Annotated in this window: 58 protein-coding genes, 1 tRNA gene and 1 pseudogene (2 of these 60 only partly in view); 19 read left to right on the forward strand and 41 right to left on the reverse strand. The window is 58.9% G+C overall.

Translation table 11 applies throughout. The annotated features are described in order from the left end of the window. Positions 1-42, forward strand: the final stretch of a protein-coding gene (locus V8689_RS23470; RefSeq protein WP_056789056.1) for a membrane-targeted effector domain-containing toxin. Its footprint begins 4098 nt before the window's first position; only the last 42 of its 4140 coding nucleotides appear in the window; its start codon lies off the left edge, out of view; its stop codon occupies positions 40-42. Positions 43-452: 410 nt separating this feature from the next. Next, on the forward strand, positions 453-4424 hold the full coding sequence (locus tag V8689_RS23475) for a membrane-targeted effector domain-containing toxin (RefSeq protein ID WP_223816942.1): 3972 nt from the start codon (positions 453-455) through the stop codon (positions 4422-4424). A 54-nt stretch (positions 4425-4478) separates the two neighbouring features. Here V8689_RS23475 and V8689_RS23480 read toward each other — a convergent pair whose 3' ends face one another. After that, a complete protein-coding gene (locus V8689_RS23480) occupies positions 4479-4721 on the reverse strand; it encodes a hypothetical protein (protein WP_223816943.1) in 243 nt (80 codons plus the stop codon). A gap of 68 nt (positions 4722-4789) precedes the next feature. On the opposite strand from V8689_RS23480, the gene leuA reads away from it, so the two are divergent. Further along, positions 4790-6469, forward strand: coding sequence for a 2-isopropylmalate synthase (gene leuA / locus V8689_RS23485; protein WP_014719812.1), 1680 nt, complete (start codon positions 4790-4792; stop codon positions 6467-6469). 200 nt (positions 6470-6669) lie between these two features. Here the strand turns inward: leuA and V8689_RS23490 are convergent, their stop codons facing one another. From V8689_RS23490 to trmJ, 21 genes are all read right to left on the reverse strand, one after another. After that, positions 6670-7461: an amidohydrolase gene (locus V8689_RS23490; RefSeq protein WP_056789234.1), complete on the reverse strand. Its 792-nt coding sequence runs from the start codon at positions 7459-7461 to the stop codon at positions 6670-6672. Next, complete coding sequence (locus V8689_RS23495; RefSeq protein WP_056789052.1) at positions 7449-8597, reverse strand: pyridoxal phosphate-dependent aminotransferase; 1149 nt, start codon at positions 8595-8597, stop codon at positions 7449-7451. The genes V8689_RS23490 and V8689_RS23495 overlap by 13 nt, the downstream gene beginning before the upstream one ends. A gap of 134 nt (positions 8598-8731) precedes the next feature. Continuing rightward, complete coding sequence (gene der, locus V8689_RS23500) at positions 8732-10201, reverse strand: ribosome biogenesis GTPase Der (protein ID WP_003194008.1); 1470 nt, start codon at positions 10199-10201, stop codon at positions 8732-8734. Between the two features lie 258 nt (positions 10202-10459). Next, positions 10460-11611 carry an outer membrane protein assembly factor BamB gene (bamB, locus tag V8689_RS23505; protein WP_003194009.1) on the reverse strand — a complete coding sequence of 384 codons (1152 nt, stop codon included), beginning with the start codon at positions 11609-11611 and terminating at the stop codon, positions 10460-10462. Beyond that, complete coding sequence (locus tag V8689_RS23510; protein WP_056789048.1) at positions 11604-12245, reverse strand: YfgM family protein; 642 nt, start codon at positions 12243-12245, stop codon at positions 11604-11606. The genes bamB and V8689_RS23510 overlap by 8 nt, the downstream gene beginning before the upstream one ends. 41 nt (positions 12246-12286) lie before the next feature. Beyond that, entirely contained in the window at positions 12287-13576 is a 1290-nt protein-coding gene (hisS, locus tag V8689_RS23515) for a histidine--tRNA ligase (protein ID WP_056789045.1), read from the reverse strand. A gap of 23 nt (positions 13577-13599) precedes the next feature. Further along, the gene (ispG, locus tag V8689_RS23520; RefSeq protein WP_003175952.1) at positions 13600-14709 is read right to left on the reverse strand and encodes a flavodoxin-dependent (E)-4-hydroxy-3-methylbut-2-enyl-diphosphate synthase; all 1110 of its coding nucleotides are present in this window, start codon (positions 14707-14709) and stop codon (positions 13600-13602) included. Positions 14710-14711: 2 nt separating this feature from the next. Beyond that, on the reverse strand, positions 14712-15686 hold the full coding sequence (locus V8689_RS23525) for a RodZ domain-containing protein (RefSeq protein ID WP_060766104.1): 975 nt from the start codon (positions 15684-15686) through the stop codon (positions 14712-14714). Then, positions 15686-16444, reverse strand: coding sequence for a type IV pilus biogenesis/stability protein PilW (pilW, locus tag V8689_RS23530; protein ID WP_056789040.1), 759 nt, complete (start codon positions 16442-16444; stop codon positions 15686-15688). The genes V8689_RS23525 and pilW overlap by 1 nt, the downstream gene beginning before the upstream one ends. A gap of 12 nt (positions 16445-16456) precedes the next feature. After that, positions 16457-17605, reverse strand: a complete 1149-nt coding sequence (rlmN, locus tag V8689_RS23535; RefSeq protein WP_003194014.1) for a 23S rRNA (adenine(2503)-C(2))-methyltransferase RlmN — start codon at positions 17603-17605, stop codon at positions 16457-16459. Positions 17606-17634: 29 nt separating this feature from the next. Continuing rightward, positions 17635-18060 (reverse strand): nucleoside-diphosphate kinase, encoded by a 426-nt coding sequence (gene ndk / locus V8689_RS23540; protein ID WP_003175956.1) that lies wholly within the window; start codon positions 18058-18060, stop codon positions 17635-17637. Between the two features lie 91 nt (positions 18061-18151). Next, entirely contained in the window at positions 18152-18352 is a 201-nt protein-coding gene (iscX, locus tag V8689_RS23545; protein ID WP_003194015.1) for a Fe-S cluster assembly protein IscX, read from the reverse strand. Between the two features lie 14 nt (positions 18353-18366). After that, positions 18367-18708 (reverse strand): ISC system 2Fe-2S type ferredoxin, encoded by a 342-nt coding sequence (gene fdx, locus V8689_RS23550; RefSeq protein ID WP_032895388.1) that lies wholly within the window; start codon positions 18706-18708, stop codon positions 18367-18369. A 3-nt stretch (positions 18709-18711) separates the two neighbouring features. Next, positions 18712-20574, reverse strand: coding sequence for a Fe-S protein assembly chaperone HscA (gene hscA / locus V8689_RS23555; protein ID WP_056789036.1), 1863 nt, complete (start codon positions 20572-20574; stop codon positions 18712-18714). A 51-nt stretch (positions 20575-20625) separates the two neighbouring features. Further along, on the reverse strand, positions 20626-21147 hold the full coding sequence (hscB, locus tag V8689_RS23560) for a co-chaperone HscB (RefSeq protein ID WP_032895386.1): 522 nt from the start codon (positions 21145-21147) through the stop codon (positions 20626-20628). 8 nt (positions 21148-21155) lie between these two features. Continuing rightward, positions 21156-21479, reverse strand: coding sequence for an iron-sulfur cluster assembly protein IscA (gene iscA / locus V8689_RS23565; protein ID WP_003175963.1), 324 nt, complete (start codon positions 21477-21479; stop codon positions 21156-21158). A gap of 28 nt (positions 21480-21507) precedes the next feature. Beyond that, entirely contained in the window at positions 21508-21894 is a 387-nt protein-coding gene (gene iscU, locus V8689_RS23570) for a Fe-S cluster assembly scaffold IscU (protein ID WP_003175965.1), read from the reverse strand. A 100-nt stretch (positions 21895-21994) separates the two neighbouring features. Then, positions 21995-23209 carry an IscS subfamily cysteine desulfurase gene (locus V8689_RS23575; RefSeq protein ID WP_003194019.1) on the reverse strand — a complete coding sequence of 405 codons (1215 nt, stop codon included), beginning with the start codon at positions 23207-23209 and terminating at the stop codon, positions 21995-21997. Between the two features lie 50 nt (positions 23210-23259). Next, positions 23260-23751: a Fe-S cluster assembly transcriptional regulator IscR gene (iscR, locus tag V8689_RS23580; protein WP_003194020.1), complete on the reverse strand. Its 492-nt coding sequence runs from the start codon at positions 23749-23751 to the stop codon at positions 23260-23262. 287 nt (positions 23752-24038) lie between these two features. Then, entirely contained in the window at positions 24039-24824 is a 786-nt protein-coding gene (gene cysE / locus V8689_RS23585; protein ID WP_056789033.1) for a serine O-acetyltransferase, read from the reverse strand. Positions 24825-24826: 2 nt separating this feature from the next. Beyond that, the gene (gene trmJ / locus V8689_RS23590; RefSeq protein WP_056789030.1) at positions 24827-25597 is read right to left on the reverse strand and encodes a tRNA (cytosine(32)/uridine(32)-2'-O)-methyltransferase TrmJ; all 771 of its coding nucleotides are present in this window, start codon (positions 25595-25597) and stop codon (positions 24827-24829) included. Positions 25598-25742: 145 nt separating this feature from the next. Between trmJ and suhB the strand changes: the two genes are divergently transcribed. Continuing rightward, positions 25743-26558 (forward strand): type III secretion system regulator SuhB, encoded by an 816-nt coding sequence (gene suhB, locus V8689_RS23595; RefSeq protein ID WP_005791195.1) that lies wholly within the window; start codon positions 25743-25745, stop codon positions 26556-26558. Between the two features lie 207 nt (positions 26559-26765). Here the strand turns inward: suhB and V8689_RS23600 are convergent, their stop codons facing one another. From V8689_RS23600 to queA, 6 genes are all read right to left on the reverse strand, one after another. Then, on the reverse strand, positions 26766-27308 hold the full coding sequence (locus V8689_RS23600; RefSeq protein WP_003194023.1) for a glycine zipper 2TM domain-containing protein: 543 nt from the start codon (positions 27306-27308) through the stop codon (positions 26766-26768). Positions 27309-27431: 123 nt separating this feature from the next. Next, positions 27432-28346: a protein translocase subunit SecF gene (secF, locus tag V8689_RS23605; protein WP_056789027.1), complete on the reverse strand. Its 915-nt coding sequence runs from the start codon at positions 28344-28346 to the stop codon at positions 27432-27434. Positions 28347-28355: 9 nt separating this feature from the next. Continuing rightward, positions 28356-30224 (reverse strand): protein translocase subunit SecD, encoded by a 1869-nt coding sequence (gene secD / locus V8689_RS23610; protein ID WP_003194025.1) that lies wholly within the window; start codon positions 30222-30224, stop codon positions 28356-28358. Between the two features lie 62 nt (positions 30225-30286). After that, entirely contained in the window at positions 30287-30625 is a 339-nt protein-coding gene (yajC, locus tag V8689_RS23615) for a preprotein translocase subunit YajC (protein ID WP_003175975.1), read from the reverse strand. Positions 30626-30668: 43 nt separating this feature from the next. Next, complete coding sequence (gene tgt, locus V8689_RS23620) at positions 30669-31784, reverse strand: tRNA guanosine(34) transglycosylase Tgt (protein ID WP_032803964.1); 1116 nt, start codon at positions 31782-31784, stop codon at positions 30669-30671. A 5-nt stretch (positions 31785-31789) separates the two neighbouring features. Further along, a complete protein-coding gene (queA, locus tag V8689_RS23625; protein ID WP_056789023.1) occupies positions 31790-32839 on the reverse strand; it encodes a tRNA preQ1(34) S-adenosylmethionine ribosyltransferase-isomerase QueA in 1050 nt (349 codons plus the stop codon). Between the two features lie 108 nt (positions 32840-32947). Between queA and V8689_RS23630 the strand changes: the two genes are divergently transcribed. Next, positions 32948-33032: transfer RNA gene (locus V8689_RS23630), tRNA-Leu, on the forward strand. A gap of 83 nt (positions 33033-33115) precedes the next feature. Continuing rightward, complete coding sequence (locus V8689_RS23635; protein ID WP_056788831.1) at positions 33116-33445, forward strand: hypothetical protein; 330 nt, start codon at positions 33116-33118, stop codon at positions 33443-33445. A gap of 7 nt (positions 33446-33452) precedes the next feature. On the opposite strand, the gene V8689_RS23640 is transcribed toward V8689_RS23635, so the two are convergent. After that, the gene (locus tag V8689_RS23640) at positions 33453-34088 is read right to left on the reverse strand and encodes a LysE family translocator (protein ID WP_056788828.1); all 636 of its coding nucleotides are present in this window, start codon (positions 34086-34088) and stop codon (positions 33453-33455) included. Positions 34089-34244: 156 nt separating this feature from the next. Between V8689_RS23640 and V8689_RS23645 the strand changes: the two genes are divergently transcribed. Further along, on the forward strand, positions 34245-34616 hold the full coding sequence (locus tag V8689_RS23645; RefSeq protein ID WP_056788825.1) for a PH domain-containing protein: 372 nt from the start codon (positions 34245-34247) through the stop codon (positions 34614-34616). Positions 34617-34697: 81 nt separating this feature from the next. Here V8689_RS23645 and V8689_RS23650 read toward each other — a convergent pair whose 3' ends face one another. Further along, the gene (locus V8689_RS23650) at positions 34698-35273 is read right to left on the reverse strand and encodes a PIN domain-containing protein (RefSeq protein WP_434520635.1); all 576 of its coding nucleotides are present in this window, start codon (positions 35271-35273) and stop codon (positions 34698-34700) included. Then, positions 35270-35740 carry a helix-turn-helix domain-containing protein gene (locus tag V8689_RS23655; RefSeq protein WP_054922011.1) on the reverse strand — a complete coding sequence of 157 codons (471 nt, stop codon included), beginning with the start codon at positions 35738-35740 and terminating at the stop codon, positions 35270-35272. The genes V8689_RS23650 and V8689_RS23655 overlap by 4 nt, the downstream gene beginning before the upstream one ends. A gap of 193 nt (positions 35741-35933) precedes the next feature. Here V8689_RS23655 and V8689_RS23660 point away from each other — a divergent pair, with 193 nt between their 5' ends. Both V8689_RS23660 and V8689_RS23665 read left to right on the forward strand, forming a co-directional pair. Further along, positions 35934-37088, forward strand: coding sequence for an S-type pyocin domain-containing protein (locus V8689_RS23660; RefSeq protein WP_056788819.1), 1155 nt, complete (start codon positions 35934-35936; stop codon positions 37086-37088). Between the two features lie 7 nt (positions 37089-37095). Continuing rightward, on the forward strand, positions 37096-37353 hold the full coding sequence (locus V8689_RS23665; protein ID WP_056788815.1) for a colicin E3-like toxin immunity protein: 258 nt from the start codon (positions 37096-37098) through the stop codon (positions 37351-37353). Between the two features lie 169 nt (positions 37354-37522). On the opposite strand, the gene V8689_RS23670 is transcribed toward V8689_RS23665, so the two are convergent. Next, a complete protein-coding gene (locus tag V8689_RS23670) occupies positions 37523-37897 on the reverse strand; it encodes a c-type cytochrome (RefSeq protein ID WP_056788811.1) in 375 nt (124 codons plus the stop codon). Positions 37898-37927: 30 nt separating this feature from the next. Further along, complete coding sequence (locus V8689_RS23675) at positions 37928-38359, reverse strand: bleomycin resistance protein (protein WP_056788808.1); 432 nt, start codon at positions 38357-38359, stop codon at positions 37928-37930. A gap of 163 nt (positions 38360-38522) precedes the next feature. Between V8689_RS23675 and V8689_RS23680 the strand changes: the two genes are divergently transcribed. From V8689_RS23680 to V8689_RS23715, 8 genes and pseudogenes are all read left to right on the forward strand, one after another. Next, positions 38523-38885 (forward strand): response regulator, encoded by a 363-nt coding sequence (locus tag V8689_RS23680; protein WP_060766113.1) that lies wholly within the window; start codon positions 38523-38525, stop codon positions 38883-38885. Positions 38886-39097: 212 nt separating this feature from the next. Next, a complete protein-coding gene (locus V8689_RS23685; protein ID WP_056788802.1) occupies positions 39098-39712 on the forward strand; it encodes a biliverdin-producing heme oxygenase in 615 nt (204 codons plus the stop codon). Continuing rightward, a complete protein-coding gene (locus V8689_RS23690) occupies positions 39709-41937 on the forward strand; it encodes an ATP-binding protein (RefSeq protein ID WP_056788799.1) in 2229 nt (742 codons plus the stop codon). The genes V8689_RS23685 and V8689_RS23690 overlap by 4 nt, the downstream gene beginning before the upstream one ends. 141 nt (positions 41938-42078) lie before the next feature. Beyond that, on the forward strand, positions 42079-42264 hold the full coding sequence (locus tag V8689_RS23695; protein ID WP_056788796.1) for a hypothetical protein: 186 nt from the start codon (positions 42079-42081) through the stop codon (positions 42262-42264). Positions 42265-42379: 115 nt separating this feature from the next. Continuing rightward, positions 42380-44280: pseudogene (locus V8689_RS23700) on the forward strand (alkaline phosphatase D family protein). 137 nt (positions 44281-44417) lie between these two features. After that, entirely contained in the window at positions 44418-45431 is a 1014-nt protein-coding gene (locus V8689_RS23705; RefSeq protein ID WP_056788789.1) for a sensor domain-containing diguanylate cyclase, read from the forward strand. 109 nt (positions 45432-45540) lie between these two features. Beyond that, the gene (locus V8689_RS23710) at positions 45541-46794 is read left to right on the forward strand and encodes a 2-aminoadipate transaminase (protein WP_056788785.1); all 1254 of its coding nucleotides are present in this window, start codon (positions 45541-45543) and stop codon (positions 46792-46794) included. 84 nt (positions 46795-46878) lie between these two features. Continuing rightward, the gene (locus V8689_RS23715) at positions 46879-47595 is read left to right on the forward strand and encodes a hypothetical protein (RefSeq protein WP_020302011.1); all 717 of its coding nucleotides are present in this window, start codon (positions 46879-46881) and stop codon (positions 47593-47595) included. A gap of 49 nt (positions 47596-47644) precedes the next feature. Here the strand turns inward: V8689_RS23715 and V8689_RS23720 are convergent, their stop codons facing one another. From V8689_RS23720 to ptaA, 3 genes are all read right to left on the reverse strand, one after another. Next, on the reverse strand, positions 47645-48946 hold the full coding sequence (locus V8689_RS23720) for an MFS transporter (RefSeq protein ID WP_223816909.1): 1302 nt from the start codon (positions 48944-48946) through the stop codon (positions 47645-47647). Positions 48947-49019: 73 nt separating this feature from the next. Beyond that, entirely contained in the window at positions 49020-49727 is a 708-nt protein-coding gene (locus tag V8689_RS23725; protein WP_223816908.1) for a helix-turn-helix transcriptional regulator, read from the reverse strand. An 85-nt stretch (positions 49728-49812) separates the two neighbouring features. Further along, complete coding sequence (ptaA, locus tag V8689_RS23730) at positions 49813-50895, reverse strand: pyoverdine biosynthesis transaminase PtaA (protein ID WP_056788779.1); 1083 nt, start codon at positions 50893-50895, stop codon at positions 49813-49815. 212 nt (positions 50896-51107) lie between these two features. On the opposite strand from ptaA, the gene V8689_RS23735 reads away from it, so the two are divergent. Both V8689_RS23735 and V8689_RS23740 read left to right on the forward strand, forming a co-directional pair. Beyond that, positions 51108-51713, forward strand: a complete 606-nt coding sequence (locus tag V8689_RS23735; protein ID WP_003194047.1) for a helix-turn-helix transcriptional regulator — start codon at positions 51108-51110, stop codon at positions 51711-51713. Next, positions 51700-52563 (forward strand): queuosine precursor transporter, encoded by an 864-nt coding sequence (locus V8689_RS23740; RefSeq protein WP_056788776.1) that lies wholly within the window; start codon positions 51700-51702, stop codon positions 52561-52563. Before V8689_RS23735 ends, V8689_RS23740 begins: the two co-directional genes overlap by 14 nt. Positions 52564-52670: 107 nt before the next feature. On the opposite strand, the gene queC is transcribed toward V8689_RS23740, so the two are convergent. From queC to cyoB, 5 genes are all read right to left on the reverse strand, one after another. After that, the gene (gene queC / locus V8689_RS23745; protein WP_056788773.1) at positions 52671-53369 is read right to left on the reverse strand and encodes a 7-cyano-7-deazaguanine synthase QueC; all 699 of its coding nucleotides are present in this window, start codon (positions 53367-53369) and stop codon (positions 52671-52673) included. Positions 53370-53522: 153 nt separating this feature from the next. After that, positions 53523-54410, reverse strand: a complete 888-nt coding sequence (gene cyoE, locus V8689_RS23750; RefSeq protein WP_003194050.1) for a heme o synthase — start codon at positions 54408-54410, stop codon at positions 53523-53525. Between the two features lie 11 nt (positions 54411-54421). After that, the gene (cyoD, locus tag V8689_RS23755) at positions 54422-54757 is read right to left on the reverse strand and encodes a cytochrome o ubiquinol oxidase subunit IV (RefSeq protein WP_003194051.1); all 336 of its coding nucleotides are present in this window, start codon (positions 54755-54757) and stop codon (positions 54422-54424) included. Continuing rightward, a complete protein-coding gene (locus V8689_RS23760) occupies positions 54757-55386 on the reverse strand; it encodes a cytochrome o ubiquinol oxidase subunit III (RefSeq protein ID WP_056788770.1) in 630 nt (209 codons plus the stop codon). Before V8689_RS23760 ends, cyoD begins: the two co-directional genes overlap by 1 nt. A gap of 3 nt (positions 55387-55389) precedes the next feature. Then, positions 55390-56737, reverse strand: the 3' portion of a protein-coding gene (cyoB, locus tag V8689_RS23765; protein WP_003194053.1) for a cytochrome o ubiquinol oxidase subunit I. The gene runs 671 nt beyond the window's last position; the window shows 1348 of its 2019 coding nt (coding positions 672-2019); its start codon lies off the right edge, out of view — the gene reads right to left on this strand; it ends in the stop codon at positions 55390-55392.

Consider the following 56737-nt stretch of genomic DNA (forward strand, 5'->3'; position numbering starts at 1 on the left):
CAAGTCCACCAGAACGTTGACCCCTACCTCCAAACGCCTTGATCAACCTGACGACAGCGCGCTGACTGAATCAGCGCGCCACGCCACACACCTGCCCGCCTTTACCACCACCCCCTCAAGAGCGTTGACTTCGAAGCAAGCTGTTGCACATCTCTTACAGTTGCGACAGGAACCATCCGACATCCACCACCCACCTATTCCACAACTTACACGGAGCGTAATGAGCATGACCTGACCAATGGAAATCCGAAACCTGTGAGACTCACTCTATGTACTCTCTGACCCAAACGTTGGCAGCACGACACGCACAACAAACCCTGACCGATTCTGCGGTTCCCGCATCCCCCACTCTTCCCACGCCTTCTAGTACGACACAAGCGCTTGCTCGCGCCTCAACCTACGCCCCCGACACTCCCCCTGTCCCCACTTCGCCCGGCATAGCCAGCGCGCAAATGCGTTACCCCAGCTTGGAGAAACATTTCAAACCCGGCAAACAGTTAGCCTACACCGTTGAACATGCCCTCCTGACGGAGGACATGCAGCGCCTGCACAACCAACAGCCAAGCTTCAAGGCCTTCATACAGGCGCAACTCGAAGAAGCATTCCCCACCGTCCGGCCTCTGGATGCCGAGACAATGAGCATCAATCGTTACCGAATTAACGGCAACGAGGTGTCACGGGAGTCATCCGAACCGCTAATGACCGCCCTGGCCAGGATGGTCCAAGACATCCTGGCTAATCCCGACAAACTGATAAGCCCTGAGCGCGACATACACACCGAATTCACTCATCGCACCAGCCTGGACGACGATCTGGCACTGCCCGCCGCCACCACGAGCACCTTGCAAACCATCGCGCGCAGCATCGCCACGCAGTACCCACAAGCAATTGAACGCTATTGGAACACCGCCAGCCCGGTGCATGAAGACCCGAGCAAGCACGAGTCGCCACTGAATCAGCTGTTGACCCTGCACAAACGCCAATTGTCGATCCTGGCAGCCTTGCGTGTCAGCGATCAGACCCTCAGTCCAGAAAGCAAAGCACTGATCGACGACGCGCTGCGATACCCCACTCTGGATGCCCGCGAGAAAAACTTCGCCGATGGTGGTCGCCTAGGTGTGTACCCCATCACGGTCGATGACAAAACCGAACGCGGCGCGATGCTGGCGGGCGCGTTTCTCATCACCAAAAACGACGGCTCACAGGCCACGCCGCCTACCTGGCCGAATGGGCGCACCCTTGAACTCAACGACACCCATGGCCCCGTCGTGCTGTACACACCCGGCGAAGGATTCGAAGAGTTTGCAACGCCCGCCCAGGCACGTCAGGCACTGGCCGACCGACTGGATCAAGGCGGCACCGCGGCCCAGCTATTGTTACAAACCCTGCCACCGGCCCTGCAAAACCGGGCTGACGGTTTCTCCGGCGATGACCTGATGCGCAGCGCCTCGCCATCGTCCGGGGATGTGTTGGCAGAAGCCGTGGCTTGGATGGTCAGGCGCCAGCAAGCAGAAACCAAGGCAGGTTTGGACAAAGCCTTGGCCCCAGGCAGCACCACCAGCCCTTTGCTCGACAACGCCTCAGCCCAAGGCATCGATCACGCGGCTGACTGGTCGTATCTGCTCGATGGCAGCAATGCGATGCTGGCCCGGGATGCGAGACTGACTGACAAAAACCAACCGGAGTGGTTGAAGAACCTGTCTGCGGCTCAAGAAGCGGTGTTTTTGCATTTGGAGCGTGCGCAAGAGAAAAGCCTGGAGACGCTGGCGCCACTGCTCGCAAAAATCCCGTCACTGGGAGGCTTCTCACGGGACAGACTGAATGCGGCCATCAAGAAGCAGTACCCGAACGCAGCGGTCGATGCTGACCAATTAAAAGTACAGATACACACCCGCACCGGCATCCAGGGTGGGCGTGGGACTGGCCAGCCGCTTTATGACAAAAAGGACTCCGTCTCGCTGACCGACCTGGCGCTGAACAACCCCAGCGGTTTTCCAGCCATCGAGAGGGGCACGTTTACCGATGTAAAAATGACCTTGGCGTTGCTCGACACACAAGGTAAGCCCGTCCTGGACGTGGCTGGCAAGCCGGTGATCCTGGACACCGACGCGCTTAAAAAGCTGGTCAATGCCGTCGATGTCGGCGGCGAATACACCAAGCTGCTCAAACAGGAGATGGCCACTGACACCGAGGTTGGCAGCGCTGCGCAATTGCGTACAGCCTGGCAAACCAACCTGGAAGACGCGATGGCCAAGGAGGCGTTTTTATCAGAACTCAATCCCGACGCTTACACGGAAAAAGCCCAGCAAGACACTAGCACCAAGCGTGCGGTGCAGTGGGTTGATGCGGTAGTGGACCACCCCAATCCCGTCACGCGCCCCCAAGTGGATGGAAAAAACATCGTGGCCAACAGCCTTGTCCACCGTGGGTTGGCGGTGCAAGGCGTGATGGTGATCGGCAATCAGACGGACTCGGCGTTGGTGCTTTACACCCCCAAGGCTCCCGACGGCATCACCTTTCGCGAAGTGGCGGACCACAAAGCCCTGGACGCCCTTCTGGCTAAAGGTGAGTGGGCGTCGTATATCGCAAAAAGAAAATCGCCCGTCAGTAAAGATGACATCGCGCAATTCAAGGAAGCCCTTAAAGAAAAGGCATACAACCCTTTGAAGCTGATCTCCCCTGAACTGATCACTTCATCGATCAAGCTACTGGGCAGTGCGACCAGCCTGAAGCCGATCGAAGGTAATGTTCAGGAACACCTGTACACACAACACGTACAGATGGTGCTCGACCGAGCGGATCATCAGTCGGTAAGCAGCGAGGAAGTGGCGAAGCAATCCACCCTCAACAAAATCGAGTTCGGCATCGAAGTGGCCTTGATCTTCGCGGACCTGATACCCGTGGTCGGTAAAGGGGTGTCCTCAGGTGTTCGACTGGGTAAAGCCGCTGTGACTGCGCTGCGCGCCAATAGCAAGATCTTGCCGCACTTGATCAGAAAACCTGGCTTGGCGCGCACGATCTACAGTGACTTCAGCCTGGCTGCCACAGGCATCTCCAATCTTCGTGCGGCCCCCATGCGGCCGGTATTCAGAGCCACCGGCCAAGCCGGCCCGCTGGTGGCACGCTCGGGCCCTAGAGCGCTGCCGGCGCCCGCTATCCCTCCCACGGCAGTCGCCTCCACCAGCAGCGGCGTCACCACCGTCGCCACGCGCCCCTCGACCACCGTCGCCGTGCCAAACCGCGACCTGAGCGCCTACGCCGTACCCGACGACGTCATCCGTGGGGCGCACCTAGGGTCCAACGGCACCTATAACGTCGGTGGTAATTGGTATATACGGTACACCGACGTTACCGGCGAAAACCGGGTCTATCAGATCCACTCAGCGTTCCACGCATCCAGCGGGCGGGTCGATATCATCAACCCCAATGCCCCGGCGACGGCTTCCCGAAGCGAGAGGACAGTGGCGTTTCTACAATCGGCAGGAAATGGTGAATGGCGACTCAATCAGATGACGGGTGGCGTTCAACCAGGCAATGCTCTGCCCCAAGCCCCTGAACGATATATGGATAGAGTGCTCTCGGGGGCAGCTGCCGATGACTTTGTAAACCCAACGGATGCCACAGTCAGAACTATCCGCAGATGGCACAGGCGCGATATGAGGGCCCACTACAAAAAACTTCGAAGAGCAGTGACTCAACGGCCTTCCATGCCTGCGCTGACAGACAAGAGCACCTCACCGGAAACGGCCATTCAGAATATCCTTTCTCAACCTGACGTACGCGGCCTCGTAATCGGTGAATCACACAATGACCCTGCCCCTTTTCAACTGATTATTGATCAGATGCAAACCTTCGCCAATAGCGGTGTGACCACCATTTACCTTGAAGGCGCCCCGTTTATTGAAGGCTCTTCGAGATTAAATGCTTCGGCGTTAACAGAGGCTCATGCTCAATACCTGTCACCTCGCCACTACGACCCCGTATATACGGGCGGCCCCACGATGCTGGACGTCATCATCGAAGCCAGAAAACATGGCATTAACGTCATAGGGCTCGAACACTACGAATTGACCCTGCACTCCGGGAAGGCCGCCGCATGGAGAGCCCAGCCTGGTTACCTGAACGAACGCCTTCCAGAGTTCAACTATTACGCGTCACAAATCATCCAGAAAACCCCACCTTGGGAAAAATTCGTGAGCGTTGTGGGTAGCGCGCATATGAATAATTTTGTGGGTGTGCCGGGCATCGCGGAACAGACCGGAGCGGTCGGGATATCCGTATCATCCGCCTTGAAAGGCACCTCAAGCAGAGTTCGTCAGCCTCCCTATACCAAGCCTGCCCCGATCAAACTCACGCGGGGCGGCAACTTTCGACCCGTTGGAGACGTTAACATCGAATACAACATAGATGGGCTGCTCGTCTGAGGGCCCCTTGCAACGACCACCACGCAGCCTTCGGGCTGCGTTGACCACTATTGCTTACAAAAAACCAAACAGAGAATAAATATTAGAAAAACGGCAAATACCAACAATAAAAAACCAACAAACCATAAAAAAATAGAAGTTATACCAATTTTTTTTCGATGCTTGCCATCCCTCAGTCTCGCGGTTAGGGTTGACTGCATGAAAACCTCTCATACCCTCATCCAGCTCCGCCAGCACCGCAGCCTGTGCCTCGTCAGCGCACGACTGCCAGGCTGAATCGATCTGCCTCGTCTTCACGTTTTATCCCCAATAACAGTTCTACGGCAGGCCGCCTTTTCTCGGCCCCTACAACCAAGGATTTCCCGATGAGCATGCTCAAAGACCCGTCTTCGAAATACCGCGCGTTCCCGACCATCGATATCCCGGACCGTACCTGGCCGTCGAAAACCATTACCCAAGCGCCTATCTGGTGCAGCTCCGACCTGCGTGATGGCAACCAGTCGCTGATCGAGCCGATGGACGCGGTGAAAAAGCTGCGCTTCTGGAAGACCCTGGTGGCCGTTGGCGTGAAGGAAATCGAAGCCTCGTTCCCGGCCGCTTCGCAAACCGACTTCGACTTTGTGCGCACCCTGATCGAAGACAACCACATCCCCGAGGACACCACCATCCAGGTGCTGACCCAGGGCCGTGAAGACTTGATCGCACGCACCTTCGAATCCCTGCGCGGTGCCAAGAAAGCCATTGTGCATTTGTACAATGCCACCTCGCCGTCGTTCCGCCGCATCGTGTTCAACCAGGACAAGGACGGCATCAAGGCCATCGCGGTCAACGCGGCCAAGCTGTTCGTCAAGTACGCTGCCCAGCAGCCGGAAACCCAGTGGACGTTCGAATACTCCCCAGAGACCTTCAGCGCCACTGAGCTGGAGTTCGCCAAGGAAGTCTGTGACGCGGTGATCGAGGTGTGGAACCCGACGCCTGAGCACAAGATGATCCTCAACCTGCCCGCCACGGTTGAATGCGCCACCCCTAACATCTATGCCGACCAGATCGAGTGGTTCGGTCGCCATATCAACCGTCGTGACAGCGTGATCATCAGCCTGCACACCCACAACGACCGCGGCACTGGCGTGGCGGCCACCGAGTTGGGCCTGATGGCCGGTGCCGACCGTGTCGAAGGCTGCCTGTTCGGCAACGGCGAGCGTACCGGTAACGTCGATCTGGTCACCGTGGCGCTGAACATGTACACCCAGGGCCTGGACCCGCAACTGGACTTCTCCGACATTGACGGCGTGCGCAAAGTGGTCGAGGAGTGCAACCAGATCCAGGTGCATCCACGTCACCCATACGTCGGCGACTTGGTACACACCGCGTTCTCCGGCTCCCACCAGGACGCGATCCGTAAAGGCTTCTCCCAGCAGAAAGACGATGCCTTGTGGGAAGTGCCGTACTTGCCGATCGACCCGGCCGACATTGGCCGCAGCTACGAGGCGGTGATCCGCGTGAACAGCCAGTCGGGCAAGGGCGGCATCGCCTACCTGCTGGAGCAGGAATACGACATCAGCTTGCCGCGTCGCATGCAGATCGAGTTCAGCCAAGTGGTGCAGGCCGAGACTGATCGCGTGGGCCTGGAGATGACCGCGCCACAGATCTACGCCTTGCTGCAGCGTGAATACCTGCAAGCCAACACGCCGTATGCGTTGGTCAGCCATCGTCTGCAGGAAGAGAACGGCAATAGTTTTGTCGAGGTGGAAGTCTCCGGCAAAGGCCAGGGCGAAACCAACCTGCACTGGAAGGGCAAAGGCAACGGTGCGTTGGAAGCGCTGGTAGCGGGCCTGCCGATTGGTGTGGAGATCATGGACTACAACGAGCACGCGATTGGTGCGGGTACCAATGCCAAGGCGGCGGCCTACATTGAACTGCGCGTGAACGGCGAACGCCCGGTGCATGGTGTGGGGATCGATGAAAACATCACTACCGCCAGCTTCAAGGCGCTGTTCAGTGCGCTGAACCGTTCGTTGAGCCAGTTGGAAGCCAAAGCGGCGTAGAGCTTAGCGCTGCAATGCAAAAGGCCCCTGGGTGAGAATCCAGGGGCCTTTTTGTTCGGCGTCAGCGTTGTATTGTTTGTGGGGCCGTCATCGCGGGCAAGCCCGGCTCCCACATTTGGATTGCATTTTTCAGGTAACCCCAATCAACTGTGGGAGCCGGGCTTGCCCGCGATGAGGCCCTTGCAGGCGACAGATAAGCCTTAGACAAACTGAAAGCTATCGGCATCCAGGTTCGCCGGGAATCGCGTACGGTAAGCCGCCAGCTCCGCCGCATCCAGGATCACCTGGAACACCCCATCCGCCTCCCCCGCACTCAGCAACGTCTCACCCTGAAAATCCAGCACCTGGCTATCGCCGGTGTAGGCAAACCCCTTGCCGTCGGTGCCCACCCGATTCACCGCCGCCACATAGCACAGGTTTTCAATCGCTCGTGCCGGCAACAGCCGATTCCAATGCTGACGCCGAGCACCTGGCCAGTTGGCGGTGTACAGCAGCAGGTCCGTATCCTGGGCATCGCGGCTCCACACCGGGAAGCGCAGGTCATAGCAGATCAACGGGCGAATGCGCCAACCCTTCAATTCGAACTGCACCTGGCGCTCGCCTGGGGTGTAATGGTCATGTTCACCGGCCATGCGGAACAGGTGGCGCTTGTCGTAATGCAACACCTCGCCATCCGGCCGCGCCCACAGCAGGCGGTTGCGGTGGCTGCCATCGGCGGCCTGGATGATCACACTGCCGGTAATCACGGCCTGATACTTTGCCGCCTGGGCCTGGAGCCAACGATGGGTGGGGCCGTTTTCCGGCTCGGCGAGGGCTTCTGATTCCATGGAAAACCCTGTGGTGAACATCTCCGGCAGCACGATCAAGTCGGCGCCTTTGGCCTGCTCCAGCAGCAACTCAAAGTGTTCGAAATTGGCCTGGCGGTCATGCCAGGCCAGGCTTGTCTGCACCAGGGCAATGTTCAGATTGGGTAATGTACTCAGATCACGCATAGTTTTTGCGCTGCATGTCGCAGCGTCTCCTCGCGTTTGGCAAAGCACAGGCGCACCAGGCGCTGGCCTTGGGGTGGGTGCTGGTAGAACACCGAAACCGGAATGGTCGCCACGCCATGTTCGCGGGTCATCCATAGGGACATGGCCACGTCATCCAGGTCTGGGCGAATCTGCGAGTAATCCACCAGTTGAAAGTAAGTGCCGGTCACCCGGGTGAAGCTCAAGCGCGATGGCGCCAGCAGGTCGCAGAACAGGTCCCGCTTGGCCTGATAGAAGGCCGGCAATTCTTCGACATGTTCCGGGTGTTCGGCCATGAAGTCCGCCAAAGCGTACTGCAAAGGGGTGACGCCGCAGAAGTTGACATATTGATGCACCTTGCGCAGTTCGGCACTAAGGGCCGGTGGCGCGACCACGTAGCCGGTCTTCCAGCCTGTGACGTGATAGGTCTTGCCGAATGAGCTGACCACGAACGCGCGCTGATACAGCTCCTCATGGGCCAATACACTGACGTGGGGCACGCCGTCGAACACCAAGTGCTCGTAGACCTCATCGCTGACCAGGTAGATATCGCGGTCGCGGATCAGTTCGGCCAACTGGTCCAGTTCGGCACGGCTGATCAATGCACCGGTGGGGTTGTGCGGGCTATTGAGGATGATCATGCGCGTACGCGGTGAAAGCGCAGCCTTGAGTTTCTCGAAGTCCAGGGCGAAGCCTTGCAGGCTCAGTTGCACATGCACGCAACGACCACCGGCCAGTTCAACCGAAGGCTCGTAGCTGTCGTAGCTGGGGTCGAACACGATGACTTCATCGCCGCTGCGAATCACCGCCTGGATCGCGCAGAAGATCGCTTCGGTGGCGCCAGGCGTGATGGTCACTTCAGTGTCCGCATTCACCGTGGCGCCATAGCTGCGGGCAATCTTGGTCGCCACTTGCTGGCGCAGCGCCGGCAAGCCAGTCATGGGGGCGTACTGGTTATGACCGAGGGCGATGTGCTTACCCACTGCATCGAGCAAACCCTGCGGGCCATTGAAATCGGGAAAACCCTGGGACAGGTTGAGCGCGCCGGTTTCAGCGGCGAGTTGCGACATGGTGGTGAAAATGGTCGTGCCGACGTTTGGCAGCTTACTGGTGATCATCAAAAGCCCCTGCAGGTGAGCCCCAAGTTTTAAGCTGCCAATTGCACCGGGTCAAGGTACAAACGGTCGCGCACAAAAAAGGGCTCCAAAGGAGCCCTTTTTTGCAGCGTGTCGCTTACCACTCAAAGCTGCCGTTATTTCTTGTCACGGCGCTTCTTGTCGGCCTTCTTGTGGTGAGTCATCAAACGACGCTTCTTGTTCACCTGACGGTCGGTCAGTGTGTTCTTGTTGCCTTCGTATGGGTTATCGCCACCTTTGAACTCGATACGGATCGGCGTACCGACCAGCTTCAAGACACGGCGGTAGGTGTTTTCCAGGTAACGCACGTACGACTTGGGCACCTTCTCGATCTGGTTACCGTGAATCACGATAATCGGCGGGTTGGCACCACCCAAGTGGGCGTAACGCAGTTTGATCCGGCGGTTGTTGACCATCGGCGGTGCGTGCTCGCCCACTGCGTCTTCCAGGATCTGGGTGAGGCGGTTGGTCGGCCAGCGGGTGACCGCAGACTTGAACGAGTTCTGTACGGACGCGTAGAGGTTGCCCACGCCAGTGCCGTGCAGTGCCGAAATAAAGTGGATATCGGCGAACTCGACGAAGAACAAGCGGCGCTGCAGCTCGATCTTGACGAAATCACGCTCGCTCGGCGTCATGCCGTCCCACTTGTTGATGGCGATCACCAGGGCGCGACCGGCTTCCAGGGCAAAGCCCAGCAAGTTGAGGTCGTGGTCCACCACGCCTTCGCGGGCATCCATCACGAAGATCACCACGTTGGCGTCTTTGATGGCTTGCAGGGTTTTGACCACGGAGAACTTTTCAACTTCTTCGTGGATCTTGCCGCGCTTGCGCACACCGGCGGTATCGATCAGCGTGTACTTTTCCTCGTTGCGTTCGAACGGGATGTAGATGCTGTCGCGGGTGGTACCGGGCTGGTCGTAGACGATAACGCGGTCTTCACCGAGCATACGGTTGACCAGGGTCGACTTGCCGACGTTCGGGCGGCCGATGATAGCGATCTTGATACCGTCTTTTTCGCTCGGGCCCGGAATGCGCTTGGCTTCCTCGCCTTCAGCGACGATCTCTTCTTCGCCCTCTTCTTCCTCGACGTCATCCTTGGGGAAGTCGCGCAGGGCGATTTCCAGCATCTGGGTGATGCCACGACCGTGAGCACCGGCGACCGGGATCGCGTCGCCCAGGCCCATCGGGCTGAATTCGGCACGGGCCGCCTCAGGATCGATGTTGTCGATCTTGTTGGCGACCAGATAGGAACGCTTGTTGCGCTTGCGCAGGTGCTCGCCAATCATCTGGTCGGCAGCGGTGTAGCCCGCACGGGCGTCCACCAGGAACAGCACCACATCGGCCTCTTCGATAGCGAGCAGCGACTGCTCGGCCATCTTTTCGTCCATGCCATGCTCGTCACCGGAGATACCACCGGTGTCGACAATAATGTAGGAGCGCCCTTGCCACTTTGCCTCACCGTATTGGCGATCACGGGTCAGACCGGACAAGTCGCCGACAATGGCGTCACGAGTCCTGGTCAGGCGGTTGAACAAGGTGGACTTGCCGACGTTAGGTCGGCCCACCAGGGCGATTACGGGAACCATGCGGCTCTCCACTTCGTTATTTCAGAAAATACAAAAGCCGCTGCAGGGCAGCGGCTGGTGCTCGGGGCGGCATTTGAAATGCCACATGCCCTGCTCTGGCACTACTTGTAGGAGCGAGCTTGCTCGCGAAAAACCCGACAACGACGCGTTTATCCAGAAAACCCGCATTATCGTTGACGTCCTTCGCGAGCAAGCTCGCTCCTACAAAGAGCATTGAAGCAGGGCCGCCTGGGGGTTACCCCAAGCATAGTCAAACCTTTACTTGATGGTCAGGGCTTCCAGCTTGCCGCCGTTGCCATACACATAAAGCATGTTACCCACCACCAGCGGACGCGCGCGCAGGCCGTCGCTGTCGATACGTTGGCGACCGACAAAACGACCGTCCACCTGGCTCAGCAGGTGCAGGTAGCCTTCGAAATCACCCACCGCCACGTAGCTGGAGAAGACTTCCGGTGCCGACAGTTGACGGCGAGCCAGGGAGTCATTGCTCCACAGTGCAGTGGTGGAACGCTCATCGACACTTTCAACGGTGCCGGATGCCAGGCTCACATAGACGCTGCCAAACCCTTGGGCGACACCCGCATAGCTGGAAGCATCACGCTGCCAGTTGATGCGGCCGCTTTGCAGGTCCAGCGCGGCAACACGGCCCTGGTAGGTGGCGACGTAGATCGTTTCACCCGACAGCAGCAAGCCGCCGTCGATGTCCACAACGCGATCCAGTTCGGAACGACCTTGTGGGATAGCCACACGGGTTTCCCAGGCCGGCACGCCGTTCTGGGTATTGAGGGCAACCACTTTACCGGTCGACAGGCCTGCAACGGCCAGGTTGTTGGTCACAATCGGACCACTGGTACCGCGCAGGGTCAACACCGCAGGGGTGCTGTCGTACAACCAGCGTTGGTCGCCGGTGGAGGCATCCAGGCCGATCACGCGGTCGTCCTGGGTTTGCACCACGACGATATCGCCGTTGGTCGCCGGTGCCGAGAGCACTTCACTGGTCACGCGAGCGCGCCATTTCTCTTCACCGGTGCTGGAATCAAGCGCGACCACGTCACCCTTGAGCGTACCGATCAGCACCATGCCGTAGCCGACGCCGACACCGCCGGAAACCGGCAGTTCGAGGTCTTTCTTCCACTTGACGTCGCCGTTCATGCGATCCATGGCAACTACAACGCCAGTGGAGTCAGTGGCCACGATGTTGTCGCCGTCAATCGCCGGCTGCAACAGGTTATAGAGGTCGCCCTGCCCATCACCAATGGATTGGCTCCATTGTTTTTGCAGGACCACTTCTTCCTTGAAGCTGGTCAGCTCGGCAGGAGGCAGTTCTTTTTTGCTGTTGCTGCTGCAACCCGCGGCCAAAACGGCCAGAGCCAGCAATGCTGCATGTTTCCAACGGATCACGTCACGCATCCCCTTTGGCCAAGTCGTCGAGCTTGATTTGTAAGCCACCGACCGCCGCTTCATCAGACAGCGCCGCCTTGGCTTTTTGGTACGCAGCATGGGCTTCGTCGGTACGACCCAATTGGACCAACAGGTCGCCCTTGAGCTCTTCGCGAGTGGCCACGAATGCCTTGTCAGCATCGCCGTCGAGCAGTTTGAGTGCTTCGTCAGCCTTGTTCTGTGCCGCCAATACCTGTGCCAGGCGCTGACGTGCGATCTCACCCAGGGTCGGGTTGGTCGGCTTGTCGGCAATGGCCTTCAGCTCGGTGGCCGCGTCATCCAGCTTGCCGGTGTCGACCGCGACTTTCGCGACGAACAGGCTGCCGTACTGGGCGTAAGTGCTACCGCCGAATTCGTTCTTCAGCTTGCCGGCCAGGTCTGCCACCTGCGCAGGGTCGGGCTTGCCGTCCGGGGTCAGGGTAGTTTCCAGCAATTGCTGATAAACGATCGAGGCACCTTGGGACTGGTTGGCCTGATACTTGGTCCAGGCTTGCCAGCCGAACACCACCACTAGCGCCAGCAGGCCACCTGTGACCAGGGGCTTGCCGTTACGCTGCCACCAGTCCTTGAAGTCGGCCAGTTGCTCATCATCAGTACTCGACACCCCAATACTCCTTAATCGCTAAATTCGGCTGTTCGACAGCTTCAACCCTGCACAACGCAGGTGGCCAAGTGCGCAGCGAGCGCATCAAAGGCAATGTTCTGTTGTTCGCCCTGGCCACGCAGGGGTTTGAAACCTATCACTTGCTGGGCCAGCTCGTCATCGCCGAGGATCAGTGCGTACAGCGCACCGCTCTTGTCGGCCTTCTTGAACTGGCTCTTGAAGCTACCAGCGCCGGCATTGACCTGCAGGCGCAGGCTCGGCAGTTGGTCACGTACTTTTTCGCTCAAGGCCAGGGCCGCCAGTTCGGCGGCCTCGCCGAAGGCGCACAAGTACACGTCCACCTGACGGGAAATCTCTTGCGGGACCTGCTCCAGGGTTTCCAGCAGCAGGATCAGCCGCTCGATGCCCATGGCAAAGCCTACGCCCGTGGTCGGCTTGCCGCCCATTTGCTCGACCAGGCCGTCGTAGCGACCACCGGCACACACGGTGCCCTGGGCGCCGAGCTTGTCGGTGACCCACTCGAACACGGTCTTGCTGTAGTAGTCGAGGCCACGCACCAGCTTGGGGTTGATCACGTAGGGAATACCGGCTGCATCCAGGCGAGCCTTGAGGCCCTCGAAGTGCACACGGGATTCGTCGTCCAGGTAATCGGCCATTTTCGGCGCATCGACCAGCACGGCCTGGGTGTCGACGTTCTTGGTATCCAGGACGCGCAACGGGTTGGTTTTCAGACGGCGTTGGCTGTCTTCGTCCAGTTTGTCCAGGTGGGCAGAGAGGTACTCGACCAGGGCTTCGCGGTAGCGGCCCCGGGACTCGCTGGTGCCCAGGCTGTTGAGTTCAAGCTTGACCGCGTCACGAATGCCCAACTGGCCCCATAGGCGCCAGGTCAGCACGATCAGCTCCGCGTCGATGTCCGGGCCGTCCAGGTTGAAAACTTCGCAACCGATCTGGTGGAACTGGCGGTAACGGCCTTTCTGAGGGCGCTCGTGGCGGAACATTGGGCCGATGTACCACAGTTTCTGGGTCTGGCCACCACCGGTGATGCCATGTTCCAGTACGGCGCGCACGCACGCGGCAGTGCCTTCCGGACGCAGGGTCAGGGAGTCGCCGTTGCGGTCTTCAAAGGTGTACATCTCTTTTTCGACGATGTCGGTCACTTCACCGATGGAGCGCTTGAACAGCTCGGTGAACTCGACGATCGGCATGCGGATCTGCTTGTAACCGTAGTTATCCAGCAGGCGCGCGACCGTGCTCTCGAAGTAGCGCCACAGTGGCGTCTGCTCCGGCAGGATGTCGTTCATGCCACGAATGGCTTGCAGAGACTTGCTCACATCAGATCCTTAAATTCGGTCAATCAGCCGCGAGCGATCAGCGCTGCGTCAGCGGCGACCTTCTCGGCCGCTTTCTCGCGGATCAGCTTTTCCAGCTCATCCACCAGATTGTCATTCGTTAGCTTCTGCGACGGCTTGCCGTCGATGTAAATCAGGTTCGGTGTACCACCGGTCAGGCCCACGTGGGCCTCTTTGGCCTCACCCGGCCCGTTGACCACACAACCGATCACTGCCACATCCAGCGGCACCAGCAGGTCTTCAAGGCGCAACTCCAGGTCGTTCATGGTTTTCACCACGTCGAAGTTCTGCCGCGAGCAACTCGGGCAGGCGATGAAGTTGATACCACGGGAACGCAAACGCAGGGATTTGAGAATGTCGTAACCGACCTTCACTTCCTCTACGGGGTCTGCCGCCAGGGAGATGCGGATAGTATCGCCAATCCCTTCGGCGAGCAGCATACCGAGACCCACCGCAGATTTCACCGTGCCTGAGCGCAAACCGCCCGCTTCAGTGATACCCAGGTGCAGCGGTTGCACGATTTCCTTGGCCAGCAGGCGATAGGCTTCTACGGCCATGAACACGTCGGATGCCTTTACGCTGACCTTGAAGTCCTGGAAATTCAGGCGTTCCAGGTGTTCAACGTGGCGCAGTGCAGACTCAACCAAGGCTGCCGGCGTGGGCTCGCCGTATTTTTTTTGCAGGTCTTTTTCCAGGGAGCCAGCGTTGACGCCGATGCGGATCGGAATACCACGATCCCGGGCAGCATCAACCACGGCACGCACACGATCTTCACGCCCGATGTTGCCGGGGTTGATACGCAGGCAGTCCACACCCAGTTCGGCCACGCGCAATGCGATCTTGTAGTCGAAGTGAATATCGGCAACCAGTGGCACCTTGACCAACTGTTTGATACGACCAAAGGCCTCGGCTGCGTCCATGTCTGGGACGGACACCCGCACGATGTCCACACCCGCCGCTTCCAGACGGTTGATCTGGGCCACGGTGGCGGCCACATCGTTGGTGTCGCTGTTGGTCATGCTCTGCACTGCGATGGGGGCGTCGCCACCCACCGGCACCGAGCCGACCCAGATCTTGCGCGATACGCGACGTTTGATTGGAGATTCGCCGTGCATGACTATTGTCCCAACTTGAGGCGAGCAGTCTCGCCACTGGTGAACGGCGCCACGTCTACAGGCTGGCCGTTGTAGGCCACTTGCGCGCCACGGGCGAAGCCCAGACGCAGCGTCAAAGGAGGCTTGCCGCCCTGGTCAAGCGTATCTCCCTTACGCTTCAAACCACTGAACAGCACTTTGCCGTTGCCATCGGTGACCTGCGTCCAGCAGTCAGCGATGAAGGTAATCTGTACGCGCCCATCACCGGCGATCAACGCAGGGGTGGTGGGAGGCGACATCGCCGGCGCTGCGGGTGCGGCTGGCGCAGGGGTCGCAGGTGCAGGTGCAGGTGCTGCCGGAGCCTGGGCCACGGGTGCTGCCGCAGTGGTCGGAGCAGCCGGGGCCGGGGCCGTGCCAGCGTCTGGCACGGGTTGCTCAGCAGTGGCCGGCGCTTGCGGCGCGGCTTGCCCTTCTACCACGGCCTGGTCTTCCGGCTCGTCCAGCGGGTGAATCTGGGTAGTGCCGTCGGCGCTTTCGACTTCGACATGTTCCATGGCATTGCTGGTCAGGTCTTTGTTGCGCTGGGAGGTCTGGTCTTGCCACCAGACGAAACCGCCGCCGACCACGGCAATCAGCAACAACAGGCTGACAATCCGCAAAATCGTGTGGGAAACGCGTGTTGGCTCTTCGATACGCCCCAACCCATGGACATTACTGCCCTGGGCGTCGGTACCGGTGAACTGGTCGAACTCCTGGACCAGCACGGCCTGGTCGATACCCAGCAATTTGGCATAGGCGCGGATATAGCCGCGGGCAAAGGTGTGCCCAGGCAGCTTGTCGAACGCGCCGGCTTCCAGGTTGGCCAGGGAGGTGCTGGTCAAATTGAGCTTGAGGGCCACTTCCGCCAGCGACCAACCATTGCTTTCGCGGGCCTGGCGCAGGGTTTCGCCTGGGTTGACGCGATTAGCTGCTACATCTTCCGGGTGCGCGGCTTTCATCATTGCTCCGACAGGTATTGCTGATATTCCGGCGTACCGGGATAGAGTCGTTCGAGTTGCTGGCCAAAACGTGCGGCCGTGTCGTGTTCTTCATGAACCGTCGCCAGGCGCACACCGAGCAATAGACTACGTGCATTTTGCCCGCTGAGCAGGCTAAAACGCTCGTAATAGTCACGTGCCGGCACATAATGCCTGTCTTCGTAAGACAACTCAGCCATTTCGAGCAATGCCCGTGGCTGGCGACTATTCAAATGCAGGGCTTTTTCCAGTTGCTGGCGGGCGCTCTCGCGTTGGCCGAGGCGCATCGAGGTCACACCGAGGTTCTCGAACACCCGCGAACGTTGCGGGTAGAGGGTATCGGTGGCGGCTTGCTGGAAATAACGTGACGCCAGGTCATACCGCTTCTGCTCGAACAGGAAACTGCCGTAGTTGTTCAGCAGCCGCGGGTCGGCAGGACGGGAGGCCAGGGCCTTGTGAAAATAGCGGTCGGCCAGCTCGGGCTCGGCCTGGGCCTGAAACACCAGGGCCAGCGCGGCGTTGGCATCGGCATCATCGGCGTCCAGCTCAAGGGCCTTTTTCAACGGCACCTTGGCCTGCTCGCTCATGCCTTGGCGCAGGTACCCCAAACCCAGTTGCACATAGGCAACTCGCGCCTCATCACGGCCTTTATCAGTGCGCAACGGGCTGTCATGGCCCGATGAAACGCAACCGGCCACGAGGCCGGTAAACAGTAAAAGCAGCGCAAGGCGCAAGGGCATAGAGATCCTCTCTCAGATTCGATTCACAGCGATTTGCGGTAAATCTTCAGCGGCGTTAAGTTCGCGCACGGCGATATAACGTTCACTGCGGCGGGTGCGGTCCATCACCTGCCCTACCAATTGGCCACACGCGGCATCGATGTCTTCACCACGAGTGGTTCGCACAGTGACGTTATAGCCGGCCTGGTGCAGTTGATCCTGGAAACGACGGATGGCGTTGTTGCTCGGCCGCTCGTAGCCAGAATGGGGAAACGGGTTGAACGGGATCAAGTTGATCTTGCACGGGGTGTCCTTGAGCAATTCGATCATCTCGACCGCGTGCTCCAGCTTGTCATTGACGTCCTTGAGCATGGTGTACTCAATGGTCAACACACGCTTTTCACCCAGGGTCGCCATATAACGCTGGCACGACTCGAGCAACATCTTAAGCGGATACTTCTTGTTGATCGGCACCAATTGGTTACGCAATGCGTCATTAGGTGCGTGCAGCGACAACGCGAGGGAGACGTCGATGTGCTTGGCCAGCTCATCGATCATCGGTACCACGCCGGAGGTCGACAGGGTCACACGGCGCTTGGAGATGCCGTAACCCAGGTCGTCCATCATCAGGTGCATGGCCGCAATCACGTTGTCGAAGTTCAGCAGCGGCTCACCCATGCCCATCATCACCACGTTGGTGATGGCACGGTCGACGGTCGCCGGGACGCTGCCAAAGGATTTGTTGGCAATCCACACCTGGCCGATGACTTCGGCGGCGGTGAGGTTGCTATTGAAGCCTTGCTTGCCGGTGGAGCAGAAACTGCAGTCCAGGGCACAGCCTGCCTGGGACGAAACGCACAAAGTGCCGCGTTTGCCCTGGGGAATGTACACGGTCTCGACACAGCTGCCGGACGCCACACGCACGACCCACTTACGGGTACCGTCGCTGGATATGTCCTCGCTGACCACTTCGGGACCACGCACCTCGGCAATGGCCTTGAGCTTGTCGCGCAGGGCCTTGCTGACGTTCGTCATGGCGTCGAAATCGTCGACGCCAAAGTGGTGAATCCACTTCATTACCTGACCGGCACGGAAACGCTTCTCCCCGATTGAGTCGAAGAATTTCTCCATTTCCGGCTGAGTCAGACCCAGCAGGTTGGTTTTAACAGTCGATGTAGTCATGGATTCACCCTCACTCTTTAAGCCGATGCTTAGCGAGCGGTTACTTCAGTAGCAGCGAAAAAGTACGAGATTTCGCGAGCAGCAGCAGCTTCGGAGTCCGAGCCGTGAACAGCGTTGGCGTCGATGGACTCAGCGAAGTCAGCACGGATGGTGCCGGCAGCCGCTTCTTTAGGGTTGGTAGCGCCCATCAGCTCACGGTTCAGAGCGATGGCGTTTTCGCCTTCCAGAACCTGAACAACAACAGGACCGGAGATCATGAAGGCAACCAGGTCGCCGAAGAAACCACGAGCGCTGTGCTCAGCGTAGAAGCCTTCAGCTTCAGCCTTGGACAGTTGCTTGAGTTTCGAAGCTACAACCTTCAGGCCGGCTTTTTCGAAACGAGTGGTGATCTCGCCGATGACGTTTTTTGCAACAGCGTCAGGCTTGATGATGGAGAAAGTACGTTGAACAGCCATGGTGTAACTCCAGAAACGGTAATTTACGAAAAATTAAACCCGCGAATTATACGCGGGTTATTGGGTATTGCCTAACTGCGTGAGGGAGGCGTCAGTCCTGTTCTTCTTTCCAGGCAGTCTGGATAGCTTCCAAGACCTTTTCACCACCACGATCACGCTCATCTTCGAACCCGGGCAATGCCATGACCATGTCACGCAAAGCTACAAAGTTCAGGGAGTAAGGATCCAAATCCGGGTTGCCATCGGCCAACAGGATAGCGATCTCTTGTACATCAACCCATTTAAGACTCATGACACTTCCTTGAATCAATGCGGCGCTTCGGCCGCATGGTTAAGCGAATATTTCGGGATTTCGACGGTGAGGTCTTCAGTCCCCACTTTCGCCTGGCAACTCAGGCGCGACGTCGGCTCCAGGCCCCACGCCCTATCAAGATAGTCTTCTTCCAGGTCGTCAGCCTCATTGAGGCTATCGAAACCTTTACGAATGATGCAGTGGCAAGTGGTGCAGGCATTGACGCCGCCACAGGCACTTTCGATCTCGATGTGGTTGTCATGCGCGACGTCGAGCAGGGACTTGCCGGTCTCAGCCTCCACGACCATGCCCTCAGGGCAATGTTCGGCGTGCGGTAGAAAAGTGACCTGCGGCATCAGTTATTCCTCAATTTCATTCAGGTTGCGGCCCGCCAGCGCGGCTTTAACCGTCTGATCCATACGGCGAGCGGCAAAGGCATCAGTCACTTGCGACAGACGCTTGGTCTGTTGCTCGATGGCGTAGCCATCGTTGCCTTTCATCAGTTCGGCCAGTTCCTGCATTTGCAGATCAATGACCATGCGTTCTTCGGCATCCAGCAGGCGTTCGCCATCGGCTTCAAGGGCGCCCTGCACCGCTTCGAGCAGGCGCTGGGCATCCACTTGTTGCTCTCGCAATACGCGGGCGACCTTGTCGTCACCGGCATACTGGAACGAATCCTTGAGCATCTTGGCGATTTCACCGTCAGTGAGACCGTAGGACGGCTTGACCTGGATGCTGGCCTCCACGCCCGAGGCCAGTTCGCGCGCAGCCACGCTGAGCAAGCCATCGGCATCGACCTGGAAGGTCACGCGAATCTTGGCGGCACCGGCCACCATCGCCGGAATGCCACGCAATTCAAAGCGCGCCAGGGAGCGGCAGTCGCTGATCAGCTCGCGCTCACCTTGCAGCACATGAATCATCATGGCTGTCTGGCCGTCTTTGTAGGTGGTGAAGTCCTGAGCACGCGCGACGGGGATGGTGGTGTTACGCGGAATCACCTTCTCCATCAGGCCGCCCATGGTTTCCAGGCCCAGGGACAACGGGATCACGTCGAGCAACAGCAATTCGCCGCCATCACGCTTGTTGCCAGCCAGGGTATCGGCCTGGATGGCAGCGCCGATGGCGACGACTTGATCCGGGTCAATTTCGGTCAATGGTTGACGCCCAAAGGCCTCGGCGACCGCTTCACGCACGCGCGGCACGCGGGTGGAACCGCCGACCATGACCACTGCACCGACGTCTTCCAACTCGATACCGGAATCACGCACAGCACGACGGCAGGCTTTAAGGCTGCGGGCGACCATCGGCTCGATCAGCGCATCAAAGGCTTCGCGGGTCAGCTGTGCCGACCAGTCACCGTAGGAAACCTCAACAGAAGCAGCGTCCGTCAGCGCCTCTTTGGCCGCGCAGGCAGTTTGCAGCAGGTTGCGCTGCGCGCCTGGGTCCAGGTCGACCGACAAGCCGGCACTGCGTATGATCCAGCCGGCAATGGCGTGATCGAAATCATCGCCACCCAGGGCGCTGTCGCCGCCGGTTGCGAGCACTTCAAACACACCGCCGGTCAGGCGCAGGATCGAAATATCGAAGGTGCCGCCACCCAAGTCATAAATAGCGACCAGGCCTTCAGCGTGCTGATCGAGGCCGTAGGCCACCGCCGCCGCAGTCGGCTCGTTGAGCAAGCGCAGCACGTTCAGGCCGGCAAGTTTCGCCGCATCCTTGGTGGCTTGGCGCTGGGCGTCGTCGAAATACGCCGGAACAGTGATCACCGCCCCTACCAGCTCACCGCCCAGGGTGCTTTCTGCACGCTGGCGCAGCACCTTGAGGATATCAGCCGACACTTCCACCGGGCTCTTGGGCCCCTGGACGGTGTCGATGAACGGCATATGGGATTCACCGCCGACAAAGCGGTACGGCAGTTGGTCGCCCAATTGCTTGACGTCGGACAACCCACGACCCATCAAGCGCTTGACCGACAACACCGTGTTCAAGGGGTCTGCGGACGCGGCCAGCTTGGCCGATTCGCCCACTTCGATGCGGTCGGCGTGATAACGCACGGCGGACGGCAGGATCACCTGCCCATTGGCATCGGGCAATGGCTCGGACAGGCCGCTGCGCAAGGCAGCAACCAGGGAATTGGTGGTGCCCAGGTCAATCCCGACCGCCAGGCGACGCTGGTGCGGTTGAGGGCTTTGGCCGGGTTCGGCGATTTGCAGTAGAGCCATGGTAATCAGGTCTTATCTGTCTATCAGGCGTGCATCACGGGCAGCACTGGGTTAATCGTCGAGGCGCTCTTCTAACTGGCGCACTTCGTAGGTGAGCTTGTCGAGGAATTGCATGCGCCGCATCAGGCGTTCGGCCTGCTCACGTTGCGCCGCATCATCCCAACAGGCTGCGAAGCTTTCGTTGAGCTCATCCTGGGCCGCCTTCAGACGGCGCTTGAAGACCACGACGCCAGCCACATCGGCTTCGTCCTGCAAATCTTCGAGCTCTTCGCGCCACTGCATCTGCTGCATCAGGAAGTCCGGGTCATGCACGGTGACTTCCATCGGCAACTCACCACCCTTCATCGCCAGTAAATAACGTGCGCGTTTCGGGGGGCTTTTGAGCGTCTGATAGGCTTCGTTGAGGCTGGCCGATTGCTCCAGCGCCAAGCGTTGCTCACGCTCGGAAGCGTCGGCGAAGCGGTCCGGATGCACGCCACGCGCCAACTCACGGTAGCGCGTAGCAAGCTGCTCAAGGTCCAGCCGAAAGCTCGGCTGCAGCTCGAATAAAGCGAAATGACAAGGAGTACCCACAAGTAGCCTCAGATGTTGAAGCTTTCGCCGCAGCCACATTCACCGCGTACGTTAGGGTTGTTGAACTTGAAGCCTTCGTTCAACCCTTCCTTGACGAAATCGAGTTCGGTGCCGTCCAGGTAAGTCAGGCTTTTCGGGTCGATAATCACCTTTTCGCCGTGACTTTCGAACACCTGATCCTCTGCAACCACCTCGTCGACAAACTCCAGCACGTAGGCAAGGCCGGAACAGCCCGTGGTGCGTACACCCAGACGAATCCCCTCACCTTTACCGCGCCCATTCAGGGAGCGGCGAATGTGCTGCGCAGCCGCTTCTGTCATGCTGATAGCCATCGTTGACTCCTTACTCGTCGCCAAATGCTTAGATCAAGCCTTTCTTCTGCTTGTAATCGCGAACCGCCGCCTTGATGGCGTCTTCGGCGAGTACCGAGCAGTGGATTTTCACTGGCGGCAGCGCCAGTTCTTCGGCCAGCTGGGTGTTGCTGATAGTGACAGCCTCATCCAGGGTCTTGCCTTTCATCCATTCGGTCGCCAGGGAGCTGGAGGCGATGGCCGAACCGCAGCCGTAAGTCTTGAATTTGGCGTCTTCGATAACGCCAGCATCGTTGACCTTGATCTGCAGGCGCATCACATCGCCGCACGCCGGAGCGCCGACCATGCCAGTGCCGACATCAGGATCTTCCGCGTTCATCTTGCCGACGTTGCGCGGGTTTTCGTAGTGGTCGATGACCTTTTCGCTGTAAGCCATGGTACTGAATCCTCACTCATCAGGGCCGCTCTGGAACCCTGTAGAAAACGCCTGCGTTTTCCGCCACGTTCCTACAGAGCTTGGGTGGCGGCTTCTATAGTTAGTGTGCCGCCCACTCGATCTTGGAAATATCGACACCGTCTTTGTACATGTCCCACAGTGGCGATAGAACGCGCAGCTTGTTGACGGCTTCGCAGACCTTCTGCGCGGCGTAGTCGACTTGCTCTTCGGTGGTGAAGCGGCCGAACGTAAAGCGGATCGAGCTGTGGGCCAGTTCGTCGTTGCGGCCCAGGGCGCGCAGTACGTACGAAGGCTCAAGGGACGCCGAGGTGCAGGCCGAACCGGACGATACCGCCAGGTCCTTGAGCGCCATGATCAGCGACTCGCCTTCGACGTAGTTGAAGCTCAAATTCAGGTTGTGCGGTACACGGGCGGTCATGCTGCCGTTGATGTACAGCTCTTCAAGGTTTTCGACCTGCTTGTAGAAGCGGTCGCTCAGGGCCTTGATGCGCACGTTTTCGGCAGCCATGTCTTCCTTGGCTACACGGAAGGCTTCGCCCATGCCGACGATCTGGTGGGTCGCCAGGGTGCCCGAACGCATGCCGCGCTCGTGACCGCCGCCGTGCATGGTGGCTTCGATGCGCACGCGAGGCTTGCGGCTTACGTAGAGAGCACCGATGCCTTTAGGGCCGTAAGTCTTGTGGGCCGAGAACGACATCAGGTCGACTTTCAGCTTGGACAGGTCGATATCGACCTTGCCGGTGGACTGAGCAGCGTCGACGTGCAGCAACACACCCTTGGAGCGGGTCAGCTCGCCGATGGCGGCGATGTCGTTGATGGTGCCGATTTCGTTGTTCACGTGGATCACGGAAACCAGGATGGTGTCTTCACGCATCGCGGCTTCGATCATGGCCGGGGTGACGATACCGTCGGTGGTCGGCTCGAGGTAGGTGACCTCGAAACCTTCACGCTCCAGTTGGCGCATGGTGTCCAGGACAGCCTTGTGCTCAATCTTGGTGGTGATCAGGTGTTTGCCTTTGGTCGCGTAGAAATGCGCCGCGCCCTTGATAGCCAGGTTGTCGGACTCGGTGGCACCGGAGGTCCAGACGATTTCGCGCGGGTCGGCATTGACCAGGTCAGCGACTTGGCGACGAGCGTTCTCGACCGCTTCCTCGGCTTTCCAACCGAATACGTGGGAACGGGAGGCCGGGTTGCCGAAGTTTCCGTCGACCAGCAGGCATTCGCTCATTTTTTGCGCGACACGCGGATCAACCGGGGTGGTCGCTGAGTAATCAAGGTAAATCGGCAATTTCATGGACTTTCTCCTAAATCAGGCTGGCTGGCGTGCCGTTAGCTCTTCGGCTGTCACTCGACGGCGGACGCTTCAATCTTGTCCAGACGCGGCGCCTTGGTGTTGCAACGGCGCTGGTCCTGACGCTGGGCTACTTCTTGCACCTCACGGCGAGTCACAAGATCAGCCAAGCTGATACCACTCAAAAACTCATGGATCTGCAGGCTCAAGTCACACCACAAGTGGTGTGTCAGGCAGGTGTCGCCGGCATGGCAGTCACCCAAACCCTGGCATTTGGTGGCATCGACGGATTCGTTGACCGCGTCGATCACCTGGGCCACCTGAATGCCCTGCATGTCGCGGGACAACTGATAGCCACCACCCGGACCGCGAACGCTGGAAACCAGATTGCTACGACGCAATTTGGCGAACAACTGCTCGAGATAGGACAGGGAAATGCCTTGGCGCTCGGAGATATCGGCCAGGGACACCGGCCCAGTTTGCGCGTGCAAGGCCAAGTCGAGCATGGCGGTCACCGCGTATCGGCCTTTTGTAGTCAGTCTCATGGACAAGTACCAAGGTGTTTCAGAATGGGAGCAAGTATGCGATTCCCGAGTATTTAAGTCAACTATAAGACCTAGTACTTTAGTCAGGATTACCCGTAAAAAGGGCGCGCGAATCATAGCAGGATGGGGTGGGATCGAACAGCGCAACCAGGCCTGCTGCAAGACCACTGAGCCAATAGAGATCAAATGTGGGAGCTGGCTTGCCTGCGATAGCGGCCCATCAGCTTGCTTATAGGTTGCTGGCTCACCGCAATCGCAGGCAAGCCAGCTCCCACAAGGGACCGCGTTCAGCCTGCCTTGGTGGTAGCGGTTTCGTCCTTGATCTCAGCAAAATCCTCTTCGCGCAGTTCAGGCAGGTCTTTGGCACAGTACGGGCTGCCCAACTCCTTCAGCGCACCGCACATGCCCTCCAGCTTGCCATCCACCGCCTGCAGATGATCGAGCAATTGACCAATCGCACGAGCCACCGGGTCGGGCATGTCTTCACTGACACCATAGGCATCGAAGCCAATCTTCTCGGCCATGGCCTTGCGCTTGGCCTCTTGCTCGTCACCGGCTTGCGGCTTGACGATGATGCGACCTGGAATACCCACAACCGTGGCACCCGGCGGCACAGCCTTGGTCACCACCGCATTGGAGCCAACCTTGGCGCCAGCCCCCACGGTAAACGGCCCGAGCACCTTGGCGCCCGCCCCTACCACCACGCCATCGCCCAGCGTTGGGTGGCGCTTACCCTTGTTCCAGGTGGTGCCGCCGAGCGTCACACCTTGATAGAGGGTGACGTCATCGCCGATCTCGGCCGTTTCGCCAATCACGATGCCCATGCCGTGGTCGATAAAGAACCGACGGCCCACCTTGGCACCCGGGTGGATCTCGATACCGGTCAACCAGCGCCCGAAGTTCGATACCAGCCGCGCCAGCCATTTCCAGCCCATGCCCCACAGGGCGCCGGACAGGCGGTGGATCCAGATCGCGTGCATGCCTGGGTAGCAGGTCAGCACTTCAAAGGCGTTGCGCGCCGCCGGGTCACGGTGGAAAACACTTTGGATATCTTCTCGCAAACGCTCGAACATTTTTAATCCTTCCGCTTAAGAAGCTCACCACGGGCCGCTTTCTGGGTTTCCGTGAGGATGCCACGCAATATGTTCATTTCAGCCCGGCTCACCGAGGTGCGGCCGTACAAACGACGCAGGCGCGCCATCAAGTGCCGTGGCTTTTCAGGGTCGAGGAATTCGATGGCGACCAGGGTTTGCTCCAGGTGCTCATAGAACCGTTCCAGCTCGTCCATGGTGGCCAACTCGCCACTTTTGGTCGAGGCAACCTCTTCCTTTTCCACCTTGCTCGGCTGGCCGGCAGCAGCCAGCCAGGCCATGCGCACTTCGTAAGTCAGCACCTGCACCGCGGCCCCGAGGTTCAGCGAACTGAACTCAGGGTCTGAGGGGATATGCACGTGATAATGACATCGCTGCAGCTCTTCGTTGGTCAGGCCGGAGTCTTCACGGCCAAATACCAAGGCGATTTCAGCACCGCCAGCTGCCTCTTCCACCACTTTGGTGCCGCATTCACGCGGGTCCAGCAGCGGCCAAGGAATACGACGGTCACGGGCGCTGGTGCCGAGCACCAGATTGCAGCCGACCAGGGCGTCCTCCAAGGTGGCGACCACCTGGGCATTTTCAAGCAAGTCATTGGCGCCGGACGCACGGGCATCCGCCTCGTGGTGCGGGAATACCCGCGGTTCGACCAGCACCAGGCGCGTCAGCCCCATGTTTTTCATGGCTCGCGCCACCCCGCCGATGTTGCCGGGATGACTGGTATTGACCAAGACGACACGAATGTTTTGCAGCAAGGGAGGCGCTCTCGGACACGGGAAAGGGGAGCAAATCTTACAGAACCGCCTAAGGTTATGCCATGAAAGCGAACGTCGTCCTTCACCTGAAGAAAGTTTCTGCTAGAATGCCCGGCTTTCTTTAACAACCTTAGGTGACCTATCCATGCAGCCCATGCTGAATATCGCGCTGCGCGCCGCCCGCAGCGCCAGTGAATTGATTTTCCGCTCCATCGAGCGCCTGGATACCATCAAGGTCGACGAAAAAGACGCCAAGGATTATGTATCCGAGGTGGATCGCGCCGCCGAACAGAAAATCATCGACGCCCTGCGCAAGGCCTACCCTACCCACGGCATCCTCGGCGAAGAAACCGGCCTGCACAAAGGCAGCGGCGAAGGCGAAGACTACCTGTGGATCATCGACCCACTGGATGGCACCACCAACTTCCTGCGCGGCATCCCGCACTTTGCTGTGAGCATCGCCTGCAAATACCGTGGCCGCCTGGAACACGCCGTTGTGCTGGACCCGGTTCGCCAGGAAGAATTCACCGCCAGCCGTGGCCGTGGCGCCCAGTTGAACGGTCGCCGCCTGCGTGTCAGCGGCCGTACCAGCCTGGAAGGCGCCCTGCTGGGTACCGGCTTCCCATTCCGCGACGACCAGATGGACAACCTGGAAAACTACCTGGGCATGTTCCGCGCCCTGGTTGGCCAGACCGCCGGCATCCGCCGCGCCGGTGCGGCCAGCCTGGACTTGGCGTATGTAGCCGCCGGTCGTTTTGATGCGTTCTGGGAGTCGGGCCTGTCCGAGTGGGACATGGCTGCTGGCGCCCTGCTGATTCAAGAAGCAGGCGGCCTGGTGAGCGACTTCACCGGTGGTCATGACTTCCTGGAGAAAGGCCACGTCGTGGCTGGCAACACCAAATGCTTCAAGGCAGTGCTGACGGCGATCCAGCCGCACCTGCCGGCTTCGCTGAAGCGCTAAGCGAGCGAGCACAAAAAAAGCACCCCTCGGGGTGCTTTTTTTATGCCTGGAATTTAGCAAAAAACCAATTCCAACTGACTCAATACAATCCAATGTGGGAGCTGGCTTGCCTGCGATGGCGGGCTGCCAACCAACTGATTAGTTACTGACCCACCGCTATCGCAGGCAAGCCAGCTCCCACATTTGGATCGAAACCAGACCTGGGGATTACTGCTGGTTCTGACCGAGGATCAGACGACCTTCCTTATCCACCGGAATCTGGCTACCAGGGTCGCGCTCCATGCGTACGGTGCCTTCCTTGCCATCCAGGTTGTAACGCACGTCATAACCGACCACCTTGTCGCTGATGTCGTTAACGGTGTTACAGCGAGTTTGAGTAGTGGTGTAGGTATCGCGGTTCTGCATGCCTTCCTGAACCTTGTTACCGGCGTAGCCACCACCGACCGCGCCGGCCACGGTGGCCAGCTTCTTACCGTTACCACCACCAATCTGGTTGCCCAACAGGCCACCCGCAAGGGCGCCCACCACGGTACCTGCGATTTGATGTTGGTCCTGCACCGGACGCTGCCGGGTCACGGTGACGTCCTTGCAGACCTCACGCGGGGTTTTGATCTGGGTTTTCACCGGCTGTACCGCCAGTACTTGCGCATACTCAGGGCCGCTTTTTACCAGGCTGTAGGTGGCAACAGCGCCTCCGGCAGTCACACCGACAGCACCCAATACCGCACCAACCAGCAACGACTTGTTCACATGAACCTCCTGACCATCACAAGCGGACCGAAAGATCCGCGCTATACCCAGCCTTGGAGCAAAAAAAAAGGCGCGAGTTCAATACTCGCGCCTTTCTTGTAACTGCGGATCAACAAACGCCCATCAAGGACGGTCGTCGACCTCCTTGTCGGTAACGGCAGGAGGGATCAAGTCTTCGCTGTTGAGGTTCAGCCAGATCAGCACCACGTTGGCGATGTAGATCGACGAGTAGGTACCCGCCAGAACACCGATAAACAGTGCCAGGGAGAAGCCCCACAGGTTGTCGCCACCGAAGATCATCAGCGCAGCAATCGCCAGCAAGGTGGAGATCGACGTCGCCATGGTCCGCAGCAGGGTCTGGGTGGTGGAGATGTTGATGTTCTCGATCAACGTCGCCTTGCGCAGTACACGGAAGTTCTCACGAACCCGGTCGAATACCACGATGGTGTCGTTGAGCGAGTAACCAATGATCGCCAGCACGGCCGCCAGTACGGTCAGGTCGAAGGTGATCTGGAAGTAGGCCAGGATACCCACGGTGACGACCACGTCGTGGATCAGCGACACAATGGCGCCGACACCGAACTTCCACTGAAAGCGGAACGCCAGGTAGATCATGATGCCGACCAGCGCCATCAGCATGCCGAGGCCGCCCTGGTCGCGCAGCTCTTCACCCACTTGCGGGCCGACGAACTCGACGCGCTTGACCGACGCCGGGTTATCGCCGCCGACCTTCTGCAAGGCCTCGGCTACCTGGTGACCCAGTTGCGGGTCTTCGCCAGGCATACGCACCAGCAGGTCGGTGGTGGCACCAAAGCTCTGTACCACGGCTTCGTGATAGCCGGCCTTGACCAGCTCGTTGCGCACCAGGGTAACGTCGGCCGGCTTCTCGTAGGTCAGCTCGATGAGCGTACCGCCGGTGAAGTCCAGGCCGTAGTTAAGGCCCTTATGGAACCAGCTGAACAACGCCAGAACGGTAAGGAGCACGGTGACGCCGAACGCAACGTTGCGAACGCCCATGAAGTTGATTGTACGTAACATGGCAGCCCCTTAAATCCACAACTTCTTGAAGTCACGCCCGCCAAAGATCAGGTTGACCATTGCGCGGGTCACCATGATGGCCGTGAACATCGAGGTAAAGATCCCGAGGGACATGGTCACCGCAAAACCTTTCACCGGGCCTGTGCCCATGGCGAAGAGAATCCCGCCGACCAACAGTGTGGTCAGGTTGGAGTCGAGGATCGCGGTAAATGCCCGGCCGAAGCCTTCGTTGATTGCACGCTGCACGGTCATGCCGGCGGCGATCTCTTCACGAATCCGCGAGAAGATCAGCACGTTGGCATCCACCGCCATACCCATGGTGAGTACGATACCGGCAATACCTGGCAGGGTCAGTGTGGCGCCCAGCAACGACATCAGAGCCAGCAGCATCACCATGTTGCCCGCCAGGGCGACGGTGGCGATCACACCAAAGAAGCGGTAGATGGCGATGATGAACAGGGACACGAACAACATGCCCCACAGCGCCGCATCGACACCCTTGGTGATGTTGTCGGCACCCAGGCTCGGGCCGATGGTACGTTCTTCAGCGAAGTACATCGGTGCCGCCAGGCCACCGGCACGCAGCAGCAACGCCAGTTCGGAAGACTCGCCCTGGCCGTTCAGGCCAGTGATACGGAACTGAGCACCCAGCGGCGACTGGATGGTCGCCAGGCTGATGATCTTCTTCTCTTCCTTGAAGGTCTGCACCGGCACGTCTTTCTCGACGCCATTGACCATCTGCTTGGTGTAGGTGGTCACCGGGCGCTGCTCGATGAAGATCACCGCCATGCTGCGACCGACGTTGCTGCGCGTGGCGCGGCTCATCAGTTCGCCACCATGGCCATCCAGACGGATGTTCACTTCAGGCGTGCCGTGCTCGCCGAAACCAGCCTTGGCGTCGGTCACCTGGTCACCGGTGATGATCAAGCCACGCTCGATCAACGCAGGAGGACGGTTGCCTTCACGGAATTCGAATTCTTCGGAAGTAGCACGCGTAGCGCCTGGGTCTGCCGCGAGACGGAACTCCAGGTTGGCGGTCTTGCCGAGGATACGCTTGGCTTCAGCAGTGTCCTGTACGCCCGGCAACTCGACCACGATGCGGTTGGCACCCTGGCGCTGCACGATCGGCTCGGCCACACCCAGCTCGTTGACGCGGTTACGGACCGTGGTCAAGTTCTGCTTGATGGAGTATTCGCGGATTTCAGCGATCTTGGCCGGGCTCATCGCCAGACGCAGTACCGCTTGACCATTGAGGTCGGCCGGTACGATGTCGAAGTCATTGAAGTTCTTGCGGATCAGCGCACGGGCCTGTTCGCGGGAAGCTTCATCAGCGAAACCCAACTGAATGGCACCGTTGAGCTGCGGCAGGCTGCGATAGCGCAGCTTCTCTTTGCGCAGCAGGCTCTTCACGTCGCCTTCGTAGACCTTCAGACGTGCGTCCAGGGCCTTGTCCATGTCGACTTCCAGCAGGAAGTGCACACCACCGGACAAGTCCAGACCCAGCTTCATCGGGTGCGCGCCAATGCTGCGCAGCCATTGTGGCGTGGTCTGGGCCAGGTTGAGCGCGACAACGTAGTCGTCACCCATGGCCTTGCGTACGACATCTTTGGCCGGCAATTGGTCTTCTTGCTTGGTCAGGCGCAACAAGCCGCCTTTAGAACCAGCCGCCAAGGTTGCCGCTTTAACCTGGATACCCGCGTCGTTGAGCGCTTTGCTCGCACGGTCCAGGTCAGCCTGATTGACTTGCAGCGAAGTGCTGGCGCCAGAGATCTGGATCGCCGGGTCATCAGGATAGAGATTGGGAGCGGAATAAATAAAACCGATCGCCAGCACCGCCAGGATCAGTACGTATTTCCACAGAGGGTATTTGTTCAGCATCACGCCGCCCGCTTATAACGCGGGGCGCCTTGCGCGCCCCGTCGATTGGTAAAGGTTGTTACTTAGATCGCTTTGAGCGTGCCTTTAGGCAGCGTGGCGGCGATGGCGCCCTTCTGGAACTTCATTTCCACAGTGTCGGAGACTTCCAGTACCACGAAAGCATCGGAAACCTTGGTGATCTTGCCGGCGATACCACCAGTGGTCACGACTTCGTCGCCTTTTTGCAGGCTGCCCAGCAGGTTTTTCTGCTCTTTGGCGCGCTTGGCCTGTGGACGCCAGATCATCAGGTAGAAGATGACCAGGAAGCCGACCAGGAAAATCCACTCGAAACCACCGCCCATAGGGCCGGCAGCAGCAGGCGCAGCGGCGTCAGCCATGGCGTTAGAGATAAAAAAGCTCATTTAGCACTCCAGTTGCAAATAGTGAATCTTAGGGTCGGAAAACTCAGTCCAAGGGCGGCACAGGGAGGCCACGCTTGGCATAGAAGGCATCGACGAAGGCGGCCAATGTACCCTGTTGAATAGCCTCGCGCAAACCAGCCATCAGGACTTGGTAATGACGCAAATTGTGGATGGTATTCAACATGCTACCCAGCATTTCCCCGCACTTGTCCAGATGGTGCAGATAAGCACGGGAGAAGTTCTGGCAGGTGTAGCAGTCACAGGTAGGATCCAGCGGCGAATCATCATGGCGATGGAACGCGTTACGGATCTTCAGCACGCCTGTATCGATGAACAGATGCCCATTGCGGGCATTACGGGTTGGCATCACGCAATCGAACATGTCCACACCGCGGCGCACACCCTCTACGAGATCTTCCGGTTTGCCAACGCCCATAAGGTAACGAGGTTTGTCTGCGGGCATCAGGCCCGGCAGATAATCCAGCACCTTGATCATTTCGTGCTTGGGCTCGCCCACCGACAAACCGCCGATGGCCAGGCCGTCGAAGCCGATCTTGTCGAGGCCTTCCAGCGAGCGTTTGCGCAGGCTTTCATGCATGCCACCCTGAACAATGCCGAACAGCGCCGCCGTGTTATCGCCATGGGCGTTCTTCGAACGCTGGGCCCAACGCAGCGACAACTCCATGGAGATACGCGCCACGTCTTCATCGGCCGGGTACGGCGTGCACTCGTCGAAAATCATCACGATGTCCGAACCCAGGTCGCGCTGTACCTGCATCGACTCTTCCGGGCCCATGAACACCTTGGCGCCGTCGACCGGCGAGGCGAAGGTCACGCCCTCCTCCTTGATCTTGCGCATGGCGCCCAGGCTGAACACCTGGAAACCACCAGAGTCGGTGAGGATCGGGCCTTGCCACTTCATGAAGTCATGCAGGTCGCCATGCTTCTTGATCACCTCCGTGCCCGGGCGCAGCCACAGGTGGAAGGTATTGCCGAGGATAATCTCGGCACCGGTGGCGACGATGTCGCGCGGCAACATGCCTTTGACGGTGCCATAGGTGCCGACCGGCATGAACGCCGGGGTCTCCACAGTGCCACGCGGGAAGGTCAGGCGACCACGACGGGCTTTGCCGTCCGTAGCGAGCAATTCAAACGACATACGACTCATAAGTTGTCCTCAGGGCCGCGCGGCGCCGGGTTACGGGTGATAAACATCGCATCACCGTAGCTGAAAAAACGGTACTCGTTAGCGATGGCGGCCTGGTAGGCAGCCATGGTTTGCGGGTAACCGGCAAATGCCGACACCAGCATCAACAGCGTGGATTCGGGCAAATGGAAGTTGGTGACCAGGCAATCGACCACATGGAATGGCCGCCCTGGGAAAATGAAGATATCGGTGTCGCCACTGAACGGCTTGAGCACGCCATCACGCGCTGCACTCTCCAGCGAACGCACGCTGGTAGTGCCCACGGCCACCACTCGACCGCCCCGCGCCTTGCACGCCGCCACCGCATCCACTACGTCCTGGCTGACTTCCAGCCATTCGCTGTGCATATGGTGGTCTTCGATGTTATCCACACGCACCGGCTGAAACGTCCCGGCCCCCACGTGCAGGGTCACATAGGCGGTGTCGACGCCCTTGGCGGCAATCGCATCCAGCAGTGGCTGGTCGAAATGCAGCCCGGCAGTCGGTGCGGCGACGGCGCCGAGGCGCTGTGAGTACACGGTTTGATAGCGCTCGCGGTCCGCGTCTTCGTCGGGGCGGTCTATATAAGGAGGCAACGGCATATGGCCGACGCGCTCCAACAGCGGCAACACTTCTTCGGCAAACTTGAGCTCGAACAAGGCATCGTGGCGCGCGACCATCTCGGCTTCGCCACCGCCCTCAATCAGGATGCTCGACCCCGGTTTGGGCGATTTGCTGGAGCGCACATGGGCCAGCACGCGATGGCTGTCCAGCACCCGCTCCACCAGGATTTCCAGCTTGCCGCCGGAAGCCTTCTGGCCAAACAGCCGCGCCGGAATCACCCGGGTATTGTTGAAAACCATCAGATCGCCTGGGCGCAAATGCTCAAGCAAATCAGTGAATTGACGGTGTGCGAGGGCACCGCTGGGCCCGTCCAGGGTCAGCAGTCGACTGGCGCGACGCTCGGCCAAAGGGTGGCGAGCGATCAGCGAATCAGGGAGCTCAAAAGTAAAGTCAGCAACGCGCATGATGGGGTTCGTCTAGCAGGGCCGGGAAGTCTAGCGGAAATAGTGAAAATAGACCATGAAACGTGATTGACCAACGGTAATCTCATCTCTATACTTCGCCGCCATTGAGCCCTGATGGCGGAATTGGTAGACGCGGCGGATTCAAAATCCGTTTTCGAAAGGAGTGGGAGTTCGAGTCTCCCTCGGGGCACCATCTTAAAGAAAGACCTTGAAATTCAAGGTCTTTTTTTTCGCCTGCAAAAAAGTGCCAGGCGTGGCAGTGGAGGTAGCGGGACCATGGAGTTGACGCTTGAAGCGGTTGCGTTGTTCGCGTTGAAGCTGGTGCATGAGACTGACCACGGCAGCCCATTGCTGCGCGATGATCCTGTGATGGAGGGCTATGAGAGCGAAGTGTTTGGGTTGTTGGTGCGCCAGAGAAACCTAGCCGAGATCCAAGTGAAGCTCGATGAATGTCTGTCTCTGGCACTCGACACCTTGGGCGGCGCCGATACCGTCATGGGTCGCGAATTGCAGCGGCTTGCCCTGGACGTTCGCCAAGCCTCCACACTGGAAGCACTCGATACCCCGCTCCACGCACTCAAGGATTACCTGAAAGCCATCCTGTGACGCGCACTTACTTGCGCCCCTCCACCGCCATCCGCACCGCCAAGCCCATCAACACCGACCCCATCAGCCAGCGCTGCAGCACCTGCCAACCTGGCCGGGTAACGAAGAACACCGCGATGGAACCCGCCATGCAGGCAATCACCGCGTTGACGCTCACGCTGATAGCAACCTGCAGGGAGCCCAGCGCCAGGGATTGCATCAGCACACTGCCATGCCCATTCGGGTCGATGAACTGGGGCAACAGCGACAAATACATCACCGCCACTTTGGGATTGAGCAGGTTGGTGACCAAGCCCATGGTCACCAACTTGCGCGGGCTGTCCTTGGGCAAGTCGCGCACCTGGAACGGCGAGCGCCCACCCGGCTTGACCGCCTGCCACGCCAGGTACACCAGATACAGCGCCCCGCCGAGCCGCAACGCGTCGTAGGCAAACGGCACCGCCATCACCAACGCCGTGATACCCAGCGCCGCGCACACCATATACACCACAAACCCCAGCGCCACGCCGCCCAGGGAAATCAACCCCGCCGTGCGCCCCTGGCAGATGGAGCGGGAAATCAGGTAGATCATGTTCGGCCCGGGTGTCAGTACCATGCCGAGTGAAATCAGGCCGTAGGCGAGCAAGCTGGACATATCAGGCATGGATTGGCTCCTGGTTTTTTAGGCTGCCAGCGTGAAATCCTTCGCCGACGCGGTTGTGTTGAGCGTCATGCTAGGGGCTCGCAGGCCCAGGCGTTAGATACAGATCCGCAAGCAAAACGTCATACACCGACGGCACCCCTTACCCAGGACAGGCACATGATCGACTTCAACAACAAAGGCTTTTTCAAACTCAAGCAAAACAACGAATACGCCGAACGCGTAGCGGCCCTGCTGCTGGACGACGAAGAAGTGGTCGACGCCTACAAAGCCATGCGCGACGGCGTCGTGTTCACCACCAAACGCATCATCGCGGTGAACGTGCAGGGGATTACCGGCAGCAAGAAGGACTTCACTTCATTGCCGTATAAGAACATCGTGGCGTACTCGGTGGAAACTTCAGGGACGTTTGATCTGGATTCGGAGTTGGAGATTTACTTTTCGTCGTTGGGGAAGGTGAAGTTCGAGTTCACTGGCAAGACCTCGATCGTGGAAATCTCGCGGCTGATTTCCAAGCATCTGCTGAGTTGATCCGCAGGCATAAAAAAAGACCTTGGCGTTTCAAGGTCTTTTTTATTGCGGTTCAACTGACGTACAGCGGGTTCATCCTGCTCACAGCATCATTTCATAAGGCCCCATTGCCTTGCTAGTCTGCACCAAGCCCTGCCGCATCAACATTTCGAGATAGCTTCCCGCCTCCATCGCGGGCTTCTTCAACGCCCTCCTCTGCTTCTGCGCTGCTCCCAAAACTGCCGCCTGATCCAAATCCCAGAGATCCGAAATAAAGTCATCAGGATGTATCGGTTCAATGTCATAGGCAGCCAATATATGTGGTGGAAAGTCTTTCAAATTGAAGGTCACGATAACCTCAGCTTTACTCCGAATTGCTGCCGCCAACACATGCCGGTCATCCGGGTCTGGTAAATCCAAACTCGAACACAGGTCCTCATATCCGGTCACCAGAGCGTCAGGTATCGCAACGTCCATTAGCGCCGACGTGCAGTCCACCTGCGCAGCCGTAAGATCGGGTCGATTCTTGAGTATGTTGCGCTTCCACTCGTCCTGAATCTGGGCAGTCCATCGCGCTCGATACAAACCAGACAAACCAAGCCACATGAGTAAGTCCCTAAGTGCCGCAGAATAGAGAACACAAGCGTCGTATACCGCTGTAAAGGGCGAACACCTCATCCGTCATACCCCATTCCCAACTCTTGGGCCTGTTGAACCAGCGCTTCCATTGCCTCTTGGCTTTGCTCGTCACGCCGTTGCTTGAACGCCATCAAATCCGAAAAGCGGACTCGCCGATGTCGACCCGTTTTTGTAAAGGGGATAGCGCCGTCCTCCAGCATTTTGACCAAATGCGGGCGTGACACATTAAGCAGGTCGGCCGCCTCCTGCGAGGTCAACTCGGCATGAACCGGCACTACCTTGACGGCATTGCCGAGCGCCAATTCGCCCAGAATATCGACCAGCAGGCGCAGTGCGGAGGTTGGGAGTACAAGCCTGTGTGGCTTATCTTCTTTGTCGAAGATGTCGATGCGCTGGGTTTCAAATTTGGTCGACAATAGGGACGCTAATTCACGCTGGCCTTGCACTGCCGCCTCGACTTCTTTTTCCAGCGGAAGGATCGTTTTGGGAAGATTGTTGATGGTCATGATGCAACTCCGGCCTTGCGCAATTCAGTTGAGGCCAACGCTAAACGAAACAAACGAAAATCGCAATATTCGAAACAATGCTGGCGACTCACGCACCAGTCAACTTTTCCCACATCAACTGAAAATTGAGCTGATATCGGTTCCTGACTCCCCCTCATAGGCTCACTCCCTTGCACAAGGAAGTGAATCGGTCATGTCAGAACGCTTTTATCCACCCACCGAACAAGCGTTACTCAAGCGACGAATCCTCACCCGGCAACCGTCGCGTATGCCGTATTCGCCTACTGTCGATTTTTTCGAGCCATCCCCTGCCCCGCCACCTACACCAGCCAAACCTCCGGGCTGCGTCTTCATCAAGCCATGCCAACTGCCTGACGGTATCGCCCATTACCCGAGCCTCACCGGTTTTGTTCCACTGGAACTGATCAAGGAGTACAGCCATTTAAGTCTGTTGGGCGGGCGCGAAGTGGACGCCCGAGGCGCGGTTGCCTTGCGCAAGATCAGCGGCAGTGCACTGCCAGCCGGCTTAGGGCAGTTGGCATTGCGTTCGGCGTTTTTGGAGTCGGCGGCCACAGTCAGCGTATCCGTCGCTGGCAGCCTGCTGACAGGATTGGTAGCGCTGGCTTGGCCTTCGGATCTAAGTGATAGCGCGCTCTACAACGAGGAACAGTTGCGTTCGCTGCAACGAGCGCGTTCGCAAATGCGGCTGCATATCGAGCAACGCGACGACGGCACGCTCAAGGGGTATGGGTTTTACACAGGTAACAATGCCGATTGGCAGATGATTGACGTGGTGCAGTTTCAAAACCGCAGCGGCCAGTTAATAGCAGATTTGAATAATGGCGTAGAGCTGATCTGGACGCCCTCCGTTGATCCAAATGACACCTTAGGTGTTCCGGCATTGGAGGCTGCGCCGCAAGCACCCGTGATCTGGATCTACCCACCGACTGAGACGGCGGCGCAGATTCTGGTTAACCCTATTTACCCACCGGACTATCGGGATTTTATTCTGGTGTTTCCGGCGGGGTCGGGGGTTCGGCCGCTGTATGTGGTGGTAGGTGCCAAGTCTGGGGATCACAAGTACCACAAAGCGCCTGACACTGAACAAATAACTGGCTTTGAAAAACTGATAAAAGCAAAACCCAAGACTCCCAGACAAGGAGGCGCCGGGCTGAGAGAACGCTGGATTGAGGAAAAAGGTCGCAAGATCTATGAATGGGACTCTCAGCACGGAGAGCTGGAGGTTTATCTAGCGAGTGATGGGAGCCATATCGGTGCGTTCAACCACATAAGCGGCGAGCAGCTAAAAGGGCCAATCAGAAAACGAAACATCAAAAAATATCTGTGAGGGCTACATGGGACTAAAAATAAGGTTGGAATGGTTCGACAGAACCACAGAGAGGCTAAACGGAACGGAGAGTTCAGCGGACTGCGGAGATGACTTCTCAGTGATTTCCACGCTCGGGCTGTTGAGCGCAGTGGACGTCAATAACGGCATGTTTGAATTGCGCAGGGAATGGCTATCAGCGATACAGCCGTACTTTTCTCACCAAATTGCTCTTTCAGAAAGTGACTACTTCATCGCATTTGATTACGAAGTTGCAAACGAGTAATGCAGACTCAAAGCAAGGCTTTTTTGTAGGAGCGAGGGGGACGCCTAGTTCTTGCTCGCGAAAAACGTCAACGATGACGCGTGCTTCCTGAATGAATGCGACGCCTGTGAGCTTTTCGCGAGCAAGCTCGCTCCTACAGAGGACTGCGATGCGTGTCAGCCTGGGCCCCTCACTTGGGCTGGAATGTCGCTAAGTACGCTAGGATATTTTCAATCTTCTCCTGGTCACTGATCCCCCAGAAGATCATCCGCGTGCCACTCACTACCGACTTCGGATTTTCGATATAGGCCGCCAGTTTTTCCCGCGTCCACACCACGCCCGAGTTCTTCATCGCATCCGAATACTGGTAGTCCGTTGTAGTACCGGCAGGCCGGCCAATGATGCCGTTCAGTTCCGGGCCAAAACCGCCCCGCGCGCCTTCACCGATGCTGTGGCAGCCGCCGCAGGTCTTGGTGAAGAGTTTGCCGCCCGCCTCGGCGTCGCCGGCAGCGAACGCGGGTGCGGCGATTAAGCTCAGGGCGAGGGTCAATAACACGTATTTCATTCAGGTCTCCCTATCGGCTGTTGCCGTCGATTATGCCTGTTCGACCGGCCTTTCCCCCAGCCGCTGCACCAGGCGCACCAGATAACCGTCCGGGTCTTGCACGATAAACTGGCGTTGCCCGGCCTCCACGTCACCGGCTCGGTACCAGGCGTCTTCTACATAGCGGAACAATGGCCAGCCGAGTTGCGCCAGGCGTTGCAGGATGGGCGTCACGGCGGGCACATCGATTTGCAGGTTGATGCCGCGCCCGAACGGTGGCTGCAACGGTGCGGTCAGCCACTGGCCGGCGTCGGGGTCGTATTGTTCGAGCATGATTTGCGCGCCGTGCAGGTCGAGGTAGGCAAAGCCTTCTTCTGCGCGCTGATAGGCAATGGCGAAACCTAACTGTTCGACCCAGAACGCCAGGCTGGCGCTGAGGCGGGTGACGATCAGTTCCGGCACGAGCGGGTTACGGTTAAACATGGCATTCCTTGGACGGCAGGGTGGCGTTCACCTTAACGGATTGTCGTGCCCATGGCTCACAAGCGGCCAAACGACCACCCATCGATTAAAAAACATCCAATCGAACCTATCCGGCCACCTTCCACTCCACCTTACTGAACCCCCTGATGGTGGAGTAAGGATCATGGCTCAGCCATCGATTTTGGTATTGGAAGACGACGAGATCATTCGGGCGTTGATGGTGGATGTACTGGAAGACTTTGGTGCGGTGGTGACATCGTTTGCATCGGCGGACGAAGGGATGATTTATCTGGAGCGCGGCGATGACCCCGTGGATTTGATTGTCAGTGATATTCAAATGCCCGGCTTGCTCAATGGTTATGACTTGAGCCGTGTCGTCGCCCACCGCTGGCCTGAAGTACAGGTGGTGCTGACCTCAGGTAATACGAAAATCGCCTCCGAATTGGGCAGTTCTGTCCGTTTTTTGCCCAAGCCCTGGAGCACCGACCACTTGCTTGAGTGCGTGCAGACAGCATTGACGCACTAGGGCTTGTTCCTGCACTGATAGCAGCGCGATATCATTTCAACCGAACTTGAGGGCCCGTTCTGCGGTCATGTAAGGTGCAAGGAGCGACTTTTCTGATCCACTGGTCAGCCTTTTCGCTTCTGCGTTCAGCTGACGACTATGAGTTGTGTAGAATCGTCGCCCATTTTCATGCGTCATTCATGGCCGACAGGCCCACAGTTCGAGCTCATTGAATGCATTCTCAGGCCCATGACGTTAGTGCGCCCTCCTTATTGGAAACGTTGCGCACGGGCACGGGCCTGCTGCATGTGGCGTTGGAACAGCGTCTGCCGTTTTTTTCCGAACGCCTGGATGCCCAGTGGTATCGGCGCTTGCTGCAGGCGTACTACGGCTTTTATCAGCCGATGGAAGCGGCGCTGTATGACAGCGGCTTGATTCCCGATGGATATGAGTCTGCGTTGCGTGTGAAAACGCCAACACTGGTGCATGACCTGCACGCACTCGGCCTGACTGACCACGCCGTCCATGCCTTGCCTCGTTGCCCCCAACTCCCCGCATTAGACACACCGGCTGCGTGCCTCGGCGCCCTGTATGTGCTGGAAGGCGCCACCCTGGGCGGCCAAGTGCTGCGCCGGGAAATGGCCTTGCGCCTGGGTGTGAACGCCGACAACGGCGGTGCCTTTCTCAATGTATACGGCGCCGAGACCGGACGGCGCTGGAAAGATTTCCTCGATTATCTGGGCCGCCAGCCACTGGACACACATGCCGCCGCGCGCGCGGTGATGGCGGCCCGTTCGACATTCAGCGGCTTTGAGCAATGGCTCGACAGCCAGGAGGTATTGCTATGAAACCCGAAGATTTTGAAGAGCTGCTTGCCAACTGCGCCGACGAACCCATTCGTTTTCCGGGGGCCATCCAGCCCCACGGCGTGCTGCTGACCTTGTCGGAACCTGGCCTGAACATCATTCAGGTAAGTGCCAACGTTGGTACGTTGTTCGGCCACGCCCCCGAGGCGCTGTTGAATCAACCGTTGCACAGGTTGATTGGCGAGGAGTACGCCCAGGCCGTGCAAACCATGGCCGAGGACAGCGCATTCCTGGACTCGCCGCCCCTGCTCATCACCTTCAAGGGTGAGCAGTTCGAAGGCCTGTTGCATCGCCATCAGGGCGTGTTGGTGCTGGAATTCGAACCACGGCTCAAGGATTTCAAACCCCGTGCGCACAATGGCCGCACCAGCGACCTGGGCAAGATGCTGCACCGCCTGCAATCGGCAAAGACCTTGCAGGCGCTCTACACCATCAGCGTCAACGAAATCCAGGCCATGACCGGTTATGACCGGGTGCTCATCTATCGCTTCGAAGAAGAAGGCCATGGCCAGGTGATCGCCGAAGCTTCGGCGCCGTCCATGGAGTTGTTCAACGGGCTGTTCTTCCCCGCGTCCGACATCCCCGAGCAGGCTCGCGAGTTGTACCGCACCAACTGGCTACGGATCATCCCGAATGCGTCCTACGAACCGGTACCGCTGCTGCCCAAATTACGCCCGGACACCGGGCAGCCCCTGGACCTGAGCTTCGCCACCCTGCGCAGCGTGTCGCCGATTCACTGCCAGTACATGCAGAACATGGGCGTGTTGTCGTCCATGAGTATTTCGCTGATGAAGGGCGACAAACTCTGGGGGCTGATCAGCTGCGGCAACCGCGAGCCACTGCTGGTACCTAACGATTTGCGCATGGCCTGCCAGACCATCGGCCAGGTGCTGTCATTGCAGATCAGTGCCATGGAGACCCTGGAGCTGACCCGCCAGCGCGAAGAAAAAGTCGAAGCGCTGGCGCTGCTGGACCTGGCGATGAAAGCCTCTGCCAATAACGTATTCGACGGCCTGGCCCAGCAAGGCCGAATGCTGATGGACCTGACCCTCTCCGGTGGCGTGGCGATCATCGAAGATAAGCAATTGCACCGCTACGGCAACTGCCCGGAACCGGCGCAGATACGCGCGCTGCACAAGTGGTTGCAAGGCCACGGCGCACCGGTATTTTCCAGCCATAACCTGGCCTCGGTTTATCCGCCTGCCGCCGAGTATCAGGGCGTGGCCAGCGGCGTGCTTGCCATGAGCTTGCCCAAGCCTGTGGATAACGGCGTGCTGTGGTTTCGCCCGGAAGTCAAAGAGAACATCCACTGGAGTGGCGACCCGAACAAGCCGCTGAACCTGGAAACCTGCGACGCGGGCATGCGCCTTCGCCCACGCACCTCGTTTGAAATCTGGAAAGTGGAAATGGCCGGCATCTCCACCAAATGGAGCCATGGCGACCTGTTTGCCGCCAATGATTTGCGCCGCTCGGCCCTGGAGAACGACCTGTCCCGGCAGGTGCTGCGCGAGCAACAAGCGGTGCGTGCGCGGGACGAGCTGGTCGCGGTGGTTTCCCACGACCTGCGCAACCCCATGACCGTCATCTCCATGCTCTGCGGCATGATGCAAAAAGCCTTCAGTTCCGATGGCCCCCACACCTCACGACGCATCTCTTCCGCCATCGACACCATGCAACAGGCTGCCGGGCGCATGAACGTGTTGCTGGAAGACTTGCTCGACACCTCGAAGATCGAGGCCGGCCGCTATGTGGTCAAGCCGGTGGCGCTGGACGTCAGCCAGATCTTTGAAGAGGCGTATTCGCTGCTGGCCCCCCTGGCCTCGGAAAAGGGCATCGACCTGTCGTTCAATGTCGAGCCTGGCCTGCAGATCAAGGCCGACCCAGAGCGCTTGTTCCAGGTGCTGTCGAACCTGATCGGCAACGCAATCAAGTTCACCCCGCGTCAGGGCAACATCGGCATCAGCGCCATGAGCAACGGCGAGGAGATTGTATTTTCTGTGCGCGACTCCGGTGAAGGCATTGCACCGCACGATTTGCCCCATGTGTTCGATCGCTATTGGACCCAGACTGAAAACAACCCCACCGGCAGCGGGTTGGGGCTGTATATCACCCAGGGGATTGTCCAGGCCCATGGTGGGCGCATCGAGGCCGAAAGCGAGTTGGGCCGCGGCAGTGAATTCAGGTTTACGGTGCCTAAGCCTGCTTGAAACGCGCTCAAATCCTACAAGCCAAACATTTGGTTACCTATGGTCGGGAACGAAAAAACCGGCCAGCTCCACTCAATCAGTGCGCAGTCAAAGGGAGTATTGATGCGATAACAATCCTCCAATTGAGTAAGGGGTTTACCGATGATCGTTGGCAATTCGTTTGGCAGCTTCAGCTATAACATCGAGCAAGGCATGAAAGATAACCAGCCTCCAGCCAATCCCGCACCCACCTCTTCGCCGGTTGACAGCAACCAACAGGGGCAACACACCCAACCAAAACCCAAAAATTCGGGTCTGGACTCCATTGGCGGAGGCAAGCTGACTTAAACTGTTAAGGGCCACCGGCGACAAGTGCAGCGCACAGCGCTGCACTCCGTTAACAAAACACTGACATCCTCTACGTTATCCTCCCCAGTCCCATTTGGTGTGAGCCGCATTCTTCATGCTTCAATCCGACACTTTGCCTACGGTCATTGCCGGCCCGCTATTACGGGGCCTGGAACCGCAGCGCCTGGTTATCTGGTTGGTGGGCAGTCGTGCCCTGCCCCTGTGCTTGAGGCTGCAATTACCCGAGGGCGAGGCGCAGGATATCCCGCTCGATGCAACGCACTGCCAAGTCGTGCCCGTCGGGCGCCATGCCTTTATCCACCTGATCGACGTAACCCTGAGCCACGCCCTGCCGCAGGACAAAATCATCGGCTACGACCTGTTGATCGACGGCCTCGGCATTGCACAATGGGCACCGCACTTGCTGTATGGCGACGCCACTACGCCCAGCTTCGTGCTGCACAGCCGCATCCATCACTTGGTGCATGGTTCCTGCCGCAAACCCCACCACCGCGCCGACGAAGGCTTGTTGTGTGTCGACCGCCTGTTGGCGGACGCCCGCACACCGCTCGACCGCCCAGCCTTATTGATGATGAATGGCGACCAGATCTACGCCGACGACGTCGCAGGGCCCATGCTGCGCGCCATTCATGGGCTGATTGCGCGCCTGGACCTGTTCGATGAGTACCTGGAGGGCGCGGTGGTGAGCGACAGCGCCAGCCTTTATGGGCATCGCGCCAGCTACTACCGCCGGGCCGACCTGCTGCCCGCACTGGACAGTAACGAGACCTTGCGCGAACGCTTTTTCGGCGGCGTGAAGAAACCAATCTTCACCAGCAGCACCGCCGACAATCACCTGGTGACCTTTGCCGAAGTGATCGCGATGTACCTGCTGGCCTGGTCGCCAGCACCCTGGGCGCTGATCACGCCAGAACCCCCGCCGCTGAGCGCGCAAGAACAGCAACGCTACGCGCGCGAACAGGTCACATCGACCAGTTCCGCGACGGTCTGCCTGGCGTGGCGCGGGTGTTCGCGCACCTGTCGACGCTGATGATGTTTGATGATCACGACATCACCGACGACTGGAACCTCAGCGCGCAGTGGGAAGAAACCGCCTACGGCCATCCCTTTTCCAAACGCATCATCGGCAATGCCTTGCTGGCGTATCTGCTATGCCAAGGCTGGGGCAACCAGCCCCAGGTATTTGGCGAACTGCTGGGGCAAACCCAGGCACTGACCGGCCAGGTACAGGCCAATCATCTCGACGCGGCGGCGCAAGACGCGTTGCTGGAGGCCCTGCTGAAATTCCAGCAGTGGCACTACGTATTGCCCACCAGCCCGGCACTGGTGGTACTCGACACCCGCACCCGACGCTGGCGCAGCGAGTTCACCCTCAAGCAACCCTCTGGCCTGCTGGACTGGGAAGCCTTGAGCGAACTGCAACAAGCGCTGCTGGACCACCCGTCAGCCATCATTGTCTCGCCCGCGCCGGTCTTTGGCGTCAAGCTGATCGAGACGGTGCAAAAGGTCTTCAGCTGGTGCGGTTTTCCCCTGCTGGTGGACGCCGAGAACTGGATGGCTCACCGCGGCGCCGCTCAAGTGATTTTGAATATCTTCCGCCACTCACGCACGCCGGGTAACTACGTGATCCTCTCCGGCGATGTGCATTACTCGTTTGTCTATCAAGTGCTGATCCGCCATCGCAACGGCGGCCCCAAGATCTGGCAAATCACCAGCAGCGGCATCAAGAACGAGTTCCCGCCGCGCCTGCTGGAATGGTTCGACCGCCTCAACCGCTGGCTCTACTCCCCGCGTTCGCCGCTCAACTGGTTTACCCGCCGGCGCACCATGCAGGTGGTGCCCTATATTCCCGAGCACGCCGAAGCGGGTGAACGGCTGTGGAACTCGGCAGGCATTGGCCAGGTGTTTTTCAATGAGCAGGGCCAACCGCAGGCCATTTACCAGCACAACGCGGATGGAAGGCCTCGAACAAAGATGATGGCGCCAGAAAAATAGCTTTTCGCCACTCGTCAAAAGCAGCACACCTGCCCTATTCAAAGCGCGCAAGCGCCGATGTACAGTAGCGCCAGCCACGGAGTATCGGCGTCAACCATGACTGGCCTTGGGCGCCAGCCCCCGCAGGAAGCGCGCAGATGGACGATACATCCGGCAAAGAACCGCTACGCAGTGAGGTGTCCGACCTTAACGTCGACCTGTTGCACGCCATCATGGAACTGGTCAGTGATGGCATCTGGGACTGGAACGCCAACACCGGCTTCGTCTACCGCAACCCCGGCTGGTACGAAATGCTTGGCTACTCCCACCATTCCCTGGAAAACAGCGTGTTCACCTGGGAGAACGTGATCCATCCCGAGGATTACCCCTGCGTGATGGCGGTGTTCGATGACTACATCAGCCAACGCGCCGCTCATTACCGGGCCGAATACCGTTGTCGCAAAGAAGACGGTACGTACCTGTGGATCGAGGACCGTGGCTACGTCATTGCCCGCAACCCCGACGGTTCCGTGGCGCGCATGGTGGGCGCACACCGCGATATTCATACGCGCAAATGCTCCATCGAACAGTTGCAAAAGCGCAACCAGTCCCTGGAGGCGCTGGTCGCGGAGCGCACCCTTGAGTTGTCACGCGTCAACCAGCAACTGCAATTGCAACTGGACGAAAACCGCTCCCTGGCCGAGCGTGACGCCCTGACGCGCATCGCCAATCGGTACCGCCTGGAAAAAGTACTGCTGGAAGAATGCGACCGTGCCGAGCGCTTCCGCCTGCCACTGGCGCTGGTGGCCATGGATGTCGATGACTTCAAGCCGATCAATGACCAATACGGCCACGGCGTCGGCGATCAAGCACTGATACGGGTGGTGGAAACCTTGGAAACCTGCGTACGCGCAAGCGACTTGCTGGCGCGCTGGGGTGGCGATGAGTTTATGGTGGTGCTGCCCAAAAGCAGCCTGGACACGGCCAAAGAACTGGCCGAAAGGATTCGCCATAAAATCAAGGAGGCAGCCCCCGTGGGCGCCTTGAACGTTACCCTGAGCCTGGGCGTGGTGGAGCGGCGCATGGGTGAATCCCCGGCAGCGCTGATGGCGCGGGCCGATCAAGCCTTGTACCGGTCCAAGGCGGCGGGCAAAGATGGGGTGTCGGAATAGCCGCAGCTCCTTCCAAGGTGGAATGACCCGGCAACTTTATTTCGTTTGCGGCAAGGCCGGGCGCGCGGCTTAGATAGCGCTGCGCCCACCACTGCCGAGTCCCAGAGTCATGAGCCACGCTAGCATCAGCCAGTCGATTTCCATCGTTCACCCCATCAGCCTGAGCCACGGTAAAAACGCCGAAGTCTGGGACACGGCGGGCAAGCGGTATATCGACTTTGTCGGCGGTATCGGCGTACTCAACCTGGGCCATTGCCACCCGGCCGTGGTGGCGGCCATATGCGAGCAAGCCACCCGGCTTACTCATTACGCGTTCAACGCCGCACCGCATACGCCCTACATCGAGTTGATGCAACGCCTCAGCGCTTTTATCCCGGTGGAATACCCGGTCAGCGGCATGCTCACCAACAGCGGCGCCGAGGCGGCCGAAAACGCCCTGAAGATCGCCCGTGGTGCCACCGGGCGCACGGCGGTGATCGCCTTTGACGGCGCCTTCCACGGGCGCACCCTGGCAACCCTCAACCTCAATGGCAAGGTCGCGCCCTACAAACAGAAGGTCGGTGTACTGCCCGGCCCTGTGTATCACCTGCCCTACCCCAGTACTGATAACGGCGTGACCTGCGCCGAAGCGCTGAAGGCCATGGGCCGTCTGTTCAGCGTGGAAGTCGACGTAAACGATGTAGCCTGCTTCATCATCGAGCCGGTACAGGGCGAAGGCGGTTTTCTCGCCCTAGACACTGAGTTCGCCCAGGCCCTGCGGCGCTTCTGCGACGAACACAACATTGTGCTGATCATCGATGAAATCCAATCAGGTTTTGGTCGCACCGGCCAGCGTTTCGCCTTCTCGCGCCTGGGCATCGAGCCAGACCTGTTGCTGCTCGGCAAAAGCATCGCCGGCGGCATGCCATTGGGGGCGGTGGTCGGGCGCAAGGCGCTGATGGATAACCTGCCTAAAGGTGGGCTGGGAGGTACGTACTCGGGTAACCCCATCGCCTGTGCGGCGGCGCTGGCGACCCTTGAGTTGATGAGCGACAAAAACCTGCACGCATGGGGCGTTGCGCAGGAGGCCGCGATTGTGGGCCGCTATGAAGCCTGGCGCGCACAGCAACTGTCGCCCTACCTGGGCCGCCTCACCGGTGTCGGCGTCATGCGGGGCATTGAGCTGGCCCATGCCGACGGCACACCCGCCACCCAGCAACTGTCGCGACTGCTGGAGCTGGCGCGAGAAGCTGGCTTGCTGCTGATGCCCAGCGGCAAGTCGCGGCACATCGTGCGCTTGTTGGCCCCGCTGACCATTGAGCCTGAGGTGTTGGAGGAAGGCCTGGATATTCTCCAGGCGTGTCTCACACAGTTGGACGAATAGTGTGCAGCCTTGACCTGATCCCCCCACCCGCTGAAAATGCCCGACGTTTTTTTGTCTCTCCGCTTACTACGCAGTGAAATTTTAATGTCTGATTCCTACACCGAAAAATCCGCCGAAGAATCCGTAGTCGCCCTGCACGCCAAAGCCGAATACGAAAACGCCATCAATCTTTCACAGCATGTGCCAGCCGCCAAGATCATCAGCGAGATGGTGCTGGACGCGTTTCACACTTCCAAGGAAAGCGACCAGATCCGCGAATTGCGCGTTGCCATCCGCCAGGCCCACGATGCCTTCGACGATGACAAAGCCTATGAGCTGATGGGCCAGCTCAAGCAATTGAAAGACGCCGAAGCCGCAGACAACGCTGCCCTGGAACACCTGAGCAGCCAGTTCTCGATCAGCCGCATCCTGTCCAGCTTCAAGGACGACCCCGAATTCCAGGAACTGGTCTACGGCCTGGCCCTCAAGGTGCTTAACCAGTCGCACCAGGCCATCAGCAACCCGAGCGCTGGCAAGGGCAAGGCAGCACGTGCCAAGAAAGACACCGAAGTGTTTGTGATCAGCAAGGATGGCATCAGCGTCACTCTGCCGCTGCGCACCCCGCGCTCCAAGCTCAATGTGGACCGCGAGGCGTTGGAATTCCTGGGCTTCACCTTTGTGGGCGAAGGCAGCGAGGCGGAGCTTGCGAGCGAAACCTTCATCGACAACAGCGGCGCCGAGCAGCCGGTCACGCGCAAGAGCATCGTGACCGCGCTGCAACAGCAAAGCGCCTTTGACGGCTACGCCATCGCCGCCCAGTAAGTAGCTGACGCAACCCGGCGCGCGTGCAAGGCGCAGCGCCGGTTGCCGTCTACGCCGATTTGTTCCACAACATCGCCGAGCTTTTCATCATCCCCACGGCGATTGCGAACAGCACCAACACGCAGCCTGTCAGCAGCCACGGTGACGGCAAGGTTGGCCGGGCCAGCAACATGAACGCGAACGAGGGCGCGATCATCACGCCGATGTTGACGCCCGCCGAGTAATAGCCCAGGTTGCGGCCCACGCTATCGCGGCTGGAAATGCTGCTGACATAGTGGGTGATCGCGGGGAACACAATCATCTCGCCCAGGCTCCACAACACCGTAGCAAGCATTAACAGCGCGCCGACCTGACCAAAGCCCATCAAGAAGAAACCGCTGCCTGCCAGCAAGAAGCCGATGATCAGCGAGCGGCTGCTCGACAAGTGCGCCATGCGCAGGTTGATCGGCACTTCAAACACAATCACCAGCAAAGCATTGATAAAGAAAATGATGCCCACGTAATAGGCCGGCAATTGGGTGTAGTTGATGATGTACGCCGACAGAAAAGTCGGCGGCAGTGCGTATGCCACGTGCACCGGCAGCGCCGCCAACAGGATCACCAGCAGTCGCGAACGCTCATGAGCCGCCACCTCGGGCAAGCCCTCGCCCTTGCCGGCGACGGGCGCGTCTTGGGTGGCCGGCCGGGGCCGTCCGAACCGCAGGCAGGCGGCGAAGGCCAGCAAGGACAACACGGCATTGATGTAGAACACCGCGTCGGCATTGCGCAGAAAGATCAAGCTACCCAGCAACGGCCCGATGGCCATGCCGATGTTGATCGCCAGCCGGTTGCAGGAAAACGCCACTTTGCGCGACTCAAGGCTGCTGTGAGCCACCGTCTCGGAGAACGCGGCCGGTGTGAAGGCTTCGTAACAAGCGCCCCAGAGAAACGACAACAGGAACAGCGCGAGCAGGTTTTCCACCGAGGGAATGACCAGCAGCAACGCCGCGTTGAACACCAACGAACCGAGGATGACCCGGTTGGCCGAAAATCGCTTGATCACGGCGCCGATGATCAGGTCGGTACACAGGGCGCCCGCGCCATAAACCCCGACCAACAGGCCAGCTGTGCCCGCCGATATCGCGTGTTGATGAATCAGGTACGCCGCGTAGAAAGGAAACGCCAGAGTGCCCATGCGGAACACCAGCGTGATCATGAACAGTGCTTGCAACCGCGCATTAAGGCCGCGCAAGGCGTGAAAAGTGCCCATCAGCGCAACACGCTGGCACAGGTGTGGAGCAAAGCTACAGAGCGGCTCATCCGGATGTCCTTTGGCAATGGCGGCGCCGGTGTGTCCGGCGCCGAACTCCATAGCTGGGCAACCTAATGCAGCACTGTGCGGCGAACAAGCTACCCATTTGGACAGGTAGGTGCTGATTGCGACCTCAGGCCGGGTGGCGGATATAGCCCAATTGCAGGGCCTTGCCGATTGCTGACTTGCCGTTGGTGACCTGCAATTTGCCGAAGATATTCTTCATATGAAACTTGACCGTATGGGAGGTCATCGAGGTCAGGAGCCCCACTTCGTTGTAGGTCTTGCCCAGGCTGACCCAGGACAATACTTCGGTTTCCCGTGGGGTCAGCACCGTCTGCTGAGCGACCGGCGCGGCGTGATCTTCCAGGGCCTCGTCGTACATCGAGACCAACAGCATCTGCAGTTCACTTTGATGGGCCAGCACGGTCTCGCGAAATTGCTGGTCTTCGCCGAAACTGCACAGATTGAGCACCGAATAGAAGCCGCGATTGCCATGCACGATAAAACTGGCGCCCTCGCCAACGGGTTTGTAGGGGCCCGGCACCGGCACCGCCTCATCGGCCACGGCCAGCAGGTGTTCATCACTCCAGAAAAACGGTTTGATCCGGGTGCGGGTCAATGAAACCAGCTCGCCACGCCGGTAGAAATCGTCGGCCGTGTCGGAAGGCTCCATGGCCTCAGGGTAATTGGACACAATCTGCGCTTGGTCCATCGGCGGCCCACACTGGTAGACCTCGAAGTGCCCCAGGCCACGGCGGCTCAGCTCGGCATCGAGCAAGCGGCGCATCTCCTCGGGCAGCATGGGCGATTTCTTATCGGGTTGGGCATTAGGTCCCACGGGTATCTTCCTTGAGCATTCGACCCGGTCGAGCATGAAGCATGCCTGGCTTACCTGTCCAGGCAGCGGATGACAAACACTGGGGCTAGACCTGCGCCGCGAACGCCTCGCGAAAGCGCTGCATCTCCTGCGGGTTGCCCACCGTTACCCGCACCCAATGCGGCCAGTCCTTCCACACCCGCCCAACCAGCACATTCTGTGCCGCTAACTGCTCAATCACCTGCTCTGCCGGGCGCTTCACGTCGATCATGAAGCAATTGCTGTGGGAAGCGGTGCAGGTAAAGCCCCGGCCCTTGAGCCAGGCGATCGTCTCATCGCGCAACCTGGCATTGCGCGCTTTGCGTTGGCCCACCAGCTGCGCATCTTCCAGGCTGGCACGGGCGGCCAGCAAGCTGGCGCCGGCCGGAACGTTGTCGCCGCCGAACACAGCCAGCCGCTCCAGCAGCGCCGGATGGCCGATTGCCAGGCCCAGGCGCGCACCGGCCATGCCGTAGATCTTGGAGAACGTGCGCAGCACCAGCAGGTCGTCGTGGTCGTTGACCCAGCTCACGCAACTGGGGGCGTCGCAGAAGTCGATATAAGCCTCGTCCACTACCAGCACGCTGCCCTCGGGTTTGTGCGCCAGGGCTTGGCGGATGGCCTCGGTCGAAGTGAGCGTACCGGTCGGGTTGTTGGGGTTGCACAGGTACAGCATGCCGGCCTGTGGGTCCGCCGCGAGCATGGCGGGCACATCATGGGCATGCTGGGCGTTCAGGCTCACTTCTTGCACCGGCGCCTTGATCGACTCGGCCGCCTGGCGCGGTACTTCGTAGGACGGCGTGGCCATCACCAGGCCGCGGGTCTGGCTGGTGAACGCCAGCACCGCGTAACGCAGGGCGGCCATCGAGCCGGCAAACACTCCGACGTTGTCTTCGGCTATGCCCTGTTTTTGGGCGAACAGCGCGGCCAATGCATACATGTCCGGGTAAGGGTAACGCCCGGAGGCTGCAATCGCGCGCTGCATCGCCTGGCGAGCCGCGTCTGAAGGGCCGTAGGGGCTCTCGTTGTAATTGAGCAGCACCTTGTCAGACTTCGTCGGCGCCGGGCTGGCAACGGCCCAATTGAGCTGCCCCATCACAGGCAGGGCCGCGCCCAGGGCGAGAAGGGATCGACGACTGACACGCACCATGGTGACTACTCCTTGTAGAGGCGCGAGGGATTCGCGCGGGCCGTTCAGAAGAGTATGACGAGAAAGCCGTTGCCTGATTTACCATCAAGGCGTATCCCTGCACTCAGTACTTTATTGTTATAGCGGGCGCATGCAACACTTTCACTGCCGCCAAACCCGCAACATTGGGTTCTGCCGGCATGGACTGATGACTAAATGGAAGTGGTGAGCACTTGATACACAGACGGGAAAAAACCGAGCACTTGAAGAGCAACATCAAGTACTTGATCAAGAGTCGTGGCGAAACCCAGCTTTCGTTAAGCAGTGCCGCCGGCCTGACCAGAACGACTATCTACAACATCCTGGAAGGCAAGGTCGTTAACGTACAGCAGTCGACGATTCGCAAGATCTCGGACTTCTTCGGCGTCTCCTACGAAGAAATCGAGACCATCAGTTTTGAGGCCAAGGAAGTCATCGAGAGCAACGTTTCCCCACTGGGTAACAAGAACCCGGCGGCAGTGCCTGTGCTCAAGGAAAGCCTGCTCATGCAGAACCTGGGCAAGCGCATCGGTGAACTGGCCACGCTTCATCCGCTGACCTATTACTTTGGCAGCGCCTGCAACCTGATCGGCGTGCGCCTGGAGCACGGGATTCCCGGCCTCAACGAACCGGGGGACTTGCTGATCGTGCAGAAAGGCTCATCCAGCGACGATAAAGAAAAGCTGGTGTACGACCGCGCCACCAAGAAGCTGTTCATCACCCTCGAGCCCTGCGGGAACTCAGAGCGGTTGTGTGTCATCGGCGACATCCTTGAGGAGCGCTTCAATGACAACGTCTGAGGGCGCCATTGAAAACAGCAAATACAAGTTGCTGGGCTTTGAAAATGACAAGCGCCTGGCGGTGATCATGGTGATCGCCACCGGCAAGGTCCTCAAGATCAAGCTGAGTGAAGTGCTCAGCAGTGAAATGATGGACAACTTCAACAAGATGGAAATCAAGAACCTGTACAAGAAGTTCTATTCCCAAGGCGGAGCGCTGACCGCTTACGAGATAAACGACCGCAATGAAAACTCCTGGATGATCTACATCATCCTGAACTTGCTGCTGTTCACCTTCTATATCTTCACCAGCATTGCCGCGACCAAGCCGATTTACCTGGATTCGTTGGGCATCATCGTCACACCGGGCACGTTCCTGTACCCGCTGACCTTTTTGATCGTGGACTTGCTCAACGAGAATTTCGGCTTGCGCCTGGCCAGGCGAGCCATTCTGTTTGCATTTGCCAGCAACGCGATGATCATCATCCTGCTGTATGGCTCGACGTTCCTGCCGGGGCTACCGGGCTGGAAGCTGGATGGGCCTTATACCGACGTGATCCTGCAAGTGTCGTCGGTGCTGGTGGCCTCTTCAGTGTCGTTCCTGGTGTCGGAGAACATAAACTCCTACCTGCTGTGCAAGATCAAGGAGCTGACCAACTCCAGGTACCTGTACCTGCGGATATTCCTCAGTACGTTCTTCGCGGTGATTATCGACAGCTTCCTGTTCTGCTTTATCGCCTTCTACGGCGCCATGCAGACCAGCGATATCCTCAGCATGATTTACGTGCAAATCGCGATCAAAGTCGGCTTTGCGTTCTTCAACATCCTGCCCGCCTATGGCGCACGCTCATTGTTCAAACGCTATCAATAATCCTGTAGGAGCGAGCTTGCTCGCGAAGAACGTCAACGATCACGCAGCGCATCTGGTGGAACGCGGCGCTCTCAGGTTCTTCGCGAGCAAGCTCGCTCCTACAAGGGTTATTTGAGTTGCAACTTGTGCTTGAGGCTCTGCATGACAGCTGTCTTGTTCTGCAGGTAGTCATTCAAGCCCCGAGCCCGCAGGTTGCACGCATCACACTCGCCACAGCCGGTACCGATGATGCCGTTGTAGCAGGTCAGCGTCTGCTCGCGCACCAGCTCCAGTTGCCCGTGATAATCGGCCAGGGCCCAGGTCTCGGCCTTGTTCAGCCACATCAACGGGGTGTCCAGGCGCACGTCGTATTCCATGCCCAGCTTGAGGGCCTGGTTCAGCGCTTTGACAAACTCATCCCGGCAATCGGGGTAGCCTGAGAAGTCGGTTTCGCACACGCCGGTGATGACGGTTTCGGCCTTGACTTGATAGGCGTAGATCGCAGCCAGGGTCAGGAACAGGATGTTGCGCCCCGGCACAAAGGTACTCGGCAGGCTTTCACCCGAGCTGTTCACGGTCGGCACCGGGATGTTGTCGCGGGTCAGGCTGCTGATCGCTAGCTCATTGAGCAGGGACACATCCATCACTTTGTGCACGGTGGCGCCCAACTGCTTGGCCAACTTCTGGGCCACTTCGATTTCTGCCACATGGCGCTGGCCGTAATCAAAGGTAATGCAGTGCACTTCGTCATACAGCGGCAGGGCCTGGATCAGGCAGGTGGTCGAATCCTGCCCGCCACTGAAGACCATCACGGCTTTTTTACTCATTGCATTGCTTCCTGCATTTGTAGAATTGGGAGGTAGGAGCGAGCTCGCTCGCGAAAAACGTCAACGATAACGCAGCGTATCCGGTTTGGCGCAGCGCTCAATAAAAAACCCCGCGCGACTTTCGAAGGCGGGGCTTTTTTACTGCAAGACCACTCAGTGAGCGTAGGTCAGCAACAGCTCTTTCGGCACTTGGAAATCCAGGGACATCATCACGCTGAGCGCGGTGATGGTGAAGATCGAGAACACGAACAGCTTGCGCGCCCAGACGGTGTCATCCACCGCCTTGTAGCCGGTCCAGGCCATGTACAACCAGTACATGCCCATGGCGGCGGCAACAGCGAGGTAGCTCATGCCGGCGTAGCCACTGAAGGTCAACATCAAGGTCGCCACAAGGAAGGCCAGGATGTAGAGCAGGATGTGTTTCTTGGCCACCTGGATGCCACGCTTGACCGGCAATACCGGAATCGACGCGGCCAGGTAGTCATTGAAGCGGAAAATCGCGATGGCGTAGGAATGCGGCATCTGCCACAGGCTGAACATCACCAGCAGCGTCAGCGCGGCCATGTCGAAGCTATTGGTCACAGCTACATAACCAATCACCGGCGGCATCGCCCCCGACAGACTGCCCACCAGCGTGCCGTGAACCGACTTGCGCTTGAGGTACAGGCTGTAGAGGCCGACGTAGATGACAAAACCGATCACGGCAAACAGCGCCGCCAACGGGTTGGCCACCTTGTACAACAGGGCCACACCGGCAACACCCAGGACGGTCGCGTAGATCAGTGCCAGCTTCAGGGAGATAAGGCCCTGGACCAGCACGCGATTCTTGGTGCGCTCCATCTTGATGTCGATGTCACGGTCGATGCAGTTGTTGAATACGCAACCGGAAGCAACCACCAGGGACGTACCGATCATTGCCGCCAGGAAGATGGCCAGATCGACATGTCCCTTGGAGGCCAGGAAGAAACCGCCCGCCACAGAAAGCACGTTACCGAAAATGATCCCCGGTTTGGTGATTTGGATAAAGTGCTTAAGCGACATCGGGTCTTACCTCACTTCGCCATCATGTAGGTGTGGATGCTGAACATGATCCACAGCGACAGACCAACCAGCAGAACGATCACCAGGCCTGCGAACACAAACGCGATCACGTTCTCGCGCTGCTCTTTGGAGCGGTCCAGGTGCAGGAAGTACACCAGGTGAACCAGAACCTGAATCACCGCGAACGCCAGGACGATCATCAAGGTGATCGACTTCGGCAAGGTTGGGTACATCACCAGGCCGAACGGGATCAGGGTCAGGATGACCGACAGGATGAAGCCGATGGCGTAAGACTTTACGCTGCCATGGCTCGAATCGTGGCTGTCATGGGAGTGTGCATTAGCCATTACAGAGTCCCCATCAAGTAAACGACGGTGAATACGCAGATCCAGACCACGTCCAGGAAGTGCCAGAACAGGCTCAGGCAGCTCAGGCGGGTCTTGTTGGTGTTGGTCAGGCCGTGCTTATTGACCTGATACATCATCACCGCCATCCACAGCAGGCCAGCGGATACGTGCAGACCGTGGGTGCCGACCAGCGTGAAGAACGCCGACAGGAAACCGGAACGGTGCGGGCCGTAGCCTTCGGAGATCAGCAGGTGGAACTCGTTGATCTCCATGCCGATGAAGCCCAGGCCGAACAGGAAGGTCAGGCCCAGCCAGCTCAGTACGCCCTTCTTGTTGCCCTTGTAGAAGGCCAACATGGCGAAGCCGTAGGTGATCGAACTGAACAACAGCAAGGCGGTTTCGCCGAGCACGTAAGGCAGTTCGAAGATGTCGTGGCCCGACGGGCCACCCGCTACGTTGTTTACCAGTACCGCGTACACCGCGAAGATCGACGCAAACAAGATGCAGTCGGTCATCAGGTAAAGCCAGAAACCGTAGACGGTTATCGGCCCCGAGTCGTGGTGGTGGTGGTCATCGTGCCCATGGTCATCGACATGGGCGTGTCCAGCATTGGTCACTAAGTTCGACATGGTTTAAGCCTGTTCCAACGAGGTTTCTACACGGTTGGCCGGGATCTTCTTCTCGGCTACCAGGCGAGCGTGCTGCTCGGCTTCGATGCGTTCGATCGTTTCGACCGGCACCATGTAGCCTTGATCATCACGGGCAGCGTGAATGATGAAGTAACCGATAGTGCCCACCAGGCTCGCGATTGCCAGCCACCAGATGTGCCAGATCATCGCGAAACCGAACACGGTCAACAGCGCACCCATCACCACGCCAGTGGCGGTGTTGTTTGGCATGTGGATCGGTTCGTAATGCTTGGGCTTCTGGTACGCAGTACCGTCTTCCTTGGCTTCGGTGAACGCATCAATGGTGTTCGCAGTAGGGATCACGGCGAAGTTGTAGAACGGTGGTGGCGACGAGGTCGACCATTCCAGGGTGTGGCCGTTCCATGGGTCGCCGGATTCGCACATGTTCTGCTTGCGATCACGCACGCTGACGTACAGCTGGATCAGCTGGCAGGCGATACCCACAGCGATCATCACCGCACCGAACATGGCAACGTACAGGTACGGTACCCACTCAGGGTTGGTGGTGGCGTTCAGACGACGGGTCATGCCCATGAAGCCCAGTGCATAGAGCGGCATGAACGCGACGAAGAAGCCCGAGATCCAGAACCAGAACGCAGCCTTGCCCCAGCCTTCGTGCAGCTTGAAGCCGAACGCTTTCGGGAAGTAGAAGCTGAAACCAGCGATGTAGCCGAATACCGCACCACCGATGATCACGTTGTGGAAGTGAGCGATCACGAACAGGCTGTTGTGCAGCACGAAGTCAGCACCCGGGATGGCCAGCAGTACGCCGGTCATGCCGCCGATGGCGAAGGTCACCATGAAGCCGAGGGTCCAGAGGACCTGGCTGGTCATGCGCAGACGACCGTGGTAGATGGTGAACAGCCAGTTGAATAGCTTCACCCCCGTCGGGATGGAAATCAGCATCGTCGCCAGGCCGAAGAAGGCGTTGACGCTGGCCCCCGAACCCATGGTGAAGAAGTGGTGCAGCCACACCATGAAGCCCAGTACAGAGATCGCGCCCGATGCGTAGACCATCGAGTGGTGACCGAACAGGCGCTTGCCGGTAAAGGTCGAGATCACTTCAGAGAAGATACCGAACGCTGGCAGGATCAGGATGTACACCTCAGGGTGACCCCATGCCCAGAACAGGTTCACGTACATCATTGGATTGCCACCAAGTTCATTGGTGAAAATGTGGAAATCCAGGTAACGGTCAAGCGACAGCAGCGCCATGGTAGCGGCCAGGATCGGGAACGAAGCCACGATCAGGACGTTTGCCCAGGTGCAGGTCCAGGTGAAGATCGGCATG

This window comes from Pseudomonas sp. AK181 (genome assembly GCF_051122975.1).
GTDB classification, from domain to species: domain Bacteria; phylum Pseudomonadota; class Gammaproteobacteria; order Pseudomonadales; family Pseudomonadaceae; genus Aquipseudomonas; species Aquipseudomonas lactis.

Excerpts from the sequence above, each read along its gene's own strand:
- iscR (WP_003194020.1), bottom strand. The coding sequence starts at position 23,751 with ATGAGACTGACTACAAAAGGCCGATACGCGGTGACCGCCATGCTCGAC.
- rlmN (WP_003194014.1), bottom strand. The coding sequence starts at position 17,605 with ATGACTACATCGACTGTTAAAACCAACCTGCTGGGTCTGACTCAGCCG.
- V8689_RS23650 (WP_434520635.1), bottom strand. The coding sequence starts at position 35,273 with ATGAGGTGTTCGCCCTTTACAGCGGTATACGACGCTTGTGTTCTCTAT.
- V8689_RS23720 (WP_223816909.1), bottom strand. The coding sequence starts at position 48,946 with ATGGAGTTCGGCGCCGGACACACCGGCGCCGCCATTGCCAAAGGACAT.
- bamB (WP_003194009.1), bottom strand. The coding sequence starts at position 11,611 with ATGCGTGACGTGATCCGTTGGAAACATGCAGCATTGCTGGCTCTGGCC.
- V8689_RS23655 (WP_054922011.1), bottom strand. The coding sequence starts at position 35,740 with ATGACCATCAACAATCTTCCCAAAACGATCCTTCCGCTGGAAAAAGAA.
- fdx (WP_032895388.1), bottom strand. The coding sequence starts at position 18,708 with ATGCCGCAGGTCACTTTTCTACCGCACGCCGAACATTGCCCTGAGGGC.
- V8689_RS23680 (WP_060766113.1), top strand. The coding sequence starts at position 38,523 with ATGGCTCAGCCATCGATTTTGGTATTGGAAGACGACGAGATCATTCGG.
- V8689_RS23705 (WP_056788789.1), top strand. The coding sequence starts at position 44,418 with ATGGACGATACATCCGGCAAAGAACCGCTACGCAGTGAGGTGTCCGAC.
- V8689_RS23475 (WP_223816942.1), top strand. The coding sequence starts at position 453 with ATGCGTTACCCCAGCTTGGAGAAACATTTCAAACCCGGCAAACAGTTA.
- V8689_RS23575 (WP_003194019.1), bottom strand. The coding sequence starts at position 23,209 with ATGAAATTGCCGATTTACCTTGATTACTCAGCGACCACCCCGGTTGAT.
- V8689_RS23635 (WP_056788831.1), top strand. The coding sequence starts at position 33,116 with ATGGAGTTGACGCTTGAAGCGGTTGCGTTGTTCGCGTTGAAGCTGGTG.
- V8689_RS23710 (WP_056788785.1), top strand. The coding sequence starts at position 45,541 with ATGAGCCACGCTAGCATCAGCCAGTCGATTTCCATCGTTCACCCCATC.
- ispG (WP_003175952.1), bottom strand. The coding sequence starts at position 14,709 with ATGCACGGCGAATCTCCAATCAAACGTCGCGTATCGCGCAAGATCTGG.
- cyoE (WP_003194050.1), bottom strand. The coding sequence starts at position 54,410 with ATGTCGCTTAAGCACTTTATCCAAATCACCAAACCGGGGATCATTTTC.
- iscU (WP_003175965.1), bottom strand. The coding sequence starts at position 21,894 with ATGGCTTACAGCGAAAAGGTCATCGACCACTACGAAAACCCGCGCAAC.
- ndk (WP_003175956.1), bottom strand. The coding sequence starts at position 18,060 with ATGGCTGTTCAACGTACTTTCTCCATCATCAAGCCTGACGCTGTTGCA.
- secD (WP_003194025.1), bottom strand. The coding sequence starts at position 30,224 with ATGCTGAACAAATACCCTCTGTGGAAATACGTACTGATCCTGGCGGTG.
- V8689_RS23760 (WP_056788770.1), bottom strand. The coding sequence starts at position 55,386 with ATGTCGAACTTAGTGACCAATGCTGGACACGCCCATGTCGATGACCAT.
- V8689_RS23640 (WP_056788828.1), bottom strand. The coding sequence starts at position 34,088 with ATGCCTGATATGTCCAGCTTGCTCGCCTACGGCCTGATTTCACTCGGC.
- pilW (WP_056789040.1), bottom strand. The coding sequence starts at position 16,444 with ATGCCCTTGCGCCTTGCGCTGCTTTTACTGTTTACCGGCCTCGTGGCC.
- V8689_RS23490 (WP_056789234.1), bottom strand. The coding sequence starts at position 7,461 with ATGCGTGATCTGAGTACATTACCCAATCTGAACATTGCCCTGGTGCAG.
- leuA (WP_014719812.1), top strand. The coding sequence starts at position 4,790 with ATGAGCATGCTCAAAGACCCGTCTTCGAAATACCGCGCGTTCCCGACC.
- cysE (WP_056789033.1), bottom strand. The coding sequence starts at position 24,824 with ATGTTCGAGCGTTTGCGAGAAGATATCCAAAGTGTTTTCCACCGTGAC.
- V8689_RS23670 (WP_056788811.1), bottom strand. The coding sequence starts at position 37,897 with ATGAAATACGTGTTATTGACCCTCGCCCTGAGCTTAATCGCCGCACCC.
- hscA (WP_056789036.1), bottom strand. The coding sequence starts at position 20,574 with ATGGCTCTACTGCAAATCGCCGAACCCGGCCAAAGCCCTCAACCGCAC.
- V8689_RS23715 (WP_020302011.1), top strand. The coding sequence starts at position 46,879 with ATGTCTGATTCCTACACCGAAAAATCCGCCGAAGAATCCGTAGTCGCC.
- queC (WP_056788773.1), bottom strand. The coding sequence starts at position 53,369 with ATGAGTAAAAAAGCCGTGATGGTCTTCAGTGGCGGGCAGGATTCGACC.
- ptaA (WP_056788779.1), bottom strand. The coding sequence starts at position 50,895 with ATGGTGCGTGTCAGTCGTCGATCCCTTCTCGCCCTGGGCGCGGCCCTG.
- V8689_RS23740 (WP_056788776.1), top strand. The coding sequence starts at position 51,700 with ATGACAACGTCTGAGGGCGCCATTGAAAACAGCAAATACAAGTTGCTG.
- V8689_RS23645 (WP_056788825.1), top strand. The coding sequence starts at position 34,245 with ATGATCGACTTCAACAACAAAGGCTTTTTCAAACTCAAGCAAAACAAC.
- queA (WP_056789023.1), bottom strand. The coding sequence starts at position 32,839 with ATGCGCGTTGCTGACTTTACTTTTGAGCTCCCTGATTCGCTGATCGCT.
- V8689_RS23675 (WP_056788808.1), bottom strand. The coding sequence starts at position 38,359 with ATGTTTAACCGTAACCCGCTCGTGCCGGAACTGATCGTCACCCGCCTC.
- V8689_RS23685 (WP_056788802.1), top strand. The coding sequence starts at position 39,098 with ATGCATTCTCAGGCCCATGACGTTAGTGCGCCCTCCTTATTGGAAACG.
- V8689_RS23660 (WP_056788819.1), top strand. The coding sequence starts at position 35,934 with ATGTCAGAACGCTTTTATCCACCCACCGAACAAGCGTTACTCAAGCGA.
- V8689_RS23495 (WP_056789052.1), bottom strand. The coding sequence starts at position 8,597 with ATGATCACCAGTAAGCTGCCAAACGTCGGCACGACCATTTTCACCACC.
- V8689_RS23690 (WP_056788799.1), top strand. The coding sequence starts at position 39,709 with ATGAAACCCGAAGATTTTGAAGAGCTGCTTGCCAACTGCGCCGACGAA.
- der (WP_003194008.1), bottom strand. The coding sequence starts at position 10,201 with ATGGTTCCCGTAATCGCCCTGGTGGGCCGACCTAACGTCGGCAAGTCC.
- iscX (WP_003194015.1), bottom strand. The coding sequence starts at position 18,352 with ATGAGTCTTAAATGGGTTGATGTACAAGAGATCGCTATCCTGTTGGCC.
- V8689_RS23695 (WP_056788796.1), top strand. The coding sequence starts at position 42,079 with ATGATCGTTGGCAATTCGTTTGGCAGCTTCAGCTATAACATCGAGCAA.
- cyoD (WP_003194051.1), bottom strand. The coding sequence starts at position 54,757 with ATGGCTAATGCACACTCCCATGACAGCCACGATTCGAGCCATGGCAGC.
- V8689_RS23665 (WP_056788815.1), top strand. The coding sequence starts at position 37,096 with ATGGGACTAAAAATAAGGTTGGAATGGTTCGACAGAACCACAGAGAGG.
- V8689_RS23525 (WP_060766104.1), bottom strand. The coding sequence starts at position 15,686 with ATGAAAGCCGCGCACCCGGAAGATGTAGCAGCTAATCGCGTCAACCCA.
- iscA (WP_003175963.1), bottom strand. The coding sequence starts at position 21,479 with ATGGCTATCAGCATGACAGAAGCGGCTGCGCAGCACATTCGCCGCTCC.
- tgt (WP_032803964.1), bottom strand. The coding sequence starts at position 31,784 with ATGTCGTTTGAATTGCTCGCTACGGACGGCAAAGCCCGTCGTGGTCGC.
- yajC (WP_003175975.1), bottom strand. The coding sequence starts at position 30,625 with ATGAGCTTTTTTATCTCTAACGCCATGGCTGACGCCGCTGCGCCTGCT.
- secF (WP_056789027.1), bottom strand. The coding sequence starts at position 28,346 with ATGTTACGTACAATCAACTTCATGGGCGTTCGCAACGTTGCGTTCGGC.
- suhB (WP_005791195.1), top strand. The coding sequence starts at position 25,743 with ATGCAGCCCATGCTGAATATCGCGCTGCGCGCCGCCCGCAGCGCCAGT.